The sequence below is a fragment of the Bacillus cereus group sp. MG1 genome, from assembly GCF_040460035.1.
Taxonomy (GTDB): domain Bacteria; phylum Bacillota; class Bacilli; order Bacillales; family Bacillaceae_G; genus Bacillus_A; species Bacillus_A cereus.
Genome location: NZ_JARVGY010000001.1, coordinates 864,506 through 921,758, shown reverse-complemented (window position 1 = coordinate 921,758; position 57,253 = coordinate 864,506). Strand labels below are relative to the sequence as shown.

Below are 57,253 nucleotides of genomic sequence, written 5' to 3'. Positions count from 1 at the left end.
GGAGATATGATTTTTCTTTCGGCTGGAGATGCTGTGCCAGCTGATGTACGTATTATTTATGCAGATGATTTATTAGTGAATGAGTCTGTATTAACGGGAAACGAAGCGAATATAGAGAAGTTTGAGAGCTGCTATCACCTTGAACGTAAACGGTTTATTCCATTAAAACGGATGAAAGATTATAATCCACTTGAGCTTGAAAATGTATGTTTTAAAGGTTCGCATATCGTTAGTGGAAATGCAAAAGCTATCGTTGTTTCTACTGGAAAAAATACGTATTCAGGCATCTTGCATACTTGTTGTAGTAGAACGTCTTAATGTGTTAATGATGCTAAATATACAAAAACAATGTATAATAGACAAAGTTGAGCAAAAACGTAGAATGGTAATCTATTTATATAACCTTACGTGATAACGTAAGGTTATTATTTTTTTAATAGGAGAGGAATTATGAAAAAAGTATTATTAGTTGATGGTATGGCACTATTATTTCGTGCTTTTTACGCAACAAGTGTCTACGGACAATTTATGAAACGACAAGATGGAACCCCTACGAACGGGATTCATGGTTATATGAAACACTTATTAACAGCTACGCAAGCGATCGAACCAACACATATCGTTACATGCTGGGATATGGGAAGTACGACATTTAGAACAGAATCGTTCTCGAATTATAAAGCAAATCGTGCAGCGCCACCAGAAGAATTAATTCCTCAATTTGATTTAGTGCAAGAAATGACTGCAAAATTATCCATTCCAGTTATCGGTATGAAAGGCTACGAAGCCGATGATTGTATCGGTACGCTTGCAAAACAATATTGCAATGAAGCTGAAGTTTATATTTTAACAGGTGATACGGATTTACTTCAACTTGTTGATAAGAGCGTTACAGTCATGCTTCTGCGTAAAGGAATTGGAAATTACGAATATTACACACCGGAGAAAATCATGGAAGAAAAAGGTGTAGAGCCGTGGCAAATCGTCCATGCAAAAGCTTTCATGGGAGATACAAGTGATAATTATCCAGGGGTAAAAGGTATCGGTGAAAAAACAGCGTATAAGCTTATTCAAGAGCACGGAACAGTATCCGCTGTACTAGAAAATGTAGAATCATTAACAAAAGCGCAGCGTACGAAGATTGAAAGTGATTTAGAGAACTTAAATATTTCGTTACAATTAGCCCAAATTCACTGTGAAGTTCCAATTTCATGTTCACTAGGAGAAGGATTACACACAATGGATGAAGAAAAACTTAGATTTGTTTGTGAAGAAATGAATTGGGGAAGACCTGAAATATTAATAAATATGCTATAAATAGTTTGGGAAGAGGGATGTTGCATAAGTCGAACTTTGACTTGGTGACACCTTCTTTTTGTTTTTGTAAACAGTATTATAATAAATAAAATTATGTCGAACTCAATTTTAAATATATAAATATTTCGACAAGATATAATGATAAAAGTTGATGAAAATAATAACTTTTATCATGAAGTGAATTAATTTCAACATAGTTTTAGATAATCATTTTTTCGTGTTCACAAAGTTGTCAGAAAATAAACGAGATTTTCATATGAAGTTCAAATAGAATTCACAACAATCAATTATTATAAGAACACACAGATAATTCTTTATCTTTTATATAAACCATCCCCCAAGGAGGACAATGAAAATGAGAAAAAAAGTGAGAAAATCTTTTAAACAATTATTAATTGAAAATAAACAATCACTATTAAATAATAAAGAAAATATGAAAGAAATTGAAGAGAGAATTGAGAAACGACATGTAGCATATAGTGGTGCCAGTAATTAAATAAAATAAAAAAGATAGCCTATGTAGGCTATCTTTTTTATTTTATATTGAAAAAACGCTATTCAGCTCTTTAATTTTGTAAATATGCAAGATATTTTTATAGCGTTTTTCTATCAATATTACTCATTTTTCGAGGTTGAAATTGGTATATACCAATTTTTGAGATTTTCTATTCAAAATATTACAAAAAATGTTACAATACACTCAAATTTATACTATAAAATCATTTTAATATGAAAAATTGGAATGAAAAGAAAGGAGAGGAATATGAATAAAGATGTCGCTTTGAAATGATTATTATCATTTCATTAGGAGTTGATGTAAAAAGATGAAAAGATACGAAGAATTGGACTCTATAAGAGGGATTTCTTCATTAGTAGTAATGATTGGTCATCATTTAATGATTTTTTCAGCATTTCAAAATTACAGTTATGAAGATAATAAACCATTTGTTGTGTATCTATTAAAAGAAACGCCTGCTCGTCTAATTTTTAGTAGTGGTAACGAATCAGTTATTATCTTTTTTGTTTTGAGCGGATTTGTTTTGTATGAATCTATTCAAAAAAACTATAGTAGCTATGGGTCATACCTTTTAAAACGTATATGCAGAATATATATTCCTTATATTGTGGCAATAATTATAGCTATTGTATGCCAGATTACAATTAGTGAATATGGTATTTCTTATTTAAGTGAATGGTTTAATCGCTCATGGACGATTAAAAGTTCTTCAAGCTTAATCGCACAACATATTTTATTGGTTGGGAAATATAATACAGATGCATATAACGGTGTGATTTGGTCACTTGTCCATGAAATGCGAATATCAATAATTTTCCCGTTAATTTTGATGATTTGCTTACGAAAAACGTTAAGGTGTTCATTACTATTATTGTTTAGTTTTAGTATATGTTCTGTCGTAATATTATTTTTGTTTCGCTCGGGCTTAACATTAACAAGCTATGCATTAACATTGCATTACACAGTACTGTTTTTACTAGGAGCACTAGTTGCGAAGTATAAAAATAATTTAATAGTTTTTTATAGTAATTGTACTAAAAACACGAAAATTGCATGGTTTTTATTTGCGATTTTACTTTTTATGTATGAAGGGCTTATAGGAGAAATTAAAGTGCTCAATAATTTTATATTTCGAGACTACGTAGTGGCGATAAGTGCATGTTTATTTGTCATATTAAGTTTGTCAATATCAACTTTGTCGTCCTTGCTACATAATAAATATTTGTTATATTTGGGGAAGATTTCTTACAGTCTTTATTTATACCATATTATATCGTTGTTTTCCCTTATATACATGCTCCATGAAATATTACCGTTGCCTATTATTTTAATTTTTTCACTTGTTTTTTCGTTTATACTTGCAATGCTTTCGTATGTATATGTAGAAAAATTTGCATTCGGAGTCGGAAAGTATGTAACAAAACAAGTGGATAGAAGAGAGAAAGGGTTATCTGTAAAGAGTGAATTGCAGGATGTTATTCAGAAAAGGGCGGTGAAATAATTGAAGCAAGAAATGAGTATAAAAGATTTTCAACAATTACTGAAAAGAAGATTCGTAACGATTATTTTAACGATGTGTTGTTTAACCGCTTCTTTAGTTCTTATCTCTATGTATGTTTTAAAGCCGTCATATCAATATTCAACGCAAATTCTTGTTGGGAATTTAGATGAGTTTAATAAGGAAAATTCAACAAATAAAACACAAGAAAATAAGCAACTAGTAACATCGTATGTTGATATTTTAAAAAGCCCATTAATTATTTCAACAGTCAAAAAAACTTTGAAATTAGAGCAATCAAGTTATGAATTAGCACAAAAAATCTCGGTTGTGAATACGGACAACTCACAAATTGTAACTGTTACAGTAAAAGATTCCAATCCGAAAATCGTGAAAGACATTGTAAAGACATTGGCAGAGCAATCACAAAAAAGCTTTCAACAGTACACAAATGTACAAGGGGTGAAAGTATTAACTGATCCTGAGTTACAGGAACAGGCTGAAAAATTGTTTCCGAAATTTCAACTGATCATTCCTATTTCTTTAATTGTTAGTTTTTTTGTTGGGATAGGTTTAGCTGTATTTCGAGATTATTTTGATGAACGTATATACACGGAACAGGATTTAGAGAAAATAACAACAGTCTCTGTTATTGGTCACATAAATATGGAACCAAATAGAAAAAAGAAACCTACAGAGGTTGATAAAAAATCATCTATATATCGAGGTGAACATGTCGATGTTTAGAACAAAGAAGCAGCTGCCATTCAATTTGCATGATGATCTGATGAAAGAGCAGTTTTATACGGTGTATCACGAGCTGAAAAAATCCGGAAAACAACTGTTCACAGTTAGTTCAACGAAGGACAGAGGTGTTGTTGCCTCGCTTATAGTAAATATGGGTCTAGTGTTTGCGGAAATGAAAAAAAAGGTGTTACTTATTGATGTGAATTTTTCTGACCCTAAACTACATGTATTATTACAAAGTGATCACATGATAACAGTAAACGATATAATAAGCTCTTCCTCCTGCAATTATGAATCTTTTTCTAGTAATTTGTCTAATTACTTATATTGTATTCCTGCAAAAAAAACAGTACATACAGGGACGCCTTTAGTTGCTATGGATGAATTTGATAATGCGATTGCTAAGTGGAAAGAAGATTTTGATTACATTTTCGTTTATTCTTCTGAAGTATTTGAGCTTCCTGCTACGCACATTATTGCAGGGAAATGCGATGGAGTGGTTTTAGCAGTTAAAAAGCAAAAAGATTCACTACGTACAGTGCAAAAAGTAATAGCGGGTATAAATAGGAAAGAATGTGAATTAATAGGTATAATTTTATATTCTTGAATGTGGGGGTAACGATCCATGATTCGTGAAACAAATCAAGCCAAGTTGTATACGATTCCGGCTCAAGAAAAGCCTAGCATATTGAATCGAAGTGTAAAACGCTTGTTTGATATTATATTTTCAATCATATTGTTACTATTAACAATACCAATTATGTTGTTCTTTTGTATTATGATTACCTTAGAAACATCAGGGGCTCCAATATACTTTCAAGAACGTTTAGGTATAAACGGGAAGAAGTTTAATGTATTTAAATTAAGGTCGATGGTAAAGGATGCTGAAATGAACGGACCACAATGGGCAAAAGAACATGATCAAAGAATTACAAAAGTTGGATTGTTTATAAGAAAAACGAGAATTGATGAATTACCACAGCTCTTAAACATTTTAAGAGGAGATATGTCTTTTGTAGGCCCTAGACCAGAGAGAGAGTTTTTTTATAATGAGTTTGATGCGTATATTCCAGAATTTAAGGAACGTTTAATAGTAAAACCAGGATTAACAGGATGGGCACAAATAAATGGAGGGTATAATCTTGATCCAAAGGAAAAGTTGAGGCTGGACATGGAGTATATTGAAATGAAAACATTTCGGATGGACATCCGTATTTTATGTAAAACCGTTTTAATTGTATTGAACGGTAATGGTGCAAGATAAATATATATGTAAACAAACAACATATGTAAGTAGGTTACTTGCAAAGGAGAACTTGTATGGGTAGATCTATTCTAAGCAATATTATCCATCTATTTTATAGTACGATTTTAGCTAACCTTCTTCAGGCCGTCAGTTTAATTGTTTTAGCAAACTTTTTTAACGCACAACATTATGGGATGTTTAGTGTTGCCATAGCAGTGACGTTTGTTATGTTATTTTTTACAGACTTAGGACTTAGTAATACGTTTCTTCGAGAAGGGGCAAAGGATGGAGCAGATTTAGAGCAGATTTTATCATCGTATATAAAAATAAGGATGATTCTACTTATTTTTATTTCTATCATCGGTTATATTGCTATTCATTATATGTATGCGGATAAAAATTTAATTTATATGATGATAAACGTAATGTTTTTCATGTTAATAGGATTAACTTGGCAAAACATAGGGATTGCCTATTTTCAACTGACGGAACGTATGAAGTATATAGCGCTCATAAAAGTTGTATCAGCATCAGTTGTCATTATAATTACATGTTTTTGTATTTTCGGAGAGTTACCGGTGTATGTAACAGCTCGCTTATATGCTTTTGGGTATATGATTGGTGGTTTATTCAGTATATATATCATGAGAAGAAAGACGAAAATGAATATGAAAGTCGTAATTCATAAAGCGTTATTTTGGCAATTAACTCCCTTTATTATTAGCGGTTTTTTAATAATGAGTACGCCACAATTAGCGCCTATCTTGCTTAACTATACATTGCCATTAAGTATGGTAGGTGTTTTTGCAGTGGCGTACCGGATGCCGGCAGCTTTATATCAAGTACCAGGGGTAATTGCAGGTGCATTTTTTCCGGTGCTCTTTAAGCATTATAACCAGAATAATATAGAAGAGCATACGAAATTAAATTTACTTCAAATTAAATCAATGGCGATTGTAGGAATATGTATGACGATCGGTTTATATCATTTAGCACCATACTTTATTTCTATATTTTTTCATGAAGAATGGAGGAATGCAGTAGAACCACTCCAAATATTATCATTTCTTATTGTGCTACAAAGTTTAAATATTGCCATTGCTGACGGTTTAACGACGAGTGGTTGTCAAAATAAGAGGACTGTTGTGCAGTGTGTAGCATTGGTGATAGGTGGGGTTATGCTTTATAGCTTTAGTAGTCTTGGTGGAGTGATAGGAGCGGCATACGCTATGGTTTTATTTGAAATAGTCGCTTTAGTGGGATATATAGCGGTAAGTGTAGTGAAGAAAAAAATTGTATTCCAAATTGTAATACCGTATACAATTTATTTTGGTGTAACCTTTATTGGAGTGCAATATATATTGCATACATATCATTTAATTGCGCTTGTTCTTAATATACTAATTGTAGTAGCTGCCATATTCCTATATGATTATGAGCTAAAAAAACTTCTTCTTTCTTTTATAAGAAAAATACGCAAAAAGGATTATATTACGAAACAGGGGATATAGCCTATGGAAAATAATATGAAAGTATCAATGGGATGGATTATTCTTCTAATATTATTTGTCATGTTAAGTAAATACAATTTATATATTGGATTTTCATTGAAGATATATATGATTTTTTTAGTCATATATTTTTGTTTAACAATTAAAGACTTTCATATTCAAAAGTTATATTTTCATGAAGTTATATTTTTACTGTTTTATTTCATTTATTGTTTAAGCGGAATTCTTTCTATGTATTTAAATGCTAGTATTCGTATGATTTTTGGCGTGCTACTCGTTTTAGGATGCTATTTTATAATGAGAAATTTATTGGGGAATACTGAAATAGTGGTACTTGAATCATCCATTGCTTATGTAGGAATAGTATTTAATGTTGTAAGTCTACTACTCTATATAATCGGTTTACAATACTTTAGTTTATACGGTGGAGAAGAGAGAGAAATTTTTGCTGGATTATTAGTTGATAGAGGATATCCACGGTTAATTGGATTGCTAGATGATCCTAACATTTTTATTTTCTATAATACAATATTTTTTATGTACTATATGACGAATTTGCAAAATATCACTAACATCTTAGGGTTAATTTTATGTGTTACGACGAGTCTATTAACCTTTTCAAGAGGGGGAATATTAGCGCTTGTGCTTGTCATTTTTGTATATATATGTATGTCTAGTTTCGCTAAAAAAATAAAAATAATTATGAGTTTAGTATTGTTTAGTGTAGTTATTTTTAGTTTATCGAATAGTGTAATGGGGGGCCAATTAGATGACATATTAAATAAACGAATTTCTGATTTTTCCCATGATAATGGAAGTGGTAGATTTACATTATGGGAAGCTGCTTTTAAATATTATTTATCCAATCCATATATCGGAATTGGTGCGTTTAACTTCTCTAATTATTATGAGTATCAATTTAATGAAAAATTATATGTACACAATACATTTTTAGAAATTTTGTCTGAGTCGGGTACAATTGGTTTTCTTCTATATAGTGCGTTTTTATTCATATTAATGTTTAAGTTAGCGCAGCATACTTTGTTTCGTGAAAAACCATACCTTCTATTGACTATGATTGCATTTTTATTTCAGATGATGTCATTGTCACTCATTATTAACGAAGCGTTCTTTTTATTTTTAGCAGTTGTTGTGAAGTATATTTCAATATATGAAGGAAGGGGAAAGATAGATGGTAAAATGTCTATCAGCACATAATAAGGCGCCTCATGTTTCTGTAATAACACCTTCTTATAATAGTAGACGATTTATAGGTGAGACAATTTTATCTGTACAGAATCAATCGTATGAAAACTGGGAAATGATTATCGTTGATGACTGTTCAACCGACCAATCTGCCGCAAAAATTAAAGAGATAATAGAAGGAGACTCACGTATTAGGTTATTATCATTAAAAGAAAATGTTGGTGCTGCTAAAGCTCGGAATTTAGCGATTCGAGAGGCGAGAGGAAGGTACATTGCCTTTTTAGATAGTGATGATATATGGTTGCCGCATAAATTGAAGACACAATTGTTATTTATGGAAGAAATGAATATTGCTTTTTCATATGCGTCGTATAGTTTAATTGATGAAAATGGTAATGAATTAAATCGCGAAGTGAGTGTACCAAAATCTGTTGACTATCATTATTTAGTAGGAAATACAATTATCGGGTGTTTAACGGTGATGATTGATCGTGAAAAAATTCCGTATGTCGAAATGCCTAGTGTACAGCCGGAAGATACAGCGTTATGGCTGAACTTATTACATGAAGGGCATGAAGCAAAAGGGATACAGCAAGTATTAGCGAAGTATCGAATTGTAGCAAATTCTGTTTCGAGAAATAAAGTTAGAGCAGCTTTTCGGTATTGGAAATTATTAAGGGACCAAAAAAGTCTTAATGCAGTGCAAAGCTTTTACTATTTTAGTAAGTATGCTTATCATGCTTATAAAAAAAATAAAATCAATGTAGTTGGGAAGACGCAATTATGAATATACTGTTGATGACTGATAAATTGATAACTGGCGGAGCCGAAAATTATTTCTGTAAATTAGAAAATAATTTGCATTATGAGGATTTTAAGATTTATACAGCTGCAGGTGATGGAGAACTATATGAATCCCTTACTAGAAAAGAAAATTTTATCTTACTTAGTCGATGGAATCATTTGAGAAATATTTATTATTTACGAAACGAAATTTGTAAACGAAAGATAGAACTTATTCATGCAAATAGTTTGCGAATGGTATTATATGCTTTTCTACTTCAAAAGTTTATTAAAAAAAAGATGAAAATTGTTTATACGAAACACAATGTAACGATATTAGAAAAGAAAATGCCAACGCTTTTTCGGTATTTCATGAATAAATATGTGAACAATATTATTACAGTAAGTGAGTTTGAAAAGAACAATTTAATTTCAATTCATGTAGCAGAAGAAAAAATAAATACAATTTATAACGGTGTTGATATTGAAAAGTTTTTATTCCAGCAGAAAAAGAAAGAATCTACATATAAAATAGGGATATTAGCTAGATTATCCAAAGAGAAAAACCATCAACTATTTGTCAAAATTGCAAATGTGTTGAAAAAGAGAAATGATTTTATGTTTTATATTGCTGGTGATGGACCAGAGAAAGAATCGATTATGAAAGAAATAGAAAAATATGGATTGCAGCAAAGGGTGAAGATGCTAGGGAATATTTCAGAGCCGCATGAGTTTATAGGGAATATGGACGCCTTACTTTTATTATCTTTTCGTGAAGTGTTTCCAATGGTAGTAATTGAAGCGATGGCTACAGGGACACCAATTGTTTCAATAGATGTTGGTGGAATACATGAAGCGGTAATAGATGGAGAGTCAGGTGTTTTGATATCTGAATATTGTGAATCAGAATTCGCAAGTGCGCTTGAGGAACTACAAGGGAATGAAGAAAAGGTAACTGCTATTAGATTGAAAGCACGAGAGAAAGCAATGAGATATTTCTCGTTAACTAAAATGATAGAGGAAACGAAAAATATATATGAATTAAACAAATGACCGAGTAGGTCGTTTGTTTTTTTTATTATAGAAACTTTTAAGAGACAACTCACATATTATATGAAAAAGGTAATATGAGGAGTGAATTTATTTTGTCAGAATATATTTCATCCCAAGAAGATTGTGCGCCAGAAAGTAGCGTTCATATTGATTGTTTTGGCGCAGTTCCAAACTCGGGAAATGATAGCTCATTAGCAATTCAGCAAGCTATTGATTATTGTGTAGCGAATCGAATTTCGACGGTTAGAATTACAGGGGTAAATACGTACAAAATTGTAAAGCCGATTGTTATTAAATCAAACGTAAGATTAGAGTTGGATCCTACCGTAACACTGCAAATTGATGGGGATTTTAATGCATTTGAGCTACAAAGTAACGCTTCGATAGTTGGTGGTACTCTTCAAGTTATAAATCCATTGTTTCAATCTGCTGTTATTTATGTTTCTGGTTCACAACAAATCGAAGTACCTAATCAATCTGTTATATCAAATATAAATATAATAAATACAACTCCATCGTATAAAGGAAAAGCTATACATTTTTATTGTCAAAAGGCATGGGATTTTATTAGTTTCTTTCAAGTCAAATTTATTCAAATTAAAAACTTTCAAACTGCAATACATTTGAAGACAGAATATATAAATGATATCAATACACCTTGCTGGATTAACGCCAATGTATTTCAATCTATATTTATTGATGGATGTGTGTATGGGATTGAAGTAGATGGAAATAGTGATTTGCCAAATGAAAGTTCAGGAAATACGTTTCATGATATTCAAGTGCAATGTAGACAACAAACGGAAAAAGTAATTCGTTGTTCAGGTGCGTATAATACATTTGATTGTATGATCTGGGATACGTACCGGATGAGTAGTGAACAAATTGTTATTGAATTTTCTTCCAATTCTCATCGTAATTACCTTTTTTCAAATCTGCTTTCGACAACTATTGTAGATAAAGGACAATACAATGTTTGTAAGTCTACTTATGAAGAATCCCTACGAATTCAGTTACCTTTGACGTTAAATAGACCTCATTTAATAGGAAATCAAGATGATATTTTAGTAAATGCTCAGCAGAAATATAACGTTAAGCAAGTAAGTGGAAAAGTGCCGTACGGGGGAAATCTCACAAATTGCTTTAATTTAATAGATGAACAAAGTGTAAACTATATTGACGTTCCAGATAGTGATCCAGTTGTAATTGAAATGGATTTTACGAAAAAACCAATACAAATGTTAAATTGTTTTGGAATGTATTTTGGATGGGGAGAGAGCCCAAAGAAAATTAAAATTGAATATGCATTAAGTGCAACTGGAAGTTGGGTTATCGCGTTGGATGTTCCATTAAATGTTGGCGATACAATTATATCGAATATGAAGGCCAGTCAGTTATATAAAGTTAGAATTACATTAAGTGGTTATTCTCAAGATCATAAACGTTTTCGAATTAATCGTATCTTTGCAAGATCTTCTATGGAAAATGGGAGTGCTTGGTTAGCGACGACTGGCGGAAGAATGTTTGGAGATATTGAAATAGAGGCAAGTAAAGGTATAATCATGAAGACTGCTAGTGGAGTGAAATGGAAAGTTACTATTAATGAAGCTGGCCAACTTATTACGACTAAAATAACTTGAGATGGTGTTTAATCGTATATCCTTGGACGAGTTACAACGTAGTGGGATATAGGTAATGAAAAAGAGATTGTAATTTGGTTTCAACCAAACTACAATCTCTTTTTTGTTTCAATTACTTCCACCAAATCCAAGTCCAAAGGTAATTTCGTACATTTCGAGGAGTAATGCGAATGAAGCGTTCACCGTCAAAGAAGCAATTTAAATTTGGAAGTGCTTCATCTGGATTTTCTGGAACAAAGGTGACGATGTTTTCGTTACTTGTAACGGTTACTGTAATTGGTGGGTCGGTAGCGGATTTGAAGTTGTAATGTTTTAATCGCAAGATAAATACTTTCTACCCTAAAATAGCTTCTACGTAAAGAACATCACTACTAGCAGGGATATTTAAAATAACGATAGAACTATTTTGTATATAGATATGTTGCACCAGCATAGTTTTAATTACTAATTTTACTTGATTTTTAAGTGAATGGTGTCATATCACATACATATAGTTCTGGTCAAAATAGGATATGTATGCGGTAGTTAAAGGGAAAAGTATATAAGCTGATTTAGAAAGAACAATCTAAGAGTCTAGATAAAGAGAGGGAGAATGATTGAATTGGAAATTAGAGTGGAGCGTCTTCGGAAAGAGCAAATAAGCGACATTGTAGCATTATCTTCTTATATTGGTTGGGATTATAACAGAGAAGAAGTTGAAACAATTTTTAACTCAGGTATTGTATACGGCGTATGGAATGAGAGAAAGGAACTTATTGCTAGCGCGGCAATAATATTATATGGGGAGAAATTAGCGTCTATTGGAATGGTGATTGTACATCCAGATTATAAGGGGAGAGGGATTGGAAAGATAATAACGGAAGCGTGCGTTAAAAGCGTATCAGCTCATACTCCAATTATGCTGATTGCTACGGATGAAGGGAAACCTTTATATGAAAAGTTAGGATTTAGGGCAGTAAGTTATGTTTCTAAATACATATGTAACTCATACAATGCGAAAGATTATTGTGTAAGAAATGAAGATTATGTGATGAATTATGAAGAGGGTGATTTAGAAAAAATAATAAAAATAGATGAATATGCGTTTGGAACAAATAGAAAAGAGTTTTTAAAGAAAAGAATTGTGCAAAGTGAGCAGTGTGTCGTTGTAAAGGATACGAAAGAAAATGTAGTAGGATACGGTATAAGTATACAAACGCCAGAAAATAAAATAATAGGACCAGTCGTTGCTAAAAATAATGAGATGGCAATGAGAATAGTACATGATTTAGCAAGAGGGCATAATGGAAAATTAAGAATGGATGTACTAGAAGGAAAGAACGATTTCATGAAAGAATTAGAGATTGCTGGTTTTAAAAAGGTGAATACACCACCAATTATGATGAAAAATAGTAATCGGTTATTAAAAAGAAATAGTGAACTATATAGTATTGCAGCGCAAATTTTTGGATGAAAAAGAACCCTTTTAAATGAAGGATTCTTTTTTGAGCCAATTTAATCACGATATTGGTCATGAGTCGGCTGAAAGAGGTCTTCCTCGATATCTCGCACCATAGAAAAATGATCAACGTTATAATGACCGTGTAAAGTTTTATTGTGATGACCAATAATTTGTTCTGCAGACAATACGTTAGAATCAGTTGTTGAATGACCGTTTTTAATTAATGTAACGTCAAATCCTTGTACAGTTGCTGTCCTAATGGCAGTGTCAATGCAATGTTCTGTTTTACATCCGCCCATAACAATATGATTAATGTTTTCTTCTTTTAAAAGTTCAAGTAAAGAAGTACCGTAGAATGAATTGGTTGCTGCTTTATTAATAAAGATTGCAGACTGGGGTACTTGAATTTGATTATGTACTTCAAATCCTTCGCCACTACCAGAAGCAACATCGATATCTCTTACGAAAACAATAAGAGCATTTGAATCTATTGCTTTCTGGAGGGCTATATTTAGTGTAGATAATAGCTCGGTTTTACGAAAAACTTCATTTTCTTGCTCATTTCCATCAATTAATTCTTGCTGAGCGTCGATAATTAATAGTGCTTGTTTCATCGTGTCTCCCCTTTAATATGAAATAAGTTCCACTGTACATATTCCTTCAGATTGTTAGAAAATCCTCCATTGTAAGAGAAGTAGAAGATTGATTTACAAAGTTGTCAAAGAAATTTCATTCTCATAGCGTGTAAAAACATGTATGATAGGAGATGGAGAATTTTTGAGTAGGTGGGAATAACATGCAAACAGTAGAAGATTATCTTTCATTCTTACATACGAAAGGATTTAAATTATCAGAGGAAGCACAAGGGTTTATTATGTTTGGACAAGGATATACTGGTGCGTCTGATGGGATTGTGAACGCAGCAATAGAAGCGACAATTAAACATCAATTGCAGTTTGATGGTAGTTATTTCGTTGCGTTATTAGAACGATTGAAAGAGGAAGAAATTACAGATAAAAAAAGCGCTAAGGCTTTTATGCGGAAGTTACAAGCGTAACTTCACGCAGCCTGCGCTTCTTTTTTTGTTTTGGAAGGTAATTCAACAAAAATCATGCCTAGAAAAATACATAGACATCCGATAATAGCAGAAATAGAAAGTTGTTCATTTGCAACGAGAACGCCTGTTAATGCAGCAAAAACGGGCTCCATTGCGAAAATAATTGCTACTCTCGTTGGAGAAGTGTGTTTTTGTGCCGATGTTTGAATGAAAAAAGCAATAGATGTTGCAAACAGGGCAGTTAGAAAGAGTGCGAATAAAAAGGATTGATTCGTCCATAGTGATACTGAAAATAACTTTTCCCAATCTTCAAACAAGAAAGCGCAAATAGAAGAAAATATACCAACAGCTAATACTTGAGATGTGCTTAATAATAAAGGTGATATTTTTTTAGAAAAGAAGCCGTTAATAAGAATATGGGCAGCGAAAGCGACTGCACAACCAAGAACAAGTATATCTCCTATATTTAATTGGAAAGAATCAGCAGCTGTTAATAAGTACAAACCTGTTGTAGCTACAGCAATACCAAGTACGATGAAAATGGTGGCTTTTTGTTTTAAAAAGATAAAGGATAAGATTGGGACCATAACAATGCTTAGCCCAGTTAAGAAACCTGCTTTTGAAGAAGTTGTATAAAGTAAGCCAAATGTTTGTAATAAATAGCCGACAAATAAGAAGAACCCAACTATTAATCCAGCTAAACTACTATGTTTTAATTCTTGTTTTGAAGTTTTCTGTGAGAAAATAATTTGAACCAATAATAAAATAATTCCAGCGAATAAAAAACGAATACCATTAAACGTAAATGGACCAACGAAAGACATAGCGTTTTGAACGACAACAAACGTAGCTCCCCAAATAAAAGAGACAAATAATAAAGCAAGAGGAGCAATCCACTCTTTTTTCACACTCATACCCCCGTTAATTTTGTAAGATAGCTTTTCTAGCTAATTCATCAGCTACTTTATTTTGACTACTTGGAATCCACTTAATAAAAAAGAGATTGAAGTTTTTTATGTACTGTAGTGCTTCATCTAAAAGAGGTGCAAATATTTTATTTTTTGCGTATTCCTTTTCAACAGCCCGCTCAACAAGCTGCGAATCTGTACGAAAAGAGACAGTGCTATAATTATGCTCAATGCAATATTTTAATGCTAGAAGTAAAGCGCGGTATTCTGCTTCATGATTGGACATTGTTCCAAGTGGTACTGATAATTGTACAGGCGGCTGAACGCCTTTAATAAACACTCCTGCACCAGAAGGACCAGGATTTCCTTTTGATGCACCATCAATATATACTTCAATCAAAATGAGAAACCTCCAAATTATAAGATTATCCCCTACTTAAATATTTTTTGAAGTAGGGGATAGAGTAGTTATCCGATTGTGATGCTGTAACGACATGTAAATGTTTCATTCGCTTGTAAAGATTGAATTCCCTTTTTGTCCTTGAAACCTTTTGCTGGATTTACTTCATCAGCGATTCCATACCAAGGTTCAATACATAAGAAAGGTGCGTTATCCCCTGGTGTCCATATGCCGACAAATGGAAATCCATCAAATTCTACTTTTACAAATTTATTATGTTTATGAGAACGAATCGAAATTTCATTCGTATTCATATGTTCAAAAATAAGTGCATCATTTTTGAATAAATCGTATGTAAGTGGCAATTCAGTCGTATTTTCAGCGATTAATTGCTTTTTGTTTGAAAGATAAGGTCCTTCTAATACGCTTGTTTCTAAGCGTTCCGAACCATTAAACGATAAGTGATAATCTGTAAATGATTCACCGTCCAATAAAGGGAAGTTGAATCCAGGATGTGCGCCGATTGAGAAGAACATTTCTTTAGAAGTAGGATTGTTTACTTCATATGTTACATGAACACTTTGTCCATCTAGCTCATAAGAAACGAGTAATTCGAATTCGTATGGGTATTTTTTTAATGTTTCTTCATTACTAGTAACGATATAAGTGATCTTTGTTTCGCTTTGTTCTTTCACAGAGAAAGTAAGATCACGAGCGAAACCGTGTTGTGTTAATGAATATGGTTTACCGTCTACGTAGTATGTATTATCTACTAATCGACCGACAATTGGGAACAAAATTGGTGCACGGCGTCCCCAATAAGTAGAATCACCTTGCCATAAATATTCTATGTTGTCTTCTTTTAAGCGAACGCTCTGTAATTCTGCACCTTTGTCAGAAATGGAAACGATCACTTTTTCATTTTGAATTGTTGCTGTCATGAAGTGAAACCTCCTAAATCTTTCATATGTTTCATTATACGTTGTCTAAAAGGAAAAAGGTAGTTTATGATAGGAAATCTATTGACGAAAGAGTGGCTACCACGTAAAATATAATCTTGTTGCTAAAAAAAAGAATAACGTGGTTCGAAACCATCCCACGTAAAAAAACTAAGGAGATTTTGTCATGAATATTAGAACATTAGTCGGTAATGGTATTTTAGCGGCATTATATATTGCTGTTTCTATGCTTATTCAGCCATTTGGCTTTACGAATGTACAGTTTCGTATTTCAGAGATGTTTAATCATCTCGTTGTATTTAACAAGAAAGCAATTTACGGAATTGTATTAGGTGTATTTTTAACGAATCTCTTTTTCTCACCTATGATCGCTTATGATTTAGTATTTGGAGTAGGGCAATCTATTCTTGCATTAGTTGCAACGATTATTTCTATGCGATTTATTAAAGGTGTTTGGGCTCGTATGATTTTTAATACAGTTATCTTTACGATTACAATGTTTATGATTGCAATTGAACTTCATCTTGCATTTGACCTACCATTTATGTGGACTTGGTTAACATGTGCAGCAGGTGAATTCGTAGTAATGGCGATCGGTATGCCTGTAATGTACTGGATTAATAAGCGAGTACAATTTGAAAGATTTATGTAATAGATGAAAGAGCTATTCCTTATATAGGATGGCTCTTTTTGTATGTGATTATATTGAATATAATACTGTGACTCTTGATAAAATATAATAAAATAAAGTGAGGCTTCAATTAGCCGGATAAATAAGAAGTCTTACATAAGGGGAATGTAGTATGAAATATAAAATTCATTGGTTGTATAAAACGAAGCGCGGATTGCAGACGGAATTAACGACAGAGTATATGAACATAGAAGAAGTACTTCAATTTGCAGAGGATTTTGAGAAAACAGGAAGAGTAAAAGAAATTTCATTTTATGATGAAATGGACGCAGAATGGTCATTAAAAGAGATGAAAAAGTTAAGTAAGCAAGTAGAGGAAGAGCCCCAAGAAATACTCGTTTATTTTGATGGGGGGTATGATGTGCAAACGAAAGAAGCTGGCGTTGGTATATGTGTGTATTATAAAAAAGGAAATACAAACTACCGGATTCGCCGCAATGCATATATAGAAGGTATATATGATAATAATGAAGCGGAATATGCATCGTTACTATACGGTATGAATATACTCGAGGAATTAGGGATTAAGTATGAAGCAGTCACACTTCGCGGTGATTCTCAAGTTGTACTGCAGCAATTAGCCGGAGAATGGCCTTGTTATGATGAGCATTTAAACCATTATTTAGATCAAATTGAACAAAAGGCGAAGCAAATGAAATTAAAACTTATATGTGAACCAATATCTAGAAAACAAAATAAAGAAGCACATCAATTAGCTACGCAAGCATTGGAAGGAACAGTTATTGATAGTCATAAAGAAATAACTGAATAGAGGGGTGCAAAGGTGGATAAAAAGCAACTCATTACAGAGGTAAATGACTTATTAGAAACGTATTGTGAAGGATGTTTCTTGCGAGAACATAATCGAAAGACAAATAGTAAATATTATGCCCATTCATTTTGTATACGGCAATGTACAGTTGGAGAAACATTGAAAAAGTATGGAGAACAGTTGTCATGAAAAAACATCCAGAGAAAATTCTCTGGATGTTTTTTAGTGTCTTGCTTCGTTTAGTTGATGCTCACATTTATTTAATTTCTTTTCCTCATTCATTAAAAATGGCTCATCTAAATCAGTTGCAACAGATTTCATAATTTCAAGCTGAGAGCGAGCTGCTTCTACAGCAGTAGTAGCATGCTCTAATGTATCTGGATCCATTGAAATTGTTGCTGATCCTACCATTTTTTGTGCTGTTTCTACACGGAATTTCACTTCTTCAAAATCATTTACTTCTGATCCCATTAATAATTCCTCCTTTGTATAGTGCGCATTTCACATAGTTTTTGCTCTGTAAAACGGAAATATACAAAGGAATAACAAAGGAGGTTACCAAGTAAGGCAACCTCCTGTTATATGTTGGATTAAAGTTTTACTACGTTAGCAGCTTGAGGTCCGCGGTTACCTTCAGTAATGTCGAAAGATACTTCTTGACCTTCTTCTAAAGCTTTGTAGCCGTCTCCTTGAATAGCAGAGAAATGTACGAATACATCGTCAGCGCCTTCCATTTCAATAAATCCAAAACCTTTTTCGTTGTTAAACCATTTTACTTTTCCTTGCATGTTACAATTCCTCCTAAAAGCGTTTACTATTTTCATTTAGTGAAATTCATTAAAAAAATAATATAAACTAAAAATGCTATATTCTTGAATATTCTGCTAAATGATTAATTTAAATATACACGAATTGGGAGAATTTAGTCAAGTAAGCGATTTTATTTTTTTGTATTTTTAAATAATTTTCCAGTCAAATTTTTAAATAGGTATAGGACAGGCCGAGTATGTAATATTCTTAATTGAATGCTATACATAATGAGGTGAAAGAATGAATAAGTCTTACTTATTAGATAATGAAGGAATGAGAACGAGAACCGACATACCGGATTGGGTTGCAAAAGAATTTGAGATTTTTTCAAATGTTGTGTTAGAACCAACTTTTCCATGTTATTTCGGTTTAACAGCTTTGAAAAAGAATGAACTTCGTTATTCATTTCTTTCTCATAATGATTGGAGTCATTTGCCGCATACAATGTTATCTTTTTTAGAGTTAATGAAAGAGAGACCGATTGTAAGAAGGGGCTTTTTCCTTTTTGTAGAACCGGAATGTGAAGAACAATCACTCGAATATTACCGTGATTCTTTTTGGAAAGTGTTACAGTATTTACATGAAAACGATAATCAAGCATGGCCAAAGCAAATTCCTGAAGACCCAGACCATTATTTATGGGAATTTTCATTTGGTGGTGAGCCAATATTCGCATTTGGAAATGCGCCAGCTTATAAACAACGAAAAACTAGACATTTAGGGAATTCTCTCGTTATTGGGTTTCAGCCACGCACTATTTTTGATGGATTAGAGGGAGATCGTCCTAAAGGAGCATATTCAAGACAAATGGTCCGTGAGCGAGTTGAAAAGTGGGATCAATTGCCGAAACATCCTAACATTAGTCATTATGGTGACCCAGAGCATCGTGAATGGAAACAATATTTCATAGGAGATGATGTAGAGCCAATAAAAGGGAAATGTCCTTTTCTTCATAGGATAGAAAAGTAAGAGCCATCATCTAGATGGCTCTTTTGTATATTTTGGATAAAAAAGGGTATTTTATTATGAAAGCTAGTCTATTTTTTCAAATTACATCATTAACTAGTAGTAAAGAGAGTAGAAAGGATAGTGCGATGATTGGAGCAATTATACAGCAAATCGTATTAGGTATATCATTAGCTGCGCCAGTAGGGCCGATTAATATTGAAATGTTAAAACGAGGAATTGAACGTGGTTTTTGGCACGCTTGGGTTGTTGGAATTGGTGGGATGACTGCAGATGTTTTATTTATGCTTCTCATTTATTTCGGTTTATCTTCTGTGTTTATGTATACATATGTACAAGCCTTCATGTATTGCACGGGTTTTTTCTTGTTATTTTATTTAGGATTTCAAAGTGTAAAACAAGGAATTTTCGAATCGAATATGGAATATAAAAAAGAAGAGGTAGGTGGCCTTAAGCAATCGTTTATGGCAGGATTTTTAATTGCGATATCCAATCCATTAAATCTTGTTTTTTGGTTTGGTATATACGGAAGTACACTTAGCTCATTACTTACGAAGGTAACGAAACAAGAAGCTTTTTTGTACAGTCTTTGCATTATTGTTGGTATTATTTTATGGAATTTAAATATTGCTTTTTCTGTACATTTTGGAAGAACTTTATTAAAACCAAAAGCGCTTGGCTACATAACAGCCGGAGCAGGTATTATTTTAGTAGGTTACTCTATACATTTTGCATACAAAGCTTTACAGTTGTTCACATAAGATTGAAGGGGAGATTTTTATGTATCGAACCACTATTGACGGAAAAGAAATTATAATTACGTTAGCGCCAAAAATCCGAAAAGAAATTACTGATAGAAATCCAATATATGAAGCGGTATTTCATAATGCTGCAAGATTGTTACAAACAAAGCAACCGACGTTTGCAGTAAATCATGAAATATTTGGGCTCATTATTGGAGAAGTGCAAAGAGGAGAAGTAACAGTGTTTGCAGTGGAACATATTATTCCGAAGCAAAATATATTTGGATCAAACAATTTTTTCTCGGCAATAGAACAACAGGCAAATTTGTAAAGTGAATAGAATAAGAATAGAAAAGAAATAGTCGTAACGATATGTTGCGGCTGTTTTTTTGGAAAAGGGGGAAACAAGATGAAGAAAGTGGGGAAAGAGTTCTTTTTACAACATGATATTGTTATTATGTATAGCATTCTATTTATTTTCATTATTATTTTAAAAATGCAATTTTTTACGTGGTTTGGCATGTTAGCATGTGTGTTTGGGATTGTTTTCTATACACTTAATGAATATGTGACACATCGTTTTTTATTCCATATAAAGCCACCTAAAAACACATTTCTATTAAAAATGTTAAGAAGATTGCATTATGATCACCACGTATATCCAGATGATTTAAAACTTTTGTTTTTACCTGTATGGTTTAGTATACCTAGTTTTACTATATATTTACTTATAGCATATGGTATTACAAAAAGTGTTACTATTGCACTTTCATTTGGAATCGGAATGATTATTATGCTGCTCGTTTACGAATGGAAACATTATATTGCTCATAGACCGATTCGTCCCGTCACTAAGTTTGGAAGATGGCTAAAAAAACAACATATATTACACCATTATAAAAACGAAAAGTTTTGGTTTGGTGTTTCAAATCCAGTATTCGATTTTATATTTGGAACACTTAAAGACGGAAAAGATGTTGAGTTAAGCGAAACGGCTCGTAATTTAGAAAAGGAAAAAAGACAAAAGTAGTGCGTTAAGCACTGCTTTTGTCTTAATGAGGATAAATAAGTAAGGTGTCACTTTATTTTGAAAAAGTATATTAAAAATTTAGGGGAAATTGCCGAAAAATGTCTATCAAAAAATCTTTGCATGAATGCATGGATTGTCTAAAATGAATATAAGTTTCTGAATATTTATAAAATTTAGCCTTTAGGTATGCAAGGGGTAAGTGTATTTTAAGTAAGAGAGGGGATCGGTTAATGAAACGAGACGATACGTCAGCACGTAAGTTGCAAAATGAGGTGAATTATACAGAGGTCGTTCAGTCGGAAGAATTTCAATTGTTATTAAATACGAAAAAGAAGTTTATCATTCCAATGAGTATTTTCTTTTTTAGTTTTTTTATCGCATTACCTATTCTAACATCGTATTCAAAGGTGCTTAATACACCTGCATTTGGAGACGTTACATGGGCGTGGGTATTTGCTTTTTCCCAATTTATTATGACATGGGCACTATGTATGATTTATAGCAAAAAAGCAGAATCATTTGATGAAATCTCCCGAAAAATTTTGCAAGATATGCAAAAAGGGAGGGGCTGAACTTGAATACTACTGCATTTGCACTATTTTTAATTATTGTTCTTGGTACGCTCGTCATAACCTATTTTGCATCGAAAAAAACGAAAAATGCGAGTGAATTTTATACGGCTGGAGGGGGATTAACTGGTTGGCAAAATGGTCTGGCCATTGCTGGAGATTACATGTCTGCTGCTTCATTTCTCGGTATAGCTGGAGCAATCGCATTAACTGGGTTTGATGGATTCTTTTATAGTATCGGTTTTTTAGTTGCTTATTTAGTTGTACTATATCTTGTTGCAGAACCGCTTAGAAATTTAGGAAAGTACACTTTGGCGGATATGATTGCAGCACGCTTTGACGCGAAAAAAGTTCGCGGAGTTGCAGCTCTTAATACGATGACGATTTCTATCTTTTATATGATTGCACAATTAGTTGGCGCGGGTGCACTTATTAAATTATTATTAGGGATTGAATATACGACATCTGTATTAATCGTTGGAACACTTATGACGGTGTATGTTATTTTTGGTGGTATGACAGCAACGAGCTGGGTACAAATTGTAAAGGCTGTATTACTTATGGCCGGTACGTTTATTATTTCTGTTATCGTTTTCGCAAAATTCAACTTCAGCGTGACTGAAATGTTTGCCCAAATGAAAACAGCTACACCATTAAAAGATTCATTTTTAAATCCAGGTGTAAAGTATAAGGATGGCCTTGATACACTTTCTTTAAATTTAGGACTAGTACTTGGTACAGCTGGATTACCACATATACTTGTCCGCTTTTTTACAGTACGTGATGCAAAAACTGCACGTCAATCTGTCGTATATGCGACATGGTTAATTGGTGCATTTTATATTATGACGATTTTCTTAGGATTTGGTGCGGCAGCGTTTGTAGGAAATGAAGCGATTATTAAAGCGAACCCAGCGGGTAATATGGCAGCACCTTTATTAGCCAAAGCGTTAGGTGGAGACTTCTTATTTGCTTTCGTATCAGCAATTGCTTTTGCAACAATTTTGGCTGTAGTGGCAGGTCTCGTATTAACGGCAGCATCAGCATTCGCTCATGATTTTTATAATGAGATCATTCGCAAAGGGAAATCATCGGAAAAAGAGCAAGTATCTATGGCTCGGTATGCATCTATTGGAGTAGCGATATTATCTATCATACTTGCATTATTTGCCCAAACATTAAACGTAGCATTTTTAGTATCATTAGCATTTGCAGTTGCAGCGAGTGCAAATCTACCAGTGATTTTATTTACAATATATTGGAAGCGTTTTAATACAACGGGTGCTATTTCCGGTATGATTGTAGGGCTCGTATCAGCAATTGTTCTCGTAGCGTTGAGTCCGAATGTTTGGAACCCTGTAGCTGGAAAAGCTATTTTTGTTGGGGAAGCGATATTCCCATATACGACACCAGGAATTATTTCAATTCCGCTCGGATTTCTTGCAGCATATTTAGGAACTGTTTTATCTAGTAAGAAAGAAGATGCAGCAAAATTTGATGAAATTCTTGTGAAATCTAATACTGGTCACGGTATTAGTGATGCGTCTTCACATTAAATAAAAGAGGAGCTTTTCGATAGATAAGAAAAGCTCTTTTTTCTTTTGTCATTTTCTTGTAAATATTACTGATTTGTAAGTAGGATTTGTCTTAATTTTGTGGAATGAAAATAGCAGGGAGAAATTTAAGTCATCATGGCACCAGCGCAGCTTTTGTGAAAAATAAGTTGTTATGGAAGGTGGAAGTAATGATGAAAACGAAGCAAACTGATGAATTATTAGCAAAAGATGAGCAATATGTTTGGCACGGAATGCGTCCCTTTAGTCCAAATAGTACAATGGTAGGGGCAAAAGCGGAAGGGTGCTGGGTTGAAGATATACAAGGAAAAAGATATTTAGATGGTATGAGTGGTCTTTGGTGTGTGAATAGTGGATATGGAAGAAAGGAGCTCGCAGAAGCGGCTTATAAGCAATTACAAACATTATCATACTTTCCAATGTCACAATCTCATGAACCAGCTATAAAGCTTGCTGAAAAATTAAATGAGTGGCTTGGGGGAGAGTATGTTATTTTCTTCTCAAATAGTGGTTCAGAAGCGAACGAAACAGCTTTTAAAATAGCAAGACAATACTATGCGCAAAAAGGTGAACCACATCGTTATAAATTTATGTCACGTTATCGTGGGTATCACGGGAATACAATGGCGACAATGGCAGCGACGGGACAAGCGCAGCGTAGATATCAATATGAACCGTTTGCTTCAGGCTTTTTACACGTAACACCACCGGATTGTTACCGTATGCCTGAAATTGAAGGGCAGCATATTTATGATGTAGAATGTGTGAAAGAAGTCGATCGTGTTATGACGTGGGAATTAAGTGAAACAATTGCCGCTTTTATTATGGAACCAATTATTACAGGCGGGGGCATATTAATGCCACCACAAGACTATATGAAAGCTGTTCATGAAACGTGTCAAAAACACGGTGCCTTGCTTATTAGTGATGAAGTAATTTGCGGTTTCGGACGTACAGGAAAAGCATTTGGATTTATGAATTATGATGTGAAGCCAGATATTATTACGATGGCAAAAGGGATTACGAGCGCATATTTACCATTATCTGCAACAGCTGTGAAAAAAGAAATATATGAAGCATTTAAAGGGAAGGGAGAGTATGAATTCTTCCGACATATTAATACATTTGGTGGAAATCCAGCAGCTTGTGCATTAGCCCTTAAAAACTTAGATATTATGGAAAATGAAAATTTAATTGAGCGATCTGCGCAAATGGGTTCCCTTTTATTAGAGCAACTAAAAGATGAAATTGGGGAACATCCGCTTGTTGGGGATATTAGAGGAAAAGGTCTATTAGTTGGAATTGAATTAGTAAATGATAAAGAGACGAAAGAGCCAATTGATAACGACAAAATCGCAAGTGTCGTAAATGCTTGTAAAGAAAAAGGGCTTATTATAGGACGAAACGGTATGACGACAGCAGGATATAATAACGTCTTAACATTAGCACCGCCGCTTATTATTTCAAGTGAAGAAATTGCCTTTGTTGTTGGAACGTTGAAGACGGCGATGGAACGTATTTAATAAATAGAGAGAGGAGCGAGCTTTAATATAAGGCTCGCTTTTGTTTAGTAGAGGGGACTTTTAATGGATAAATATGATCCGAACAAACATTATCACATCGGATATTATGAAGACGGATATGATTTAGAAGTGACGGCGTACAAAAGAATAAATGAACCAGTTTGGGATGCTTATCTTCCGCACTATGAGGTAGACGATTTTTATAAGAAAGTGGAGGAAATGAAACTGGGTGAATATATAGATGATTATGGTATTAAGGTGTATTCATTTAGTAATGATATCAATGATGAAGAAGCACGAACTATTTTTGAAAAATGGTTAAAAAAGAACGAGATTGTTTAAAGATAAAACAAAAAGGAGATTGCTATCTTATAAAATAGCAATCTCCTTTTATTATAGTAAACTTATTTACTTGCTTTCATTGCTTTATCTTTTGCACCAAAAGTGTATTTTAACATTGGTGGTGTAATCATTGTAGTTAAAATAACGACAATAACGATTGCTGTAAAGTAATCTTGTGCCAATAGACCTGAAGAAAGTCCTGTTCCTGCAATGATAAGTGCAACTTCACCACGAGAAACCATACCAGAACCGATAATTGCAGAAGACTTAGCATCAAATCCAGTCATGCGTGCACCAACACCACAACCAATTAGTTTCGTTAATACAGCGATTACTGTTAATGCTAAGATGAACCAAATTTGATTGCCAATACCGTCAAATGTAATATTCATACCGATACTAACGAAGAATACCGGAACGAACATAGCGTAAGCAATTGGTTCTACTTTCTTTTCTACTTCATGTTTGTAGTTTGTTTGAGAAATTGCAATACCAGCAGCGAAAGCACCGATAATACCAGCAATTCCTAATAGTTCGCCGAAATATGCGAATGAGAAACAGATGATAAGAGCTGCGCTCACGATAGACTCAGATACGCGCAGTGGTGACAACCAACGCATAATTGCTGGAACACCTTTCCATCCGATTAAAATAATAGAAGCGAAGAATACTACTTTCTTCAAGATAACCATTGTTAAGTTAACATCATCAGTGCCTAAGAAGCTCATTGCGAATGCTAATAAAATAACAACAAGAATATCATCAAATACAGCGGCTCCAAGCATCGTCGTACTTTCACGTGTTTTCATTTTACCTAAATCACGAAGTGTTTGTACGGAAATACTAACACTTGTCGCACATAGAAGTAATCCTAAGAATACAGCGTTTCCTTGTTCCATTCCCATAACAAGGCCGGAAACGTAACCACCTACGAATGGAAGAATGATACCTCCGAGTGCAACTGCTAAAGAAGAATTACGATTTGCGTTTAATTCTTCTAAGTCTGTTTCAAGTCCAGCCATAAACATTAGAAGAATAACCCCGACATTACTTAATTGAGTTAGAAGCTCTGAATTTTCAATCCAACCTAATACAGCTGGACCGATAACGATACCGACAATTAATTTACCTAGTACAGAAGGTTGACCTAATCTAACACTAAGATCACCAGCAAGCTTTGTACTTAATAAAATAAGTGCAATTTGAAAGAAAAATTCGAATTCCATCTGATCCTCTCCTCATCATTTTTAGTTTTATCATACGATTTCTCGGAATTTGCCTAATGAAAATATGTAAAACCCATTAAACAAAAGGGTCTGATTACAAGTTCTTTTGAACCTGTAATTAATATATAATATATTTTGCAAAAAATCAATGAAAAAATGGGAGCTTTTTTAGAGAGAGACGGTGTTATTAGAGGTATACATATAAGAATAGTGTGTGAATTTTTATATGTATGAAATAGTATGAAGTCCTTTTTCATTACAAATAATAAAGCCTAAATGCTATTTCACGAATTATAAATGTGAAAAGGAGGTTTTATCATTTGAATTCATTAAAAAATAACTTGTCTATTGTTGCTTTAGGTGGAGTAAATGAAATAGGAAAAAATATGTATGCTATCCAATATGAAAATGATATTGTCGTCATTGATTGTGGATCTAAATTTCCAGATGAAAGTTTATTAGGGATTGATTTAATAATTCCAGACGTCACATATTTGCAAGAAAATAAAGAAAAAATTCGCGGTTTAGTAGTAACGCACGGGCATGAGGACCATATTGGCGGAATACCATATTTTTTAAAACAACTAAATGTACCAATCTATGCAACAAAGTTAACGTTAGGTTTAATTGAAATTAAATTAAAGGAACACAATCTTCAAAATGATACGGAATTAATCGTTATTCATTCAGAATCAGAAATTGATTGTGGTTCTATTAAGGCAACCTTTTTTAAAACGAACCACAGTATTCCGGATTGTCTCGGTATTGTTTTTCATACACCAGAAGGTACTGTAGTACATACAGGTGATTTTAAATTTGATTTAACACCAGTAAATAATCAACATCCTGATATTCATAAAATGGCTAAAATAGGAAGTGAAGGTGTACTAGCTTTATTATCTGAAAGCACAAATGCAGAACGCCCAGGTTTTACTCCATCAGAAAGGTCAGTAGGAGAACGGGTAGAGGAAATATTTATGAAAGCAAATAGAAAAGTAATTATTTCTACATTTGCTTCTAATGTGAATCGTGTTCAGCAAATAGTTGAAGCTTGCATAAAAACAAATCGAAAATTGGCTTTGCTCGGGAGAAGTATGGTAAATGTAGTAGAAGTTGCTCTAGAGAAAGGTTATTTACATATTCCAGAAGGTATGTTAATTGAAGCAAATGAGGTAAATCGTTTAGATCCAAAGCAGGTTGCAATACTTTGTACAGGAAGTCAAGGAGAACCGATGGCAGCTTTAGCGCGTTTAGCGAGTGGAAACTATAGACAAGTTGATGTTTTACCAGAAGATACGGTTATTATAGCCGCGACTCCGATTCCGGGAAATGAACGTAACGTTTCAAGAATTATAGATAATCTATTTGCTTTAGGAGCAAAAGTAATTTATGGATCAGGTAGTTCTACTGGAGTCCATGTATCTGGTCATGCGTATCAAGAAGAATTGAAATTAATGCTCACTTTAATGAAACCTAAATATTTTATCCCAATTCATGGAGAGTTTAGAATGCTACATCACCATAGTTTGTTAGCAGAATCAATTGGTATTGAAAAGGAAAATATCTTTATCGTACGTAATGGAGATGTTGTAGATATAAGTAATGAAGTGGCAATTCAATCTAGAAGAATACAGGCAGGAAATATATATGTAGATGGATTAGGAATTGGAGATGTTGGAAATGCATTATTACGTGATCGTAAACAACTTTCAGAAGATGGAATGCTCGTTATAGTTATTACTTTTAATAAAGTGGATGGAGAAATAATTTCAGGTCCTGATATTATTTCTCGTGGATTTGTCTATGTTCGTGATTCAGAAGAATTTTTAAGAGAATTAAATAAATTAGCTGTTATTACAATTAATAATTTAAAGAAAGAGAATGTGAATAGCTGGGGTATTTTGAAAAGGGAGGTAAGAGAAGCGTTAGGGAAGTATATATATACAAATACAAAACGAAAGCCGATGATTCTTCCTATAATAATAGAGGTTTAATAGTAAAAAAAGAATTCTCGTATGGGAATTCTTTTTTGTTTTGAAGACAAAATGAACATATAATGAAATAAATAGAAATGGAAGGAAATAAAAGATGTTATTAAATAAACGTTTTACAATTGGAGAAATGGCAAAAATGCATAATATCGCAGAATCTACATTAAGGTATTATGATGAAAAAGGAATTTTTCATCCGTCCATTGTTGATCCTCAAACGAATTATCGTTATTATACAATCGATCAATTTTCACTATTAGATACGATTAAGTTTTTACGCCAATTAAACATTCCATTAAAGGAAATTAAAAAATATATTGATGAAAGAAATCCAGCATACGCACTCAATTTACTGGAAAAACAACAAGAGATGATGCTGAAGAAACAAAGAGAAATTGAGTATGCTTTGGCGAAAATGGAGCATAGAATTCATTTAATTAAGGAAGCAACAAAAGCAAAAGCTGAACAAATGGTAATAAAAGAGATCCCGCAGCGAAAAATAACAGCTATTGCGGTTGCCCCGAATACGACGGATGATATGTTTGAGTACTACATTCATTCGTTGCAAAAAAATATGAGGCAAATGGATGATAGCTTATTTTCTGGAGATATTGGTGTAACTGTTGCGAAAAAAGGGTTAATGCAAAATGAGTTTCAAGCATATAGCAGTGTATTTATTCTTTTGGATTATATGCCTTTTGAAGTACAGAGTTCAGATGAAATTAAAGAAGGTATGTTTGCCTGTGTATATCATCATGGGCCATATGAAGAAACTGATGAAACATATAAGAAGCTAATGAAATATATTGATCAAGAAGGATACGAAATAAGTGGAGATGCAATTGAGATTGCATTAATTGATTGGTCTGTAACAGAAGATCCTGAGGAGCAAGTAACAGAAATTCAAATTCCTATAATGAAAAAACAAAGCAATAAGTTATAGGACTCGTATAATTACAAATGAGCATCAAACGCGATAATTAAGTCACCTATTTTTTAATTCTCTATTGACCTTAAAGTTACTTGAAGGTTTAAACTAAGAAAAGAGAGTTGAAAAAAAGGAGCATATTAGAGTATGGAAGCAACAGAAAAATTAAGAGAAAAACCAATTAAAAGCTTATTTATTTCTTATTTAATACCAGCAGTTCTTGGAATGGTATTAATGTCAGTGAATATTGTAATTGACGCGGTTATGATTAGTAGAGGAGTTGGGGCGAACGGTTTAGCAGGAGTGAACGTGGCTATTCCAGCCTTTTCGATTTTCTTCTCTATTTCATTATGGATCGGAATGGGCGGGGCAACGTTATACTCCATTGCATTAGGTGAAAATAAACGAGAAAGAGCAAGGTCTATTTTTACTCAATCAATGACGGTAGCAGTTGTTATCGTAGGGATTTTAGCAGCGATTTGCTTATGGAGAATAGAAGATTTAGCATACTTATTTGGTGCAAACGAAGTGATTCTACCATATGCGTTAGACTATTTACACGTATTATTAACATTTGGAATGATATACGTTTTAGAAAATATTTTAAGTACATTTATACGAAATGATGGAAATCCTAATTTAGCAATGGCTGGTCTTGTTGTAACGGCTGTATTAAATATAGTGTTTGACTATATCTTTATTTTTATCTTTGGATGGGGCGTAACAGGTGCTGCCTCAGCGACTATTCTTTCGGCAGCGATTGGTTTCCTTGTATTATTAACCCATTTCTTTAGAAAAAGTAGTATTTTAAAGTGGACGAAATTTCATTTTGAATGGGATACTGTCAAACAAATTATGGTGATTGGTTTCCCAAGTTTTACAGCAGAAAGTACGGTTGCAATCGTAACGATTGGTTTTAATATCGCATTTGTCCAATATGCAGGAGAAGTAGGAGTAGCTTCCTATGCGATGGTGAATAGTATTCATGCAATGACATTACTATTATTCTTTGGTGTTGGAGCAGCATTACAGCCAATTGCTAGTTTCCATTACGGGGCAAATTTATCAGAGAGACTTCGTGAAGGATTGAAGTTTGCTGTGAAAATTGCAGTTGTCCTTGGAGGCGTTGCGATAATTGTCGGATTATTCTTCGGGAAATATATCATTGGTTTATTTGATGTTCAATCTCCAGAATTATTGGAGTTAACCTTAACAGGTATTAGTTTATTCTTTATCCAATACGTATTTTTAGGTTATAACATTGTGTATGGAGAGTACTTCCAATCAGTGCGACAAACGAAGAAATCAGTACTTATTATAATGAGCCGAGGATTACTATTTATTATTCCATTGTTATGGATTATGCCGAAACTATTTGGTATAAATGGAATTTGGCTCGTTATGCCAGTTGCAGAAGTAATGACAGCGATTATCGTATTTACGATGAATCGTATGAAACATCCTGTTCCATTAAATATGGCAGGAGAGAAAGAAGCGATATGATAAAAAATCCCCTTAAGCAATTAAGGGGATTTTCTTATTCCTTTAAACTAATAGCAAAAGATCCATCCGTTTCTTGAACAGAAGCAAAGGCAACGTTTTTAATATTTGTAATTCCTTTTTCTTTTAATTCTTTATATAACCATTTTTCATCTTTATGTATTAACTTTAAGTTATCATATTGAATTTGTGAATCGACGATAAGTGCAATTGGTAATCCAGCATACTTAACATCTATGTTTAAATCTTTTGGAGTTAATGGTACAAGTTCTCTTTTTGGTAAAATACTAATAGCGCCGTTCGCTTCTAAAATAGCGTATTCAATTTCATGAACACTTGGATATCCTGCAACGCGAAGATTAGAAAGCAGTTCTGCAATGGGGTATCTACTTTTTTGTAAGTTTTCAAAAATAATATCACCATGTTTAATTAAAATGATAGGGTGTCCGAGAATAAAACGATTTAGTTTGTTGAATAGGCTTAATTTTGTAAGGAGTAAATGTAAACATGTGATAACAACCATACCGAGAAATGCTTGTAAAGCACCAGAGACGGGTATGGCCTGGAAAGCTAAATAAGATAAAAAAATTATAGCCCCAAAATCATGAGGAGTTAGTTGCGCTAACGCGGATTTACCGAGTAACTTAAGCGATAGCAAAAATAAGATGAAAAAGAACGACACGTTACATAAAAAGAGAAGCAATAGAGACACTCCTTCGTGTAAAGTTGTACTTACTATTCCCGAAAGTAATATAAATATTACCTTTCAGAGGATAAATTAGGGTTTATTGGAATTTGTCTGTATACAAACAAATAAATGGATATTATCATGAAGGAAGTAAAAGAAAATAGGAGTATATGAATATGAGAAAGAAGAAAATAATGAAGGGCATTTTAGTTGTTATAATGATTTGCGCCGTGTATGCGGGGTTTTTACAATATCACATTTATAAGCATGGGCATATGAATGCAACATACGATGCTGATTACATAATTGTACTAGGATCGAAAGTAAATGGGACGAAACCATCTTATTCATTGCAATATCGTATTGATAAAGCAGCTGAATATTTAAAATCACATGAGAAAACAATCGCTATCGTATCTGGAGGACAAGGAAAAGGCGAAGACATTTCAGAAGCATTAGCAATGAAACAAGGACCAATAAAACAAAATATCGCAGAAGACCGCATTATAATGGAGGACAAATCTACGAGTACAGATGAGAATATTACATTCTCAAAACCGTTAATTCCAGCCGATATGAAAAAAGGTATGATCGTAACAAACGATTTTCACATGTTTAGAGCGAAAAAAATAGCGGCCAAACAAGGTTTACAATTAGAAGGTCTTCCGGCAAAAACACCGAAACCAATCATCATTCCATCGAATGTACGAGAATATTTAGCAATTACACAGTATTGGTTTATGAATCGAATATAGTGAAAGTGATCCCGTCTGAAACTCAGGCGGGATTTAGTTTGAGGAAAATCTTACAAATATGTCACGTTCGTGAAAGGTAAAGCGATAGTTTCTAGAATGATTTCCTGACATAATGAAGGTAACAAAAACTATTTAGAGGTGAATCGGATGAAAGGAAATAATATTTTATCTTCGTTATGTTACTTTAGTATCTTTTTTGCACCATTTTTACTACCAATTATCGTGTACTTTGTTGCAGAAGATGAAGTGAAGTATCACGCGAAAAAAGCATTTTGGTCACATGTTTTCCCATACGCAATCTTATTTGGAGGACTAGCAGTATCAGGCATGTACGGTTTAGGTTTCAATCAATCTGACGGTGCTGGAATTGGAATGGCTATCACATATGCAGTGTTCATTCTTGTAGGAATTTACTACTTCATTTGGAATATCGTAAAAGGTATTAAAGTTTTGAAAACGACGTAAAAAGATAATTATAATTTCATTTACCGTATTGATAAACGTTTTAAAAAAGGGCAATTCAAAAAGAATTGCTCTTTTTGTGCTTATAAGTTGTGAAAATTGAAAAAGATATGTTAATTTTTCATTATGAAGAGAAAAAGGAGTGATTTTCATGAATGAGATCATACATAAGATGGAGCAACATGTTTCAGTTCGTAAATATAAAGAAGAATCAATTCCGAAAGATGTAGTAGAAAAGATGGTGCATGCTGCGCAACATGCAGCTTCATCACATTTTGTACAGGCGTATTCTGTTATATATGTAACAGATCAGGAATTAAAGGCTAAACTAGCAGAGCTATCCGGAAATCGCCATGTGAAGGACTGTGCAGCATTTTTTGTTTGTTGTGCAGATTTAAAACGACTTGAAATTGCATGTGAAAAACATAGTACAGAGATAAAGCATGAGGGAGTAGAAGACTTTATCGTTGCGACGGTAGATGCTTCACTTTTTGCGCAAAACTTAGCACTAGCAGCAGAATCGTTAGGATACGGTATTTGTTATATTGGTGGTATTCGTAATAATCCGAGAGAAGTGAGTGAACTGCTTCATTTACCGGATAAAGTATATCCTGTATTCGGAATGACAGTCGGTGTACCAGATGAAGAACATGGAGTTAAACCACGTTTACCAGTAGCAGCAGTTCTTCATGAAAATGGATATGATGAACAAAAATATGATGAATTACTAAACGAATATGATGAAACGATGAACGCGTATTATAAAGAAAGATTATCAAACAAGAAAAACGTAACATGGACGGAATCAATGAGTTCGTTTATGTCTAAAGAAAAAAGAATGCATATGAAAGAGTTTTTAAGTGAAAAAGGATTAAATAAGAAGTGAGTAAAGAGGCAAACCTGTGATGCAGGTTTGCCTTTTTGAGAAGGAGAAATACCTAAGGCCAGAAAGTTGTTTATTATTTCTGAACTTAGGTATTTTGTTTGTTATCATGTACATAGAAATAAAAATTAATAATTTTTTACAAAAGTGATAGAAAATGAGGATGAAATGCCAATAGTAAGTAAAAGCGGCATAATAGCCGCTTTTTATCGTTTTATTTAGTATTTGATTTGAAATATTTTCCTTATGAAAGAAATATTATTGCTAATTGTAAACTGTCAATAAAGTTATTTAAGTTTTGATATGGAATACCCCGCCGGAAAATACAGTAATAATTTCGTTTGAACATATCTGTTATTGCACGATCTAAAGCATCTTCTATAACAAGTTCAAACTTTCAATAAGAAGATAACCCCCTGTACAACTTAAAAGAATGTACGTAAATATTTTAAAAATCCGTTGATTAAGCCATTTAAAAATAATTTGACCTATAAACAAACCTAAAAATACAATTGGAATGGCATAAAAACTTGATTCCCAAATGGTTTTGTTTGTGCCAGTAAAGAGTATTTGAGTTACTAGACTAATGAAATATATAAACAGATAAAAAGCTAATGTAGTTGCTCTTAACTTCTCTTTTTCAGTATTAGTTCCTGTAAAATAAAGTAACAGGGGTGGACCTGGCATACCGATACTTGTCGTTAAAAGACCAGATAATCCGCCAGCTATGAAATCTCTAGATTGTGTTGATCTAACCTTAACGTTGCATATTAGCAACAATGTTAATAGTAAGAGTAGGATGCTAACTGCTAATTTAAAAGTGTTTATGTTAACGGAAATGAAAATTAAAATGCCAAAAGGAACACCAACTATACTTCCAAAAATAAACCTTTTCAGTAGAACAAAATCAACGTCCATTCTTATTTTCCAAATGAGTGAAATGGAGATAATTAAAGATAAAATAATGTTTATTTGTATAGCTTCTTGTGGTAGAAATAACATAAGTAAGAAAGGGGTTGCCATTATGGAAAAGCCAAAACCTGTACTTGCTTGCAGAATAGAAGCCACTAATATAATACATATGAAAAAGAATGTGATACCCAAAACAGCCCTCCTATTTAATCAAGTTTAACTAGTTAAAGTCTATTATTTAAGTGCAATGTTTCACAAACTTATTTGTATTTTAACATAAATATCTAGTTTTTTCTCAAATAGTGTTGCCATATAAGGCTCTTTAACTAAAAAATCTGACTTGTATTTTTAAACAATTTTATTATGGGGAAACAAATAATGAATGGGATCAAAATGTATTGATTATCATTAAATTATTCACTGAGATCCCCGCGATAAAACAAGAACAGCCATATAAAACTTACAAAAATACAGCATGTAGCTAATAAACAGCCAATCATTTGAGGAGAAAGAATTTCTAACAGCCCTCCTGTAAAAAACATCGATAACTGAATAAGAGATCCGTAAATGGAATAATGGAATGAAAAAACTTTACCTATCATATTTTCGTGTGTGTAAGTTTGAAGTAATGTCGTATCAAGTGGAACGATGATTCCTCCTGCTATGCGCATACAGAATAAAGTAATGATACCGATAATAAGTTGATCGGATAGAATGAATCCGAGAAAGAAAATTCCTTGTAATAAGTAGGCCCAACCGAATACTTTTTTCATTTTTTCTTTATTATGGGATATATAAAGATTAACGAGAAGGCTTCCTATCATAAGCCCAGCCCCTTGAACCGTATATAAAATCCCAATGTTCGTATGGAAAATTTTTTCGGCATAGATCGTTAGAAGTAGTTGATAAGCACCTCCAATAATCCCCCATGAAATGCCGACAAGAATTAATGTTAAAATGATTTTTGTTTGTAATATGTATGTATAACCACCTTTTATATCAGTGAAAAATGCTTTCTTCTTGTTACAAGTATCATGAGCAGGAATACTCATGTTATAAATAAAATAGGCTGAAATAAAGTATGATAGGCTATTTACTAAAAAAGCGAACTCAATATGTAAAGATTGTGCAATTACTCCGCCCAAAGAAGCCCCCATAATAGACATAAAACCATTAATTGTACTAGAAAGAGAGTTAGCAGTTACGAAATGATTTTGGTGTACGATATTTTTTAGGGTTGCTTGTTTAGCCGGTTCAAATAAACAAGAAAGTACAGATAAACATATATTAGCAATGAAAATAATCTCAATTTTATAGCCTGCGAGTAAGTATGTAAGGACTAGAATTCCCCGTGTAATATCGGTAAAAATCATAATATTCTTTTTAGAGAAACGATCTACAATTCCGCCTATGAATGGACTAAGAAGAAGCTGTGGTAAACTTTTACTTATAAAAGTAAGTGCGATCATAAACGGCGATTCCGTTATGCTGTAGACAAATGTTAATAAAGCTACCGTATGGAACCAATCCCCAAGTACACTTAATGTTTGCCCATAAAATAGTTTATTGAAGTTTTTATTTGTTTTAAGAAGTGTGGAATAAGAAACTGACATAAATAGATTAATCCTTATGTAATGACGATGTTTGAATTTGTTCTTTCCACTCACTTAAATACACTTTTTCCGCTGTGGGAAGTCCAACAGGTAATTGTGCAATCAATTCTAAACTATTTCCATCAGGGTCGTTAAAGTATACGGCTGCATGTGCTAATTCCGGAAAAACAATCGGTTCAATTGGTTCCATTCCAAAGTCTTTTCGTGCTGAAATTCCTTTTTGATTTAGCCAATGAATCGCATTTTCTAAATCATGTAAACTTACTTGAAAGGCGATATGTCGTAAAGAGGGGTGATAATTCACTTTGTATTCTGTGCCTTCCCAAAGGCCGAGCCAACTCTCATTTTCTTTAATCCAAAAGAAAGCAATATTATCTCCTCTTTTATATAATTTTAGCCCTAGTGATTCATAAAAAGGTATTGATACTTTTAAGTTGCGGACAGGTAAATGTGCTTCGTAAAGACCTCTAATCATTGTAATCCCCCTTAGTAAAAATGTTTCTTATTCCATAGTAAACAATATGTTGCTAGTTGAAATCGCAAATAAGAGGGATATAAATTCATACGAAAGTATGAAAAAAAACAGCTCATATTTGAGCTGTTTTTCTATAGTTTTTAGTTCATTTTTCAAGGATAGGATATATTAATATCCGTATCCGCCGCCACCCCAACAGCTACATCCGATGATGATTAGAAGGATGAATAGTACGATAAGCAAAGCAAATCCACCGCCGAAACCAGCGCAACTTCCACCATAACTCATATGTTTTCCTCCTTTTTAGTAAGTTAATCTATATGGTTCATGGACTACTATATACAGTATGTTTTTTGTATAGAAAACGAGCCAGTCTCATTTATAATTAGACAAATGCCTGTAGATTCATTAGGATTGCATGTTAGTGATTTGTAAATAAACCTTTACGTAATTCATAATTTAGGCATAAAAAATAAAAAATTGTAAAAAAAACCATTTTCTTATTTTTTTATGAGAGAATATGTACTATAATTTTACAAGTAATATTATGGGAAAAGGGAGTTTTAGTATAGAGATGGAGATGGGACAATTAAAAAATAAAATAGAAAACAAAAAGAAAGAGTTAATTCAACTTGTTGCGAGACACGGATTGGATCATGATAAAGTTTTGTTATTTAGTCGTGATTTAGATATACTTATTAATAAGTTTATGAACATAAAAGACAAAGTGCATAAATAAAAAATTTATAGTTTTTTATATTAAGATGTTTCACAGAAAGGAGAGGACAGTAATTGGAACATTTACAGGAAGAATTGTATAAACAAATAAAAGAAGAAAAAGGTACAGTGACAATTTTCTTAAAGAGTGGCGTTAGAATAATAGGAGAAGTTGTTGGAGTGGATAAATTTACAGTTTTAATCTTAGTGGATGGAAAACAACAGCTTATTTATAAGCAGGCTATATCAACAATAATGAAATAAGACACTCTTGTTGAGTGTCTTATTTCATTATTGCTTGCATGCCTCAACATCAATGCCGGCAGCAATTAACTTCTTTTCTCCATCTTGTTCAATAATTTTTTGTAATTTAGATAAGAAAGAATCAAAGTTTGTATGCTTTGCTACTTGGAACGTCATTTTATGTTCAATTGGTAGCCACGTATCAATATCAGCTTCGTTATGCTGAATTTTTACCTCAAGTTTATCGAGTGCATTAGCAACTTTTGCTTCGTACGTTTCTTTCGCTTCAAACTCCATCCATAAGTCATATAATTCCTCGCCGAGAGAACCTGTTAACGTTTGTTTAATATTTAAAATAGCCTCCAGTTCATTTTTTTGTTTTTGTAGCTGTAATTCGTGACTATTCATTGTATCAAAAGCAGGAATATCACCAGCTTCGGCTTCGACTAGGTCGTGAATAATAACCATTTTAAGTAATTTCTCAATACTTACTTTTTGATCCAAATAAGGTTCAACTAAAATGGCCATTAGAGACATCCGCCATGTATGTTCGGCAACACTTTCTTGACGTCCGTTGGAAAGCCAGCTATGTCGCATTTCATATTTTAGTTTTTCTGCTAATGCAATGACTTGTAAAATGTTGTGTTCCATCGTGATCCTCCTCATTTATTCATACCATAATTCTAATATAGAAATGAAATGTGTCAATTTTATGAGTATATTGCGATAAACAGATGATAAGCGTATAATACATGTTATATGTGAAAACGTATTATTAAAATAAAAAAATGTTATATAAAAATGGAAAGGAAAGGGCAGAAATATGGGAGAGAAAAATCAAGTATTAGCTAGACCACAAAGAAGAAAAAGGAAGTTTGATATTTCTAGCCCAGTGGGCATTATAGTAGGTTTCATTATAGTGATAGCGGCAATTATGCTTGGTGGCGGTGGAATAAAAGCTTTCAAAAACTTTTTAGATATTTCATCTATTTTAATTGTCATAGGGGGAACAACAGCGACAATTGTTGTGGCATATCGATTTGGAGAAATAAAAAAATATACGAAAAGCATTTTTACTGTTTTACATAGAAGAGAAGAAGATTTAGAACAGTTAACGGATTTGTTTGTCGATTTTTCGAAAAAGTCTAAAAAGAACGGCTTGCTTTCTTTAGAGGTAGATGGAGAGCAAGTAGACAATCCTTTTATTCAAAAAGGAATTCGATTAATGTTAAGCGGTTACGATGAAGATGAATTAAAAGAAGTGTTATTGAAAGATATTGAAACGGAAGTGTATGAGTTAAGAAAAGGAGCAGCATTATTAGATAAAATTGGTGATTTTGCTCCAGCTTGGGGAATGATTGGTACGTTAATCGGTCTTATCATTATGCTCCAAAACTTACAAGATACATCGCAAATTGGTACAGGAATGGCAGTTGCGATGTTAACGACATTATATGGGTCTGTACTTGCGAATATGATTGCAATCCCTCTTGCGGAAAAAGTATATCGTGGTATTGAAGATTTATATACAGAGAAGAAGTTTGTAATAGAAGCAATTTCAGAATTGTATCGTGGACAAATCCCTTCTAAATTAAAGTTGAAACTGGATACATACGTATACGAAACAAAGGTAAAAAAGGTAAAAGGAGCAGCCTAATATTTCAAGGAGTGGTATGATGAGTAAAGGACCGCAAAAGGGATCGCCTCGTTGGATGACGACTTTTACAGATTTAACGATGTTATTATTAACTTTCTTTGTATTACTAGTTGCTACATCAAAGCAAGATGCAGTAAAATTGTCAAAGATGCTTGAAAAGTTTAGTGATACGGGGCAAGTAGATGCAAAAGTAATGGAAAATACAATACCGGATATTTCACATGAAAAAAATGATGAAAAAATGATTTCAAAAAAGAGAATGGATGAATTATATAAGAAGTTAAAAGCATATGTAGATAATAATGGTATTAGTCAAGTGAATGTATATCGAGAGGATACAGGGGTAAGCGTCGTTATAGTAGATAATTTAATATTTGATACAGGCGATGCGAACGTTAAGCCCGAAGCGAAAGGGATAATAAGTCAATTAGTTGGATTTTTTCAATCCGTACCTAACCCAATTGTTGTAGAGGGACATACAGATAGTAGACCTATTCATAACGAGAAATTCCCTTCTAATTGGGAGTTATCTTCAGCACGAGCGGCAAATATGATTCACCATTTAATTGAAGTGTATAATGTGGACGATAAAAGGCTAGCTGCGGTAGGATATGCAGACACAAAGCCAATTGTACCAAATGATTCACCGCAAAACTGGGAAAAAAACCGTCGCGTTGTTATTTATATAAAAGAGTAGTATATTATTATTTTAATAATAAAATAATAAAAACACGAAAATTCTTTTAAAAAAATATTAAATTTTATCATTTTATTTTGTATAATGAGTGAGAATGATAAGGTGAAATATTAAGATATATTTATACATAGAAGGAGAGAATTAAAAAGAATGGCACATAAAATTTTAGTAGTAGACGATGCGATGTTTATGCGAACGATGATTAAAAACTTATTAAAAAGTAATGCTGAATTTGAAGTTATTGGCGAAGCAGAGAATGGGGTAGAAGCAATTCAAAAGTATAAAGAACTTCAACCTGATATTGTAACATTAGATATTACTATGCCAGAAATGGACGGGCTTGAAGCATTAAAAGAAATTATTAAAATTGATTCAAGTGCAAAGGTTGTTATTTGTTCTGCAATGGGACAACAAGGTATGGTATTAGATGCAATTAAGGGCGGGGCAAAAGACTTTATTGTAAAGCCATTCCAAGCGGATCGTGTAATTGAAGCTTTAACAAAAGTAGCAAATAGTTAATATAGAAGGGGTGCCACAAGGAATCAAAACAGTGATAGCGGATCGACGTGTGGCCCCCTTTTTTCTCATTGTAAAACACTAAATTGTTATACATAAATGAAATGTTTGTTAGACAGGTAGGGGATAAAAATGCAAACAGATCTATTAAATATATTTTTCGAAGAGTCAGAAGAACATTTACAGTCGCTAAATGAAAATGTGCTAGTGTTAGAACAAAATCCTGCTGATATGGATGTTGTAGGAGAAATATTCCGATCCGCTCATACATTCAAAGGTATGTCTGCGAGCATGGAATTTACGGAAATGGCTGATTTAACGCATAAGATGGAAAATGTGTTAGATGAAATTCGTCATGGAAATATAGTTGTAAATGCGGATATTATTGATGTGATTTTTGAGTGCATTGATAATTTGGAGAAGATGGTTGCAGATGTGCAACAAGGTGGAATGGGCAATAATGATGTAGCCTCAACTAAACAGAAATTAGAAGCATTATTGAACGGCAATGTAGAAACTCCTACGGAACATATAGAGCAAAATCATATAGACACCGATGATGCAGTTTCGCATGAAGTGCATATAACAGTTGAACAGCAAGCAATTTTAAAAGCGGTACGTGCTATTATGTGTATTGAAGCATTGCAAAATGTAGGGAATATACAAAAAACAGCTCCGAGTATTGAAGAAATTGAAGCAGATGCTTTCGGATTTGAATTTACAGTATTTATGGATACTGATTGTAGTATAGAAGAATTGAAACAAGTAGTACTTCATGTTTCTGAAATTGAGAAAGTGGAAGTAAAGCAAGGAGAACCTATATCGAAGGAAGTAGCTTCTAAAAAAGTCGTTACACAAGAAGTTGTGCAAGTAGAAGAAAAGCTACAACCTGCTGTGGTTACGCAAGTAAACTCACCGATAGAGGCAACGAATCAACCTTCAAGTACTATGCCAGCTAAAAGTACTACAAAAACGAAAAATGCTAAAGTGGAGAATCGTTCAATTCGTGTTCAATTAGAGAAAATCGAAAGATTAATGAATATGTTTGAAGAAAGTGTAATTGAACGTGGGCGCATTGATGAATTGGCTCAAACGATTCAAAACAAGGAGCTAATTGAACATTTAAATCGATTAGGCGATATTTCAAAAGATATTCAAAATGTACTATTAAATATGCGTATGGTGCCGATTGAAACTGTGTTCAATCGTTTCCCGCGTATGGTACGTATGTTAGCGAAAGATTTAGGGAAAAAAATCGATTTACAAATTACAGGTGAAGATACTGAAGTAGATAAAATTGTTATTGATGAAATCGGCGATCCGCTCGTTCATTTAATTCGAAATGCAATCGATCACGGTGTTGAAACTGTTGAAAAACGACGTGATGCAGGTAAAAATGAGACAGGTACGATTAAATTAGAAGCCTTTCATAGTGGAAATCATGTCGTTATTCAAATTACGGATGATGGAAACGGTATTAATAAAGGGAAAGTATTAGAAAAAGCGATTAAAAATGGCGTTGTAACTGAAGCGGATGCGAATAGATTAACAGATCGTGAAGTGTTTGATCTTATTTTCCAACCGGGATTTAGTACAGCTGAAGTTGTATCAGATCTTTCTGGACGCGGTGTCGGATTAGATGTTGTAAAACATACGATTCATAGTTTAGGTGGACATTTAATTATTGATTCTGAGGAAGGAAAGGGAAGTACATTTAGAATTGAACTTCCATTAACGTTATCTATTATTCAATCTATGCTTGTTCAAACGAATGATAAGCGTTATGCTTTACCTCTTGGAAATATCGTTGAAGCAATTCGAATTAAGAGAGAAGACATCCAATCCTTACAAGGAAAAGATGTATTAAATTATCGTAATCAAATTATTGAAGTGAAACATTTAAGTACTGTATTTGGTGAAAAAACAGTAGATGAGGCGTTTGCGTCATATGATGGTCAAATGGTTCCTGTGTTAATTGTTCGTAACACACATCGCAGCTATGGACTTATTGTAAACACAATTATCGGTCAAAGAGAAATAGTCTTAAAGTCATTAGGTGACTTCTTTGCAGAGAGTTCTAACTATTTCTCTGGTGCGACGATTCTCGGTGATGGACGAGTGGTCCTCATTTTAAACCCAGAAGGTTTATAATAGGAATGAAGGAAAGCTCCCCACTTGTATACAATTGGGGAGCTTTTTGGCTAATCGTTACGAATCTAATAATGGGATACATACATAGTAACGTTTTATACTAATGAGTTTGCTAACATGAAATAAGAGTTTATATTATTTGATAGAAAAACAGAAATGAGGAGGCAGGGAAAATGCCTGAGCAACACACAAAAGGGGATACGAGCACGATTGTGCTAGAAAAAGAAAATGAGCATTTAACGCCCCAAGAATGCGATATTCTTGGCGAAATTGCAAATATATCATTTGGTTCAGCTTCGACTGTATTATCAACAATTTTAAATAGGCAAGTAAGCATTACTGCTCCTCGTATAGAGTTGGTAGATTTATATGATTCAAGAGATGTCGAAGTTCCGCATGTTGTATTAAACATTCATTTTACAAAAGGATTAGATATGGAAAACCTCCTTGTCCTTAAGCAAGATGTTGCATTGTCCATTGCAGATTTAATGATGATGGGAACAGGTGAAGTGGAGGACGGAAAAGAACTTGGTGAATTAGAGCTAAGTGCTGTACAAGAAGCGATGAATCAAATGATGGGATTCGCAGCTACATCTATGTCGGAATTCTTCCAAGATACAGTAGATATGTCTCCGCCGACGATTAAAGTTGTAAAGTTATCAGAAGAAATGGAGAAAATCTCTGAAATCGATGGGAATCATACGATTGTTAAAGTATCGTTTGATTTAAAGATAGATAATCTTGTAAACTCTAAACTTGTACAAATTGTTTCAGTTGAGCATGCGAAACAAATGGTAAATAAATTAATGCAATTATCTGGTGGAGTAGAAGAAACAGACGAACCAGCAGAAGTAGTGGAAACTGAGATTGTAGAAGAAGTTGAAAAAGAGCATTTAACACAAGAAGAGAAAGATGTGCTTGGTGAAATTGCAAATATTTCAATTGGCTCCGCTTCAACAGTATTGTCAACGCTTTTAAATCAGCCAGTTACAATTAGTACACCAAATGTGGAAGCAATCAATGTTCGTCATTATGATGGAGTACCAGTACCATTTGTTATTTTAAATGTCGACTTTGTTGAAGGGCTAAAGAATGAGAATGTATTCGTATTTACGAAAGATGTTGCCTTAACAATGGTAGATTTAATGATGATGGGAACAGGGGAAGTTGACCCAGAAAAAGAGCTTACTGAATTAGAGCTGAGCGGTATTAAAGAAATTATGAACCAAATGATGGGTCATGCTGCTACGGCGATGTCAGAAATGTTTCAAGAAAAAATGGACATGACGCCGCCAAATGTTAAATTTGTAACGTTAAAAGAAGAAATGGAATATTTGGGAGAGTCAATGGAAGTGGACGAACTCGTTCAAATTACGTTCAATCTTGAAATTGGCGATTTGCTTCAATCGAAGATGTATCAAATTTTGCCAATTTCCGAAGCGAAAGAAATGGTAAGGCGACTTCTGTATCCGATGGTGGAAGAAGAAGAGATTGCCACAGAAGAAATTGAAGAAGAAAAAATTGTAGAACCAGTTGTGCAACCTATTGAATTTAAAGAAGTAAAACAAATGGAACCAGTATATATGGACACGTCCATTCTACAAAATGTAGAAATGAACGTGAAATTTGTATTTGGAAGTACAGTGAAAACGATTCAAGATATATTAAGTTTACAAGAAAATGAAGCAGTTGTACTAGATGAGGATATTGATGAACCGATTCGTATTTATGTAAATGATGTATTAGTGGCGTATGGTGAACTTGTAAATGTAGATGGATTTTTTGGAGTAAAAGTGACGAAATCACTATAAGGCATTGAAATAGGAGTTTGAACTAGTAGATGAAAAACGTAAAGTTTTTTCTAATGAGTTGGCTATGCATACATGTGTGCTTGTTCTTCCCCTTGCAAAGTCAGGCTGAGGAACAAATTGAGTCAGATCAAAAAATAAATGAAGTGAATGTACAAGAAGAAAATAAGGAATCTCAAGAATCGTCAGAACAAGTGGAAACGAAGCAAGATGAAGAGAAACAAAAAGAAGCAGAGCAACAAGAAGTAGAACAACAAGAAGTAGCAAATAAACAATTGAATGAAAGAAAGATAGAAACGGAACAGGGAATTATTACAGTAAATAAGCCGGAGCTTAAAGTTGGCGAAGAAGTGCGAATTGCTGTAGAACCAAATGGGAAAAACATTCAAAGTATGAAAGGTATATTGCAGCTACAAAAAAATGGCGAGCAATATGCGCAAGAAAGAATACTATCTTTTGAGTATGATGAAGAAACGAAGAGCTGGGTTGCTAACTATAAAGCAGGGAATTTTGATTTGCAAGGTGATTGGAATCTTCAACTCGTTCAAAGTTACAAAGAGAATGAGAAAGAAGAAATCGTAAAAAATGAAGTGAAAGTCCCGCTCATTCGTATTAAAAATGAAACGCCAACTATAGATAAAGAATTGCCAAAGTTACAGAAAGTTACTATTGATGAAGTAAAAGAGAACTTAGTTGAACGAAAACAGGGAGATTCTATACATATACGAGTAAAAGCGTCAGATATAGAATCGGTTGTAAAAGAAGTGCGCGTTACATTAAAAGGGAAAGAAAATAAAGAGCTTTCGTTTTTATTAGACTACAACAAGCATGATATGGATTGGCAAAAAGTATTTGAAATAACAGAAGCATTGCCGGCTGGGCCATACGAATTACTTGTAGAGATAATAGATGCAGCAGGTAATAAACTTGTTGAAGAAAGTGAATATACCATTTCTGTTTTGGCGCCAAAAAACGAAGATGATAAAAAGATAGAAGAGAAAGAGAAAGAAGAGAAATTAGATAATAAACTAGAAATTGAATTAGAAGATAAGAAAGAAAATGAGAAGCAAGAAGATTTGAAAATCAAAAACCCGCTTCTAGAAGAAAAATTGCCGGTTGTTCAAATTCCGAAGCAAGATGAGAAAGTAAATAAGTTTATAAAAGAACCGTTGAAAGAGAAAGAGGAATTTACTTACGTTATAAAAGAGCCGTTCGAAGACAACAAGGAAGTACATAAGGCGAAGGACCAAAAAGAGAAAAGTAACAAACAAGTTGTCTCTAAAAAGAAAGAACAAAAAGAAGAAACGAAAGACAAGGAAGAAGAAAAAGGTGAACAGGGAGTACAAGCTTCGGATGTATTTACTATCATGTCAGGTTTGTTCGTACTGTTTTTAGTTTTAAAGAGTAATAAAGAATGGGGCTAATTATTTCATAGTAGTGGAGGCGCTTAAATGGAGATTAAACGTACGACAATTGAAGATAAGACGCTACAACCATTAAAACAGCCTGCAGCTATTTCGGAACATGAAATCCAGAAAGAACGAAAGCGTAGCAATTTAGTGTTTACTGGACAGTCTAAAATTATTTCGAAAAATAATGAAATAGGTATTTTACTTGCAAGTTTAAGTGATGGAAAGATTATGAAGGAAATGCTTTCTAAAGAGATGGATACAGTGTTACAACTTTTTAAAAAGTTACATACATTATCTCAAGAAGGAAAGCAATCAGAAAAAGTGTTTGAACAAGTAATTAGAAGCCTACAAGGACTTATTAAGCAGGCGCACATAAAAGAACTTCCTTTGTTAGATGGAACATATGATTTCGCTGAAGTACAACTATCATTTGGTAGAAAAGTACATATTCCTTTACTAGATGTAAGTGCACTTATCTCTAGAGTGGAAAGTGATTCTTCAGAAGGAAATATAAATTTGATGGTAACGGTTATTACTGCTTATATAACGAAATTGTCCAACGAAACAATTTTAATTAGCGTTACAGACCGCATTGCTAAAGATCGGGATGTAAGTGTATGGAGAGCGCTTGCGGAAATGAACATGACACAATTGTCACAGGCGTTGAAACAAACGATGCAAGAACATAAATGGTCTATGACGTTTCTTTTTCTCTTCATATGGATTGTTGGTATTATTTTAATTCGAGTTATGTAAAAAGGTCGTCACTCCATTGTGACGACCTCTTTTATATTTTTTCGTAGAAGAATGTATCAAATCGCTGAAGATTGTAGCGTTCGGGTGTTAAAATTTGTTCCGTACTACCAACAAATAGTACACCGCCTTTTCGTAAAGAACGACTAAATTTTTCGTAAAGTTTTACTCTTGCTTCTTCTGTGAAATATATCATTACATTACGACAAATAATCAAATCATAATTTGTATCGAATGACTGCATTAAAAGGTCATGTTGTTTAAACGAGACGTTTTGTTTAATGTTTTGATGCAATGAATATAGACCATTCTCTTTTGTGAAATGACGTTCTTTCAAATCAGTAGGTAATTCCTTTAACGAACGTTCCGTATATTGAGCGCGTTTTGCGGTTTCTAAAATATGAAAATCAAGATCTGTTGCTTGAATTTCAAAACGGAATGGAGCTAGATGCTTTGATAAAATTAAAGAGAGTGTATATGGTTCTTCACCAGCAGCGCAAGCGGCACTCCATACCTTTAATTTTCCGCTATTTTGTTCGAGTAATTTTGGTAGTGCTTTCGACTCTAAAGTTTGCCATCGTTCTTTATTTCTAAAAAACTCTGAAACGTTAATTGTAATATAGTCAATAAAATTTAAAAATAAATTTTGATCAGCGCGTAATTTGTTTAAAAAATTAGTGTAGTTTTCGAAGCCTTTTCTCGAAATGAAAGCATCGATTCTACGGCGCATTCTATCTTGTTTATATGAAGCGATGTCCATATTGAATTGTTGTTTAAAACTCGCGATAAAATGATCATAATCTTGTTCAATTATCATATTTACAATGGGCACAATAATGGTATTGTGCCTCCCCCTTTACATCATACGAATTTTTTGTTCAAAGCTTTTTTTCATTTGCTTTTCATGTAATCCTGGTAAATCATAAATGACAGCATCAATACCTGCTTCTTTTGCAACATCGACAGGGATGACAGATGTATGTTTGTCACCATTATAAAAACAGAGAACTAAATCAGTGTCTTCAATAATTTGTTTAACAAAAAACATATAATCTGATCGGTAAATGGAGTCGGAAGGATGATCAAAAGCAACATATTCGGCTCCGTGTTTTTTTAAGTAATCAACGACTTCTTGAAATTCATCTGTTATTGCTGGCAATGGTTGCAGCGTGTAAAGGCATAAATTTTGAGCGAGTCTTTCATTCTCAACGAAAAAACGAAGAACCTCATTTTCAATAGATTTATAACATAATATGTAAATTTTATGTTTGTGAGCATAGTCAGTTAAAAATTTTTTAATTTCTTCTTGATCTAATGCTGTTAATTGATTTGAACCACAAAGGAAAATATTCATAGAATTGTGCCACCTCATGCTAAATTGTAACATATCTTTTATAAAAAATAACTGCAAAATATTACTGTTCAGAGTATAATTATAAATAACTGGATTTTACGATTAAGTTTAGGAAGAAATAAAAAAATAAATAGGTGATATATATGCTGCGTTCTATCTCGCATAATCCAATTTTATCGCATATACCGCCTGCTACTCAAATGCCGAAAGAAGCAAATGTCAGGACAGGACTTACATTTTCGGATAATTTGCATGCAGATCCGAAAAAAGATAAATTACTAGAACAAATGGAAGCGTTTGTCGATAATATTGGAGAAATTAAAGAGAAAATTGAAATGGAATTAACGCTTGATAATGTAATGGAATACAAAAATACAGTAAAATCATTTTTGAATTTTTACGTTGATAATGTATTGCAGTATAAAGATGTCATGTCTCGTCACCCACGTTACGGATATTCACAGAAAATGACGATTGTGAAACAGGCAGAAATGGGATTGAATGAATTAGAAGATGTGATGAATTTAATTAATACGAAAACAGGACATTTAGAAATGTTAAATCAAATTGGAGAAATCCATGGTTTAATTGTGAATTTAGTCTTGTAAAAGGAAGGAAGCTATATGTACATACAATTATATGAAAAACTCGTTATTATTCAAAAAGCGTATGAAAATATTCAAGCGCTTGGAGAGCAAATATATGAGAATTTAAAAAGTAAAAATGTAAATGTAGTTCAAAAGTTACAAGTAGAGCAATTGCAGTACATTGATGGTTTAAAAGGGCTATCAAGCTCATTTGAAGAAATGGTTGTTCAGTTCTGTAAAGAAAAAGGAGTTGAATCATTTCGTGTAAGTGCATTATTTTCGTATTTTTCTCAAGAAGAAATTGAAAAAATGGAAGAATTACAAAAAAACGTAACTGAATTAGAAGAGAATGTAAAAATGATTCTTTTGAAAAATCAATATTACTTAAACGTACTATTAAAAACTACAGAAAGTATTGTGGATTCTGTTTCTGAATATAATTTAGAGCGAAACAATAATTCGCAAATCTTTATGAATGAACTATTGTAAAGGAGAAGTGAAGCTTTATGAGATTATCTGATTATAATACACCGCTATCTGGGATGTTAGCGGCTCAAATGGGGTTACAAACAACGAAACAAAACTTATCTAACATTCATACGCCTGGTTATGTGCGTCAAATGGTAAATTACGGATCGGCTGGAGCAAGTCAAGGCTATTCACCGGAACAAAAAATAGGTTACGGTGTACAAACGTTAGGCGTTGACCGTATTACAGATGAAGTAAAGACGAAACAGTTTAATGATCAATTATCGCAACTCTCTTACTATAACTACATGAATTCAACATTATCACGAGTAGAGTCTATGGTTGGGACGACAGGAAAGAATTCATTATCTAGTTTAATGGATGGCTTCTTTAATGCTTTTCGTGAAGTGGCAAAAAATCCAGAACAACCAAACTACTACGATACATTAATTGCTGAAACTGGAAAATTTACAAGTCAAGTAAATCGTCTTGCAAAAAACTTAGATACAGTGGAAGCACAGACGACAGAAGATATTGAGGCACATGTTAATGAATTTAATCGACTTGCTGCTAGTTTAGCAGAAGCGAACAAGAAAATTGGACAAGCTGGTACACAAGTACCAAATCAACTTTTAGACGAACGTGATCGTATCATTACAGAGATGTCTAAGTATGCAACCATAGAAGTGTCTTATGAATCTGTGAATCCTAATATCGCAAGTATTAGAATGAATGGCGTTTTAACAGTAAATGGACAAGATACATATCCGCTTCGATTAAATAAAGAAAAAGAACCGATGTCTGCTGAAATTTACGGTTCTGAAATTCCTTTAAGTAGCGGAGCAATTCAATCAGCGATTGATACGAAAGCAAAGATTGCCGACTACAAGAAAAACCTTGAAGAATTAATGAGTTTTGTAAAGAATAAAGTGAACACAGTAATGGGGAAAGAGTTTTTCGTTAGGGATCAAGCAAAAGATATGAAATTAAACCCTGAATTTGTAAAAGATGTTTCGAAAATGAAAATATCAGCTGAAACAGCAAATAACCTAGCGGCAATTACAGATGACGATTACAAAGAAGGACTTTCATATAAAAAAGCATTAGACCAATTTATAGTTCGTGTTGCTTCTGATAAAAATGCAGTGAGTGGTTATCAAAAAATTCATGGCGACTTACTAGAAGGTATTCAGCAAGAAAAAATGAGCGTTGAAGGGGTAAATATGGAAGAGGAAATGGTAAATTTAATGGCCTTCCAAAAATACTTCGTCGCAAACTCTAAAGCTATTACTACGATGAATGAAGTGTTTGATAGTCTATTTTCGATTATTCGATAAGTGATAATAATTGATTGGAAATATATAAGGAGGAGATAGAAATGAGAGTATCTACATTTCAAAATGCAAACTGGGCAAAGAATCAGTTAATGGATTTGAATGTGCAACAACAATACCATAGAAACCAAGTAACTTCAGGGAAGAAAAATCTTCTTATGAGTGAAGATCCACTTGCAGCAAGTAAGTCATTTGCGATTCAACATTCATTGGCGAATATTGAACAAATGCAGAAAGATATAGCAGATTCACGAAATGTGTTAAGTCAAACAGAAAATACATTGCAAGGTATTGCAAAATCTTTAACGAGGGTGGATCAATTAACGATACAAGCATTAAATGGAACGAATAGTGAAAAAGAATTGAAAGCCATTGGAGCAGAGGTAGATCAACTGGTAAAACAAGTTGTGTATTTAGCGAATACGAAAGAACAAGGGCGTTACATCTTTGGTGGAGATAGTGTAGAGAAACAACCTTTTGCGGATGATGGTACATACCAAGGTGGCGAAAACGATATAATGTGGAAGCTGAATGATGGTTATGAAATTAAAGTGTTTGGAAAAGATGATGATTTGTTGACACCTGTTATTCAAACGTTAGTAAAGATGAAAGATGCTTTGCAAAGTGGCGATCAAAAAGCATTACAGCCGTTTCTAGAGGAGAATAAGAAAAACTTGGATAGTGTTATTAACCGTACAACGGAAGTTGGTTCAACGATGAACACTGTGGATACGTTTAAGACGATTTTAAGTGAACAAAATTTGGCGCTTCAAGAAAATCGTAAAGAGATTGAAGATGTTGATTTAGCAGTAGCTATTTCTGATTTAGCTTATATAAACGCAACGTATGAAGCAACGCTTAAGGCGGTTAGTACGATGAGCAAAACGAGTATTTTAGATTACATGTAAACGATAAGGGGCGAAAAATATGTCAGGGACAATATCTGATTATGGTGGCAGACAGCAAATATGGAATTTAGGAAACAACATGATAGATACATCGAAGCTAGTAGATTTAGAGTTACAAGCATTGGAAATGAAGAAATCACCGTATACTAAACAAAAACAAACGTTAACAAATGAAAAAAATGTGTATGCAAGCATAAAAAAAGAGTTCGGAAATCTTGTGCAAGTATTCAAAGATTTATACGCATTTAAAGGTGATGCAAAGAATACAACGTTATCCAAAGACGGTTTTATAACAGCACAGGCGAACGCTGATGCAATTCCTGGCACATATACTATTACAGTAGAGCGAGTAGCAGAAAGGCATCAAATAACTACAGCTCCACTTACTCCCCAAAAAACTCCTGAAGGTACGGAGCAAAAATTTAGTTTAGATTTAAAACTTGAAGTAGATGATGTATTTCAGATAAATGGAAAAGAAGTTAAAATCTCAAAAGATATGACGTATAAAGATCTTGTCAATAAGATAAATAATGGGAATTATGGTGCATCAGTATATACACTAGGAGACCAACTATTTTTCACATCGACTACTGCAGGTGAAGCTGGGGAACTAAAATTAACTGATGGTGCCAATGGTTTTTTACAAAATATTGGGTTAGTTACTTCTGCGAAAAATACGGATGGAACGAATGCCGTCGCACATCAAGTGACAGGAGCAGTAAATGCAGAGTATACAGTAAACGGGATTAAAGGAACTAGTAAAACAAATAAAATTGATACAATTCCAGGATTAACTATTAATTTAGAAAAAGTTACTACTGAGCCTATAAAATTAACTATCGAAGATTCTGATATAAAAAATTCAATAGATTTAATAAAAAAAATGAAAGATGAGTATAATAATGCTGTAAAAAGTTTGGATTTATTTGCAGGTGAAAATGGAGTAATGCAGGGGAGTAATGTGTCATTTGCCATCAGTAATGCAATGACAAGTATTTTTAAATTTTCCCAAGATGATAAGTATTTATTTTCTTTCGGGATTCAAATTGATAAAACAGGAAATATGACTCTTGATGAAGAAAAATTGAAAACAGCTTTTAAAGAGAATCCAGAAGCTACAAAACAATTTTTCTTTGGCTTTAATGGTATTGGTCATGATATAGATAAAAAGTTAGACGGGATATTTGGAGATGAAGGAATTATTGGAAAACGCTCTAAAAGTATTGAAAAGCAAGTAACTGATTTAGAGAGAAAAATTCAAGATATTGATACAATTAATAAGAAAAAACAAGAATCAATTATTGATAAATATGCAAAGTTGGAAAGTCAGTTAGCATTACTTGATAGTCAGCTGAAGACAATTAAAGCAATGACAAAAACAAAAAGTGATGACTAATAAAAGATGAGGAAGTGATTAGATGCAAGCATGGCAACGTTATATGCAAAATGATATTATGACGAGTAATCCGATTAAAAATACAATTTTTATTTATGAAAGATGTATTATAGAGTTTCGTAATTTAGAAGAGCTTTTACATACTTTTAAACTACAAGAAGGAGATGTGCTTCTTGAAAAGTTAGAACGTATTTTTGAAGAATTAAAGCTTCAATTAAACCCTGAGATTACGAAAGACTTATATGATAGTTTATTTGGTTTATACGATTGGATTAGCATACAAATTCAAACGATGAAAGTAACTCGTAAAGCAAAAGATATTGATGCGATTGTACAAGTGTTACAAGATTTAATAGACGGTTACCGCGGAGCAATTGAAAATGAACAATGATATTTATCGGACGTTTGTCGGCTGTTTTAATGAAATCGGTGAATTGCAAGTATCAGATGGAGAGTTTGCTGAGAAGAGTGAAATGTTAAATCGCTGGATGATGACATTGGATGAAGAAACGCGTGCCCAAGTTGCAGCAGAAGTAAGCCCGTTAATTATTAAGGCAGCGCAACATATTCGAGATAAGCAAAAGATTTTAGAAGAAATGATTATGGAAAATGATGGGCGAATGAAAGCTAATTCATTTTATGGTAAATATTAATGATAAAGTATGGAAACGGATTGCCCTTTTTAAAAGGGGATCCATTCCTTTTTTAAGTAAAGAGTTCCGCTGATTGAGGTTTCACTTTATGCCTGTAATGAGGGAGTAATCTGAATAATATAAAAATATTTTGATTTATATTTCATATATCAAAATATTTCATGGATTACTGTGTGTATACAGTTTTTTGTATTCTTTTTTATATTTTTTTATTTTTCTAAAGACAACAATGGAAAAATGGAATAAAATATGTAAGGGTACATAATAGTAAATATTTTAATAAACACATATAAGAAAATAAATAATGAAGTGAAACTTCTATCAGTGGATCATTACGTTAGAAAAGAAAGGGTGTGGAATATGCCAGATTTAGTGAGTGATGTAAGCCATTATATGAATTATTTAGTGACGAAACGAAATACTGTTTCTAGTAATATTGCAAATGCGAATACACCTGGCTATAAAGCACAAGATGTAACATTTGCTGAGCAGATGAATAAAAGTAGTGCGTTATATAAAAATAATGCGGCTGATTTAAAGAGCAATCCAGATTTATATCAAACGAATGAAATGCACTTACCGACAGTAAATACGAAAAATACATATGCAAAGATTCAAACAAAATCAATGCAAACGAATAAAGATGGAAATAGTGTGGATGTAACGACAGAAATGCTAGATTTAATGAAAGCAAATCAGTTATACGGTATTTCAATTAACGCAATTAATACACAATATGCAATTAACCAAGCGGCACGCGGACGTTAAAAGTAGAAGGAGAGACAACGGATGTTTCAGGCAATTAATGCAAGTGGCTCAGGGCTAACGACAGCGAGAAAGTGGATGGAAGTTACTTCTAACAATATTGTAAATGCAAATACGACGGCGGCTCCGGGGGCAGATTTATATGAGCGTCGTAGTGTGGTGTTAGAATCAAACAATAGTTTTGCAAGTATGTTAGATGGGGCTCCTACTAATGGAGTAAAAATAAAAAGTATTGAAGCAGACAAAACGGAAAATTTAGTGTATGATCCGACGCATCCGCACGCAAATGAAGAAGGATATGTACGTTATCCAAATATTGATGTAACTGCTGAAATGACGAATGTAATGGTTGCTCAAAAAATGTATGAAGCGAATACGAGTGTATTAAATGCGAATAAAAAAATGCTTGATAAAGATTTAGAAATCGGCCGAGGATAAGGGGGAAGATAGTAATATGAAAATTCAACCAATGTTACATACACAACCATTTGGAGCAATTCAGTCAATTGGTGCACCGAAAACTTCTCAAACATCTGTAGTTGAGGGGAAAAAGTTTATTGATTTATTGGAAGATATGAATCAAACGCAAAACAATGCACAAACAGCAGTATATGATTTACTAACTAAAGGGGTAGGAGAAACACATGACGTTTTAATTCAGCAAAAGAAAGCTGAGTCTCAAATGAAAACGGCTGCTCTCGTACGTGATAATCTTATTGAAAATTATAAGTCACTAATTAATATGCAAATTTAGGAAAGTGGACGGGTGTGTTTAAATGGAAAAGATGAAAAATGTTATCCAATCGTTAAAAACGTGGCATAAGTTAGTAATCGGTGCTGCGCTTTTAGCGATTGTAACAGGAGCACTTTTATACTTCACCTTGCCAGATAAATATGTTGTTGTATATCAAAATTTAAATGATGCAGATAAACAAGAGATTACAGCAGAATTATCGAAGTTAGGTGTCGATTACCAATTAGCGGCCGATGGTTCAATTCGTGTGCAAAAGAATGATGCTCCATGGGTTCGAAAAGAAATGAATGGGATGGGCTTACCGTTTAATTCGAAAAGCGGTGAAGAAATTTTATTAGAAAGCTCTCTCGGTTCAAGTGAACAAGATAAAAAAATGAAGCAAATTGTCGGTACGAAGAAGCAATTGGAGCAAGATATTGTAAGAAACTTTGCAACAGTTGAAACGGCAAATGTTCAAATTACATTGCCTGAAAAAGAGACAATTTTTGATGAAGAAAAAGCGAAAGGAACAGCGGCGATTACGGTTGGAGTGAAGCGTGGACAATTGTTAACAGCTGATCAAGTTGCAGGTATACAGCAAATGATTAGTGCAGCGGTTCCTGGTGTGAAAGCAGAAGAAGTAAGTGTTATTGATAGTAAAAAAGGTGTTATCTCAAAAGGCGCAGATGAAGCACATTCTAGTAGTTCCTCTTCTTATGAGAAAGAAGTAGAGATGCAGCACCAACTTGAAGGTAAATTAAAGCAAGATATTGATGCAACGTTAATGACGATGTTTAAACCGAATGAATATAAAGTGAATACGAAAGTATCTGTAAACTACGATGAAGTTACACGTCAGTCAGAAAAGTATGGTGATAAAGGTGTACTTCGTAGTAAACAAGAGCAAGAGGAAAGCTCTACTGCGCAAGAAGGGGCAGATACGAAGCAAGGTGCTGGTATTACAGCGAACGGTGAAGTGCCAAACTACGGTACGAACAATAATCAAAATGGTAAAGTTGTCTACGATAATAAAAATGGTAACAAAATCGAAAACTATGAAATAGATAAAACAGTTGAAACAATTAAGAAACATCCAGAATTAACGAAAACAAATGTTGTTGTATGGGTAGATAATGATACGTTAGTAAAACGAAGAATTGATATGACTACTTTCAAAGAAGCGATTGGAACAGCGGCAGGACTTCAAGCTGATCCGAACGGTAACTTTATAAATGGTCAAGTTAACGTTGTAACTGTTCAGTTCGATCAGCCGAAAGCCGAAAAAGAGAAAGAGCCAGAAAAGAGTGGTATGAACTGGTGGTTATTCGGTGGAATTACAGCTGGCTTATTAGCAATTGGTGGTCTAGTATGGTTCTTATTAGCAAGACGTAAGAGAAAGAAAGAAGAAGAGGAATATGAAGAATACTTAGCAGAAGACGAAATTGCTGCAAGTAATGAAAGTATCTTGGAAATTCCTGAAGAAAAAATAGTGCCAGAGCCAAAACCTGAACCAGAAGAACCGAAAGAACCAACGTTAGATGAACAAGTGCAGGATGCTACGAAAGAACATGTAGAAGGAACTGCAAAAGTAATTAAAAAATGGTTAAACGGACAGTAAGGGAGGAACAACGATGTTAGATGAAATCTCCTCCAAAGAAAAAGCTGCCATCCTTATTCGTACATTAGAAGAAGGGGTGGCAGCAAAAGTCATTGAATATATGACAGCTGAGGAAAAAGAAGTATTACTTCGTGAAATCGCGAAGTTTCGTGTATACAAACCAGAAACGTTAGAAAATGTACTAGGAGAGTTCTTATATGAACTAAATGTAAAAGAATTGAACTTAGTCACTCCAGATAAAGAATACATTCGTCGCATATTTAAAAACATGCCAGAAGACGAACTGGAAAAATTATTGGAAGACCTTTGGTATAACAAAGATAATCCGTTTGAGTTCTTAAATTCACTTACAGATTTAGAGCCACTTCTTACAGTGCTTAATGATGAGTCACCACAAACAATTGCAATTATCGCTTCTTATATTAAACCGCAACTTGCGTCTCAATTAATTGAGAGATTGCCAGATCATAAGCGCGTTGAAACGGTAATGGGTATAGCGAAGTTAGAACAAGTTGATGGTGAGTTAATTAATCAAATTGGTGAGTTGTTAAAATCGAAATTAAATAATATGGCATTTAGTGCAATTAATAAAACTGATGGCTTGAAAACAATCGTAAATATTTTAAATAATGTTTCACGAGGTGTTGAAAAAACAGTCTTTCAAAAGCTGGATGAAGTCGATTATGAGTTATCTGAGAGAATTAAAGAAAATATGTTTGTCTTTGAAGACTTACTTGGTCTTGAAGA

The 57,253-nt window shown here is 33.4% G+C and carries 67 protein-coding genes, 1 pseudogene and 1 riboswitch (2 of these 69 cut by a window edge); of the genes and pseudogenes, 52 read left to right on the top strand and 16 right to left on the bottom strand.

The features are described 5' to 3' along the window. From QCI79_RS04580 to QCI79_RS04525, 12 genes are all read left to right on the top strand, one after another. Positions 1-318: the end of a P-type ATPase actuator domain-containing protein gene (locus tag QCI79_RS04580; protein ID WP_000964949.1), read on the top strand. The gene continues 408 nt to the left of window position 1, outside the view; only the last 318 of its 726 coding nucleotides appear in the window; the start codon falls outside the window, past its left edge; it ends in the stop codon at positions 316-318. 132 nt (positions 319-450) lie between these two features. Beyond that, positions 451-1,317: a 5'-3' exonuclease gene (locus QCI79_RS04575; protein WP_021728651.1), complete on the top strand. Its 867-nt coding sequence runs from the start codon at positions 451-453 to the stop codon at positions 1,315-1,317. A gap of 355 nt (positions 1,318-1,672) precedes the next feature. Further along, complete coding sequence (locus tag QCI79_RS04570) at positions 1,673-1,813, top strand: FbpB family small basic protein (RefSeq protein WP_001228048.1); 141 nt, start codon at positions 1,673-1,675, stop codon at positions 1,811-1,813. A 328-nt stretch (positions 1,814-2,141) separates the two neighbouring features. After that, the gene (locus tag QCI79_RS04565; protein ID WP_000833058.1) at positions 2,142-3,335 is read left to right on the top strand and encodes an acyltransferase family protein; all 1,194 of its coding nucleotides are present in this window, start codon (positions 2,142-2,144) and stop codon (positions 3,333-3,335) included. Next, positions 3,336-4,079: a YveK family protein gene (locus QCI79_RS04560; RefSeq protein WP_000807055.1), complete on the top strand. Its 744-nt coding sequence runs from the start codon at positions 3,336-3,338 to the stop codon at positions 4,077-4,079. Then, complete coding sequence (locus tag QCI79_RS04555; RefSeq protein ID WP_031303651.1) at positions 4,066-4,686, top strand: CpsD/CapB family tyrosine-protein kinase; 621 nt, start codon at positions 4,066-4,068, stop codon at positions 4,684-4,686. The genes QCI79_RS04560 and QCI79_RS04555 overlap by 14 nt, the downstream gene beginning before the upstream one ends. An 18-nt stretch (positions 4,687-4,704) precedes the next feature. After that, positions 4,705-5,343, top strand: a complete 639-nt coding sequence (locus QCI79_RS04550; RefSeq protein WP_000617648.1) for a sugar transferase — start codon at positions 4,705-4,707, stop codon at positions 5,341-5,343. Positions 5,344-5,399: 56 nt separating this feature from the next. After that, complete coding sequence (locus QCI79_RS04545; RefSeq protein ID WP_000533743.1) at positions 5,400-6,836, top strand: oligosaccharide flippase family protein; 1,437 nt, start codon at positions 5,400-5,402, stop codon at positions 6,834-6,836. A 3-nt stretch (positions 6,837-6,839) separates the two neighbouring features. Further along, positions 6,840-8,054, top strand: coding sequence for an O-antigen ligase family protein (locus QCI79_RS04540; RefSeq protein ID WP_000429870.1), 1,215 nt, complete (start codon positions 6,840-6,842; stop codon positions 8,052-8,054). After that, on the top strand, positions 8,029-8,829 hold the full coding sequence (locus QCI79_RS04535) for a glycosyltransferase family 2 protein (protein ID WP_000237694.1): 801 nt from the start codon (positions 8,029-8,031) through the stop codon (positions 8,827-8,829). The genes QCI79_RS04540 and QCI79_RS04535 overlap by 26 nt, the downstream gene beginning before the upstream one ends. Continuing rightward, a complete protein-coding gene (locus QCI79_RS04530) occupies positions 8,826-9,878 on the top strand; it encodes a glycosyltransferase family 4 protein (protein ID WP_001023684.1) in 1,053 nt (350 codons plus the stop codon). The genes QCI79_RS04535 and QCI79_RS04530 overlap by 4 nt, the downstream gene beginning before the upstream one ends. Before the next feature lie 92 nt (positions 9,879-9,970). Further along, entirely contained in the window at positions 9,971-11,518 is a 1,548-nt protein-coding gene (locus QCI79_RS04525) for a glycoside hydrolase family protein (RefSeq protein WP_000006063.1), read from the top strand. 112 nt (positions 11,519-11,630) lie between these two features. Here QCI79_RS04525 and QCI79_RS34945 read toward each other — a convergent pair. Further along, positions 11,631-11,813, bottom strand: a pseudogene (locus QCI79_RS34945) (hypothetical protein); the annotation flags it as partial. A gap of 297 nt (positions 11,814-12,110) precedes the next feature. Between QCI79_RS34945 and QCI79_RS04515 the strand changes: the two are divergent. Next, a complete protein-coding gene (locus tag QCI79_RS04515; protein WP_021728653.1) occupies positions 12,111-12,971 on the top strand; it encodes a GNAT family N-acetyltransferase in 861 nt (286 codons plus the stop codon). A gap of 41 nt (positions 12,972-13,012) precedes the next feature. Here QCI79_RS04515 and QCI79_RS04510 read toward each other — a convergent pair whose 3' ends face one another. Further along, positions 13,013-13,573 carry a cysteine hydrolase family protein gene (locus QCI79_RS04510; RefSeq protein ID WP_021728654.1) on the bottom strand — a complete coding sequence of 187 codons (561 nt, stop codon included), beginning with the start codon at positions 13,571-13,573 and terminating at the stop codon, positions 13,013-13,015. A gap of 182 nt (positions 13,574-13,755) precedes the next feature. Between QCI79_RS04510 and QCI79_RS04505 the strand changes: the two genes are divergently transcribed. Then, positions 13,756-14,016: a DUF6123 family protein gene (locus QCI79_RS04505; protein ID WP_001195212.1), complete on the top strand. Its 261-nt coding sequence runs from the start codon at positions 13,756-13,758 to the stop codon at positions 14,014-14,016. 2 nt (positions 14,017-14,018) lie between these two features. On the opposite strand, the gene QCI79_RS04500 is transcribed toward QCI79_RS04505, so the two are convergent. The 3 genes from QCI79_RS04500 to QCI79_RS04490 form a co-directional block, all read right to left on the bottom strand. Beyond that, on the bottom strand, positions 14,019-14,924 hold the full coding sequence (locus tag QCI79_RS04500) for a DMT family transporter (protein ID WP_042991531.1): 906 nt from the start codon (positions 14,922-14,924) through the stop codon (positions 14,019-14,021). 13 nt (positions 14,925-14,937) lie between these two features. Next, positions 14,938-15,324, bottom strand: coding sequence for a reverse transcriptase-like protein (locus QCI79_RS04495; RefSeq protein ID WP_000573881.1), 387 nt, complete (start codon positions 15,322-15,324; stop codon positions 14,938-14,940). A 68-nt stretch (positions 15,325-15,392) separates the two neighbouring features. After that, positions 15,393-16,265 carry an aldose 1-epimerase family protein gene (locus QCI79_RS04490; protein ID WP_021728656.1) on the bottom strand — a complete coding sequence of 291 codons (873 nt, stop codon included), beginning with the start codon at positions 16,263-16,265 and terminating at the stop codon, positions 15,393-15,395. Positions 16,266-16,398: 133 nt separating this feature from the next. Beyond that, positions 16,399-16,443, top strand: a riboswitch (PreQ1 riboswitch). Between the two features lie 6 nt (positions 16,444-16,449). On the opposite strand from QCI79_RS04490, the gene QCI79_RS04485 reads away from it, so the two are divergent. The 3 genes from QCI79_RS04485 to QCI79_RS04475 all read left to right on the top strand — a co-directional run bounded on the left by QCI79_RS04485 (position 16,450) and on the right by QCI79_RS04475 (position 17,935). Continuing rightward, entirely contained in the window at positions 16,450-16,935 is a 486-nt protein-coding gene (locus tag QCI79_RS04485) for a QueT transporter family protein (RefSeq protein ID WP_001026471.1), read from the top strand. A 151-nt stretch (positions 16,936-17,086) separates the two neighbouring features. Beyond that, complete coding sequence (locus QCI79_RS04480; protein WP_000875556.1) at positions 17,087-17,746, top strand: ribonuclease H family protein; 660 nt, start codon at positions 17,087-17,089, stop codon at positions 17,744-17,746. Positions 17,747-17,758: 12 nt separating this feature from the next. Further along, positions 17,759-17,935, top strand: a complete 177-nt coding sequence (locus tag QCI79_RS04475; RefSeq protein ID WP_000358801.1) for a zinc-finger domain-containing protein — start codon at positions 17,759-17,761, stop codon at positions 17,933-17,935. Between the two features lie 33 nt (positions 17,936-17,968). On the opposite strand, the gene QCI79_RS04470 is transcribed toward QCI79_RS04475, so the two are convergent. Next, entirely contained in the window at positions 17,969-18,217 is a 249-nt protein-coding gene (locus QCI79_RS04470) for a DUF2564 family protein (RefSeq protein WP_000534392.1), read from the bottom strand. A gap of 119 nt (positions 18,218-18,336) precedes the next feature. After that, positions 18,337-18,534: a cold shock-like protein CspB gene (cspB, locus tag QCI79_RS04465; protein ID WP_001161731.1), complete on the bottom strand. Its 198-nt coding sequence runs from the start codon at positions 18,532-18,534 to the stop codon at positions 18,337-18,339. Between the two features lie 262 nt (positions 18,535-18,796). Between cspB and QCI79_RS04460 the strand changes: the two genes are divergently transcribed. The 8 genes from QCI79_RS04460 to QCI79_RS04425 all read left to right on the top strand — a co-directional run bounded on the left by QCI79_RS04460 (position 18,797) and on the right by QCI79_RS04425 (position 25,303). After that, on the top strand, positions 18,797-19,525 hold the full coding sequence (locus tag QCI79_RS04460) for a YqcI/YcgG family protein (RefSeq protein ID WP_001043769.1): 729 nt from the start codon (positions 18,797-18,799) through the stop codon (positions 19,523-19,525). A 14-nt stretch (positions 19,526-19,539) separates the two neighbouring features. Next, entirely contained in the window at positions 19,540-20,283 is a 744-nt protein-coding gene (locus QCI79_RS04455; protein ID WP_031303649.1) for a LysE family transporter, read from the top strand. A gap of 19 nt (positions 20,284-20,302) precedes the next feature. Further along, positions 20,303-20,596 carry a hypothetical protein gene (locus tag QCI79_RS04450; protein WP_021728657.1) on the top strand — a complete coding sequence of 98 codons (294 nt, stop codon included), beginning with the start codon at positions 20,303-20,305 and terminating at the stop codon, positions 20,594-20,596. A 78-nt stretch (positions 20,597-20,674) separates the two neighbouring features. Further along, positions 20,675-21,295 (top strand): sterol desaturase family protein, encoded by a 621-nt coding sequence (locus tag QCI79_RS04445; RefSeq protein WP_021728658.1) that lies wholly within the window; start codon positions 20,675-20,677, stop codon positions 21,293-21,295. A 230-nt stretch (positions 21,296-21,525) separates the two neighbouring features. Beyond that, positions 21,526-21,867 carry a DUF485 domain-containing protein gene (locus QCI79_RS04440; protein WP_000817366.1) on the top strand — a complete coding sequence of 114 codons (342 nt, stop codon included), beginning with the start codon at positions 21,526-21,528 and terminating at the stop codon, positions 21,865-21,867. Between the two features lie 2 nt (positions 21,868-21,869). Beyond that, positions 21,870-23,420 carry a solute symporter family protein gene (locus QCI79_RS04435; protein WP_001098233.1) on the top strand — a complete coding sequence of 517 codons (1,551 nt, stop codon included), beginning with the start codon at positions 21,870-21,872 and terminating at the stop codon, positions 23,418-23,420. Between the two features lie 191 nt (positions 23,421-23,611). Continuing rightward, on the top strand, positions 23,612-24,961 hold the full coding sequence (locus tag QCI79_RS04430; RefSeq protein WP_031303648.1) for an aspartate aminotransferase family protein: 1,350 nt from the start codon (positions 23,612-23,614) through the stop codon (positions 24,959-24,961). 63 nt (positions 24,962-25,024) lie between these two features. After that, complete coding sequence (locus QCI79_RS04425; protein ID WP_021728660.1) at positions 25,025-25,303, top strand: DUF3986 family protein; 279 nt, start codon at positions 25,025-25,027, stop codon at positions 25,301-25,303. Positions 25,304-25,365: 62 nt separating this feature from the next. Here QCI79_RS04425 and QCI79_RS04420 read toward each other — a convergent pair whose 3' ends face one another. Then, a complete protein-coding gene (locus QCI79_RS04420; protein ID WP_000393905.1) occupies positions 25,366-26,529 on the bottom strand; it encodes a cation:proton antiporter in 1,164 nt (387 codons plus the stop codon). Positions 26,530-26,849: 320 nt separating this feature from the next. Between QCI79_RS04420 and QCI79_RS04415 the strand changes: the two genes are divergently transcribed. From QCI79_RS04415 to QCI79_RS04405, 3 genes are all read left to right on the top strand, one after another. Further along, entirely contained in the window at positions 26,850-28,523 is a 1,674-nt protein-coding gene (locus QCI79_RS04415) for a ribonuclease J (RefSeq protein WP_001086704.1), read from the top strand. Between the two features lie 94 nt (positions 28,524-28,617). Next, entirely contained in the window at positions 28,618-29,463 is an 846-nt protein-coding gene (locus QCI79_RS04410) for a MerR family transcriptional regulator (protein ID WP_000925910.1), read from the top strand. 132 nt (positions 29,464-29,595) lie between these two features. Continuing rightward, positions 29,596-30,951, top strand: coding sequence for an MATE family efflux transporter (locus QCI79_RS04405; protein WP_000388390.1), 1,356 nt, complete (start codon positions 29,596-29,598; stop codon positions 30,949-30,951). A 34-nt stretch (positions 30,952-30,985) separates the two neighbouring features. Here the strand turns inward: QCI79_RS04405 and QCI79_RS04400 are convergent, their stop codons facing one another. Next, complete coding sequence (locus tag QCI79_RS04400) at positions 30,986-31,651, bottom strand: DUF421 domain-containing protein (protein WP_000923922.1); 666 nt, start codon at positions 31,649-31,651, stop codon at positions 30,986-30,988. 161 nt (positions 31,652-31,812) lie between these two features. Between QCI79_RS04400 and QCI79_RS04395 the strand changes: the two genes are divergently transcribed. The 3 genes from QCI79_RS04395 (at position 31,813) to nfsA (ending at position 33,739) form a co-directional block, all read left to right on the top strand. Next, entirely contained in the window at positions 31,813-32,391 is a 579-nt protein-coding gene (locus tag QCI79_RS04395; protein WP_021728661.1) for a YdcF family protein, read from the top strand. A gap of 147 nt (positions 32,392-32,538) precedes the next feature. Beyond that, a complete protein-coding gene (locus QCI79_RS04390) occupies positions 32,539-32,856 on the top strand; it encodes a magnetosome magnetite crystal formation protein family (RefSeq protein WP_021728662.1) in 318 nt (105 codons plus the stop codon). A gap of 148 nt (positions 32,857-33,004) precedes the next feature. Then, entirely contained in the window at positions 33,005-33,739 is a 735-nt protein-coding gene (gene nfsA / locus QCI79_RS04385; RefSeq protein WP_021728663.1) for an oxygen-insensitive NADPH nitroreductase, read from the top strand. A 375-nt stretch (positions 33,740-34,114) separates the two neighbouring features. Here nfsA and QCI79_RS04380 read toward each other — a convergent pair whose 3' ends face one another. The 4 genes from QCI79_RS04380 to QCI79_RS04365 all read right to left on the bottom strand — a co-directional run bounded on the left by QCI79_RS04380 (position 34,115) and on the right by QCI79_RS04365 (position 37,024). Next, positions 34,115-34,840 carry a sulfite exporter TauE/SafE family protein gene (locus QCI79_RS04380; RefSeq protein WP_000513080.1) on the bottom strand — a complete coding sequence of 242 codons (726 nt, stop codon included), beginning with the start codon at positions 34,838-34,840 and terminating at the stop codon, positions 34,115-34,117. 221 nt (positions 34,841-35,061) lie between these two features. Next, positions 35,062-36,261 carry an MFS transporter gene (locus tag QCI79_RS04375; protein WP_000117062.1) on the bottom strand — a complete coding sequence of 400 codons (1,200 nt, stop codon included), beginning with the start codon at positions 36,259-36,261 and terminating at the stop codon, positions 35,062-35,064. A 7-nt stretch (positions 36,262-36,268) separates the two neighbouring features. Next, positions 36,269-36,736, bottom strand: a complete 468-nt coding sequence (locus tag QCI79_RS04370) for a VOC family protein (RefSeq protein ID WP_000617953.1) — start codon at positions 36,734-36,736, stop codon at positions 36,269-36,271. Between the two features lie 168 nt (positions 36,737-36,904). Next, on the bottom strand, positions 36,905-37,024 hold the full coding sequence (locus QCI79_RS04365; protein WP_000120179.1) for a YjcZ family sporulation protein: 120 nt from the start codon (positions 37,022-37,024) through the stop codon (positions 36,905-36,907). A 232-nt stretch (positions 37,025-37,256) separates the two neighbouring features. Here QCI79_RS04365 and QCI79_RS04360 point away from each other — a divergent pair, with 232 nt between their 5' ends. Both QCI79_RS04360 and hfq read left to right on the top strand, forming a co-directional pair. Beyond that, positions 37,257-37,475, top strand: coding sequence for an aspartyl-phosphate phosphatase Spo0E family protein (locus QCI79_RS04360; protein WP_000291688.1), 219 nt, complete (start codon positions 37,257-37,259; stop codon positions 37,473-37,475). A gap of 53 nt (positions 37,476-37,528) precedes the next feature. Further along, positions 37,529-37,717 carry an RNA chaperone Hfq gene (hfq, locus tag QCI79_RS04355; protein WP_000400664.1) on the top strand — a complete coding sequence of 63 codons (189 nt, stop codon included), beginning with the start codon at positions 37,529-37,531 and terminating at the stop codon, positions 37,715-37,717. Between the two features lie 27 nt (positions 37,718-37,744). Here the strand turns inward: hfq and QCI79_RS04350 are convergent, their stop codons facing one another. Further along, positions 37,745-38,347 carry an HD domain-containing protein gene (locus tag QCI79_RS04350; protein WP_000400780.1) on the bottom strand — a complete coding sequence of 201 codons (603 nt, stop codon included), beginning with the start codon at positions 38,345-38,347 and terminating at the stop codon, positions 37,745-37,747. A gap of 172 nt (positions 38,348-38,519) precedes the next feature. On the opposite strand from QCI79_RS04350, the gene QCI79_RS04345 reads away from it, so the two are divergent. The 7 genes from QCI79_RS04345 to QCI79_RS04315 all read left to right on the top strand — a co-directional run bounded on the left by QCI79_RS04345 (position 38,520) and on the right by QCI79_RS04315 (position 46,693). Then, positions 38,520-39,353: a flagellar motor protein MotP gene (locus tag QCI79_RS04345; RefSeq protein ID WP_000504185.1), complete on the top strand. Its 834-nt coding sequence runs from the start codon at positions 38,520-38,522 to the stop codon at positions 39,351-39,353. Positions 39,354-39,372: 19 nt separating this feature from the next. Then, on the top strand, positions 39,373-40,050 hold the full coding sequence (locus QCI79_RS04340; RefSeq protein ID WP_000033627.1) for an OmpA family protein: 678 nt from the start codon (positions 39,373-39,375) through the stop codon (positions 40,048-40,050). A gap of 150 nt (positions 40,051-40,200) precedes the next feature. Beyond that, entirely contained in the window at positions 40,201-40,569 is a 369-nt protein-coding gene (locus QCI79_RS04335; protein ID WP_000940568.1) for a response regulator, read from the top strand. A 129-nt stretch (positions 40,570-40,698) separates the two neighbouring features. Beyond that, positions 40,699-42,717, top strand: a complete 2,019-nt coding sequence (locus QCI79_RS04330; RefSeq protein WP_021728664.1) for a chemotaxis protein CheA — start codon at positions 40,699-40,701, stop codon at positions 42,715-42,717. Between the two features lie 173 nt (positions 42,718-42,890). Then, positions 42,891-44,528: a flagellar motor switch protein gene (locus tag QCI79_RS04325; protein ID WP_001115014.1), complete on the top strand. Its 1,638-nt coding sequence runs from the start codon at positions 42,891-42,893 to the stop codon at positions 44,526-44,528. Between the two features lie 29 nt (positions 44,529-44,557). Further along, complete coding sequence (locus tag QCI79_RS04320; protein WP_021728665.1) at positions 44,558-45,949, top strand: hypothetical protein; 1,392 nt, start codon at positions 44,558-44,560, stop codon at positions 45,947-45,949. 27 nt (positions 45,950-45,976) lie between these two features. Beyond that, the gene (locus QCI79_RS04315) at positions 45,977-46,693 is read left to right on the top strand and encodes a hypothetical protein (RefSeq protein ID WP_000403967.1); all 717 of its coding nucleotides are present in this window, start codon (positions 45,977-45,979) and stop codon (positions 46,691-46,693) included. A 31-nt stretch (positions 46,694-46,724) separates the two neighbouring features. On the opposite strand, the gene QCI79_RS04310 is transcribed toward QCI79_RS04315, so the two are convergent. Then, complete coding sequence (locus QCI79_RS04310) at positions 46,725-47,507, bottom strand: CheR family methyltransferase (RefSeq protein WP_021728666.1); 783 nt, start codon at positions 47,505-47,507, stop codon at positions 46,725-46,727. Positions 47,508-47,546: 39 nt separating this feature from the next. Beyond that, positions 47,547-48,044, bottom strand: coding sequence for a hypothetical protein (locus QCI79_RS04305; protein WP_001020105.1), 498 nt, complete (start codon positions 48,042-48,044; stop codon positions 47,547-47,549). 143 nt (positions 48,045-48,187) lie between these two features. On the opposite strand from QCI79_RS04305, the gene QCI79_RS04300 reads away from it, so the two are divergent. The 12 genes from QCI79_RS04300 to fliG all read left to right on the top strand — a co-directional run. Further along, a complete protein-coding gene (locus QCI79_RS04300) occupies positions 48,188-48,652 on the top strand; it encodes a YaaR family protein (RefSeq protein WP_021728667.1) in 465 nt (154 codons plus the stop codon). Between the two features lie 15 nt (positions 48,653-48,667). After that, positions 48,668-49,120 (top strand): hypothetical protein, encoded by a 453-nt coding sequence (locus QCI79_RS04295; protein WP_021728668.1) that lies wholly within the window; start codon positions 48,668-48,670, stop codon positions 49,118-49,120. 17 nt (positions 49,121-49,137) lie between these two features. Then, positions 49,138-50,436, top strand: a complete 1,299-nt coding sequence (flgK, locus tag QCI79_RS04290; protein ID WP_021728669.1) for a flagellar hook-associated protein FlgK — start codon at positions 49,138-49,140, stop codon at positions 50,434-50,436. A gap of 41 nt (positions 50,437-50,477) precedes the next feature. Then, on the top strand, positions 50,478-51,341 hold the full coding sequence (locus QCI79_RS04285; protein ID WP_021728670.1) for a flagellar hook-associated protein 3: 864 nt from the start codon (positions 50,478-50,480) through the stop codon (positions 51,339-51,341). Positions 51,342-51,360: 19 nt separating this feature from the next. Continuing rightward, positions 51,361-52,737, top strand: a complete 1,377-nt coding sequence (locus tag QCI79_RS04280) for a flagellar hook-associated protein 2 (RefSeq protein WP_021728671.1) — start codon at positions 51,361-51,363, stop codon at positions 52,735-52,737. A 22-nt stretch (positions 52,738-52,759) separates the two neighbouring features. After that, entirely contained in the window at positions 52,760-53,128 is a 369-nt protein-coding gene (locus tag QCI79_RS04275) for a flagellar export chaperone FliS (protein ID WP_021728672.1), read from the top strand. Continuing rightward, on the top strand, positions 53,118-53,390 hold the full coding sequence (locus QCI79_RS04270) for a hypothetical protein (RefSeq protein WP_021728673.1): 273 nt from the start codon (positions 53,118-53,120) through the stop codon (positions 53,388-53,390). Before QCI79_RS04275 ends, QCI79_RS04270 begins: the two co-directional genes overlap by 11 nt. Before the next feature lie 309 nt (positions 53,391-53,699). After that, positions 53,700-54,158 (top strand): flagellar basal body rod protein FlgB, encoded by a 459-nt coding sequence (gene flgB, locus QCI79_RS04265; RefSeq protein ID WP_370512803.1) that lies wholly within the window; start codon positions 53,700-53,702, stop codon positions 54,156-54,158. A gap of 21 nt (positions 54,159-54,179) precedes the next feature. Next, a complete protein-coding gene (flgC, locus tag QCI79_RS04260; protein WP_000484680.1) occupies positions 54,180-54,593 on the top strand; it encodes a flagellar basal body rod protein FlgC in 414 nt (137 codons plus the stop codon). 16 nt (positions 54,594-54,609) lie between these two features. Further along, positions 54,610-54,909 (top strand): flagellar hook-basal body complex protein FliE, encoded by a 300-nt coding sequence (gene fliE / locus QCI79_RS04255; protein WP_000701672.1) that lies wholly within the window; start codon positions 54,610-54,612, stop codon positions 54,907-54,909. A 22-nt stretch (positions 54,910-54,931) separates the two neighbouring features. Beyond that, positions 54,932-56,506, top strand: coding sequence for a flagellar M-ring protein FliF C-terminal domain-containing protein (locus tag QCI79_RS04250; RefSeq protein ID WP_000413931.1), 1,575 nt, complete (start codon positions 54,932-54,934; stop codon positions 56,504-56,506). A 13-nt stretch (positions 56,507-56,519) separates the two neighbouring features. Further along, on the top strand, positions 56,520-57,253 hold the 5' portion of the coding sequence (gene fliG, locus QCI79_RS04245) for a flagellar motor switch protein FliG (RefSeq protein ID WP_021728674.1). 271 nt of this gene lie beyond the right edge of the window; 734 of the gene's 1,005 nt are visible here — the first part of the coding sequence; it begins with the start codon at positions 56,520-56,522; the stop codon falls past the right edge of the window.

Coding starts and splice junctions, on each gene's coding strand:
- QCI79_RS04390 (WP_021728662.1), top strand. CDS start 32,539: ATGAAAGGAAATAATATTTTATCTTCGTTATGTTACTTTAGTATCTTT.
- QCI79_RS04320 (WP_021728665.1), top strand. CDS start 44,558: ATGAAAAACGTAAAGTTTTTTCTAATGAGTTGGCTATGCATACATGTG.
- QCI79_RS04325 (WP_001115014.1), top strand. CDS start 42,891: ATGCCTGAGCAACACACAAAAGGGGATACGAGCACGATTGTGCTAGAA.
- QCI79_RS04460 (WP_001043769.1), top strand. CDS start 18,797: ATGAATAAGTCTTACTTATTAGATAATGAAGGAATGAGAACGAGAACC.
- QCI79_RS04305 (WP_001020105.1), bottom strand. CDS start 48,044: ATGAATATTTTCCTTTGTGGTTCAAATCAATTAACAGCATTAGATCAA.
- QCI79_RS04510 (WP_021728654.1), bottom strand. CDS start 13,573: ATGAAACAAGCACTATTAATTATCGACGCTCAGCAAGAATTAATTGAT.
- QCI79_RS04275 (WP_021728672.1), top strand. CDS start 52,760: ATGCAAGCATGGCAACGTTATATGCAAAATGATATTATGACGAGTAAT.
- fliE (WP_000701672.1), top strand. CDS start 54,610: ATGAAAATTCAACCAATGTTACATACACAACCATTTGGAGCAATTCAG.
- QCI79_RS04565 (WP_000833058.1), top strand. CDS start 2,142: ATGAAAAGATACGAAGAATTGGACTCTATAAGAGGGATTTCTTCATTA.
- QCI79_RS04545 (WP_000533743.1), top strand. CDS start 5,400: ATGGGTAGATCTATTCTAAGCAATATTATCCATCTATTTTATAGTACG.
- QCI79_RS04350 (WP_000400780.1), bottom strand. CDS start 38,347: ATGGAACACAACATTTTACAAGTCATTGCATTAGCAGAAAAACTAAAA.
- QCI79_RS04345 (WP_000504185.1), top strand. CDS start 38,520: ATGGGAGAGAAAAATCAAGTATTAGCTAGACCACAAAGAAGAAAAAGG.
- QCI79_RS04340 (WP_000033627.1), top strand. CDS start 39,373: ATGAGTAAAGGACCGCAAAAGGGATCGCCTCGTTGGATGACGACTTTT.
- QCI79_RS04470 (WP_000534392.1), bottom strand. CDS start 18,217: ATGGGATCAGAAGTAAATGATTTTGAAGAAGTGAAATTCCGTGTAGAA.
- QCI79_RS04280 (WP_021728671.1), top strand. CDS start 51,361: ATGTCAGGGACAATATCTGATTATGGTGGCAGACAGCAAATATGGAAT.
- QCI79_RS04485 (WP_001026471.1), top strand. CDS start 16,450: ATGAATATTAGAACATTAGTCGGTAATGGTATTTTAGCGGCATTATAT.
- QCI79_RS04315 (WP_000403967.1), top strand. CDS start 45,977: ATGGAGATTAAACGTACGACAATTGAAGATAAGACGCTACAACCATTA.
- QCI79_RS04370 (WP_000617953.1), bottom strand. CDS start 36,736: ATGATTAGAGGTCTTTACGAAGCACATTTACCTGTCCGCAACTTAAAA.
- QCI79_RS04410 (WP_000925910.1), top strand. CDS start 28,618: ATGTTATTAAATAAACGTTTTACAATTGGAGAAATGGCAAAAATGCAT.
- QCI79_RS04335 (WP_000940568.1), top strand. CDS start 40,201: ATGGCACATAAAATTTTAGTAGTAGACGATGCGATGTTTATGCGAACG.
- QCI79_RS04515 (WP_021728653.1), top strand. CDS start 12,111: ATGATTGAATTGGAAATTAGAGTGGAGCGTCTTCGGAAAGAGCAAATA.
- flgK (WP_021728669.1), top strand. CDS start 49,138: ATGAGATTATCTGATTATAATACACCGCTATCTGGGATGTTAGCGGCT.
- QCI79_RS04490 (WP_021728656.1), bottom strand. CDS start 16,265: ATGACAGCAACAATTCAAAATGAAAAAGTGATCGTTTCCATTTCTGAC.
- QCI79_RS04540 (WP_000429870.1), top strand. CDS start 6,840: ATGGAAAATAATATGAAAGTATCAATGGGATGGATTATTCTTCTAATA.
- QCI79_RS04310 (WP_021728666.1), bottom strand. CDS start 47,507: ATGATAATTGAACAAGATTATGATCATTTTATCGCGAGTTTTAAACAA.
- QCI79_RS04535 (WP_000237694.1), top strand. CDS start 8,029: ATGGTAAAATGTCTATCAGCACATAATAAGGCGCCTCATGTTTCTGTA.
- QCI79_RS04360 (WP_000291688.1), top strand. CDS start 37,257: ATGTACTATAATTTTACAAGTAATATTATGGGAAAAGGGAGTTTTAGT.
- QCI79_RS04285 (WP_021728670.1), top strand. CDS start 50,478: ATGAGAGTATCTACATTTCAAAATGCAAACTGGGCAAAGAATCAGTTA.
- QCI79_RS04250 (WP_000413931.1), top strand. CDS start 54,932: ATGGAAAAGATGAAAAATGTTATCCAATCGTTAAAAACGTGGCATAAG.
- QCI79_RS04575 (WP_021728651.1), top strand. CDS start 451: ATGAAAAAAGTATTATTAGTTGATGGTATGGCACTATTATTTCGTGCT.
- QCI79_RS04300 (WP_021728667.1), top strand. CDS start 48,188: ATGCTGCGTTCTATCTCGCATAATCCAATTTTATCGCATATACCGCCT.
- flgC (WP_000484680.1), top strand. CDS start 54,180: ATGTTTCAGGCAATTAATGCAAGTGGCTCAGGGCTAACGACAGCGAGA.
- QCI79_RS04440 (WP_000817366.1), top strand. CDS start 21,526: ATGAAACGAGACGATACGTCAGCACGTAAGTTGCAAAATGAGGTGAAT.
- QCI79_RS04375 (WP_000117062.1), bottom strand. CDS start 36,261: ATGTCAGTTTCTTATTCCACACTTCTTAAAACAAATAAAAACTTCAAT.
- QCI79_RS04505 (WP_001195212.1), top strand. CDS start 13,756: ATGCAAACAGTAGAAGATTATCTTTCATTCTTACATACGAAAGGATTT.
- QCI79_RS04555 (WP_031303651.1), top strand. CDS start 4,066: ATGTCGATGTTTAGAACAAAGAAGCAGCTGCCATTCAATTTGCATGAT.
- QCI79_RS04270 (WP_021728673.1), top strand. CDS start 53,118: ATGAACAATGATATTTATCGGACGTTTGTCGGCTGTTTTAATGAAATC.
- QCI79_RS04530 (WP_001023684.1), top strand. CDS start 8,826: ATGAATATACTGTTGATGACTGATAAATTGATAACTGGCGGAGCCGAA.
- nfsA (WP_021728663.1), top strand. CDS start 33,005: ATGAATGAGATCATACATAAGATGGAGCAACATGTTTCAGTTCGTAAA.
- QCI79_RS04425 (WP_021728660.1), top strand. CDS start 25,025: ATGGATAAATATGATCCGAACAAACATTATCACATCGGATATTATGAA.
- QCI79_RS04365 (WP_000120179.1), bottom strand. CDS start 37,024: ATGAGTTATGGTGGAAGTTGCGCTGGTTTCGGCGGTGGATTTGCTTTG.
- QCI79_RS04295 (WP_021728668.1), top strand. CDS start 48,668: ATGTACATACAATTATATGAAAAACTCGTTATTATTCAAAAAGCGTAT.
- QCI79_RS04430 (WP_031303648.1), top strand. CDS start 23,612: ATGAAAACGAAGCAAACTGATGAATTATTAGCAAAAGATGAGCAATAT.
- QCI79_RS04550 (WP_000617648.1), top strand. CDS start 4,705: ATGATTCGTGAAACAAATCAAGCCAAGTTGTATACGATTCCGGCTCAA.
- QCI79_RS04420 (WP_000393905.1), bottom strand. CDS start 26,529: ATGGAATTCGAATTTTTCTTTCAAATTGCACTTATTTTATTAAGTACA.
- QCI79_RS04450 (WP_021728657.1), top strand. CDS start 20,303: ATGTATCGAACCACTATTGACGGAAAAGAAATTATAATTACGTTAGCG.
- QCI79_RS04395 (WP_021728661.1), top strand. CDS start 31,813: ATGAGAAAGAAGAAAATAATGAAGGGCATTTTAGTTGTTATAATGATT.
- cspB (WP_001161731.1), bottom strand. CDS start 18,534: ATGCAAGGAAAAGTAAAATGGTTTAACAACGAAAAAGGTTTTGGATTT.
- QCI79_RS04480 (WP_000875556.1), top strand. CDS start 17,087: ATGAAATATAAAATTCATTGGTTGTATAAAACGAAGCGCGGATTGCAG.
- QCI79_RS04445 (WP_021728658.1), top strand. CDS start 20,675: ATGAAGAAAGTGGGGAAAGAGTTCTTTTTACAACATGATATTGTTATT.
- QCI79_RS04330 (WP_021728664.1), top strand. CDS start 40,699: ATGCAAACAGATCTATTAAATATATTTTTCGAAGAGTCAGAAGAACAT.
- QCI79_RS04455 (WP_031303649.1), top strand. CDS start 19,540: ATGGCTCTTTTGTATATTTTGGATAAAAAAGGGTATTTTATTATGAAA.
- QCI79_RS04405 (WP_000388390.1), top strand. CDS start 29,596: ATGGAAGCAACAGAAAAATTAAGAGAAAAACCAATTAAAAGCTTATTT.
- QCI79_RS04570 (WP_001228048.1), top strand. CDS start 1,673: ATGAGAAAAAAAGTGAGAAAATCTTTTAAACAATTATTAATTGAAAAT.